At 35.5% G+C, this 57671-nt stretch carries 51 protein-coding genes and 1 pseudogene (2 of these 52 cut by a window edge); 9 read left to right on the forward strand and 43 right to left on the reverse strand.

What is annotated here, in order from left to right:
* From WAX74_RS11570 to WAX74_RS11580, 3 genes are all read right to left on the reverse strand, one after another.
* On the reverse strand, nucleotides 1-18 hold the 5' portion of the coding sequence (locus tag WAX74_RS11570) for an NUDIX hydrolase (protein WP_336497816.1). The gene continues 462 nt to the left of window position 1, outside the view; 18 of the gene's 480 nt are visible here — the first part of the coding sequence; the start codon lies at nucleotides 16-18; the stop codon falls past the left edge of the window.
* Nucleotides 19-24: 6 nt separating this feature from the next.
* Nucleotides 25-495: a YbaK/EbsC family protein gene (locus tag WAX74_RS11575; RefSeq protein WP_336497817.1), complete on the reverse strand. Its 471-nt coding sequence runs from the start codon at nucleotides 493-495 to the stop codon at nucleotides 25-27.
* Between the two features lie 168 nt (nucleotides 496-663).
* The gene (locus WAX74_RS11580; protein ID WP_336497818.1) at nucleotides 664-1560 is read right to left on the reverse strand and encodes a GNAT family N-acetyltransferase; all 897 of its coding nucleotides are present in this window, start codon (nucleotides 1558-1560) and stop codon (nucleotides 664-666) included.
* A 118-nt stretch (nucleotides 1561-1678) separates the two neighbouring features.
* Between WAX74_RS11580 and WAX74_RS11585 the strand changes: the two genes are divergently transcribed.
* The gene (locus WAX74_RS11585; protein WP_336497819.1) at nucleotides 1679-1963 is read left to right on the forward strand and encodes a phospholipase; all 285 of its coding nucleotides are present in this window, start codon (nucleotides 1679-1681) and stop codon (nucleotides 1961-1963) included.
* Nucleotides 1964-2054: 91 nt separating this feature from the next.
* Here the strand turns inward: WAX74_RS11585 and WAX74_RS11590 are convergent, their stop codons facing one another.
* From WAX74_RS11590 to WAX74_RS11600, 3 genes are all read right to left on the reverse strand, one after another.
* Nucleotides 2055-2489 carry an SRPBCC family protein gene (locus WAX74_RS11590; protein WP_336497820.1) on the reverse strand — a complete coding sequence of 145 codons (435 nt, stop codon included), beginning with the start codon at nucleotides 2487-2489 and terminating at the stop codon, nucleotides 2055-2057.
* A gap of 197 nt (nucleotides 2490-2686) precedes the next feature.
* Entirely contained in the window at nucleotides 2687-3193 is a 507-nt protein-coding gene (locus WAX74_RS11595; RefSeq protein WP_336497821.1) for a GNAT family N-acetyltransferase, read from the reverse strand.
* A 12-nt stretch (nucleotides 3194-3205) separates the two neighbouring features.
* Nucleotides 3206-4204: a glutathione S-transferase family protein gene (locus WAX74_RS11600; protein WP_336497822.1), complete on the reverse strand. Its 999-nt coding sequence runs from the start codon at nucleotides 4202-4204 to the stop codon at nucleotides 3206-3208.
* Between the two features lie 195 nt (nucleotides 4205-4399).
* Here WAX74_RS11600 and WAX74_RS11605 point away from each other — a divergent pair, with 195 nt between their 5' ends.
* Nucleotides 4400-5413 (forward strand): NAD(P)-binding protein, encoded by a 1014-nt coding sequence (locus WAX74_RS11605; RefSeq protein WP_336497823.1) that lies wholly within the window; start codon nucleotides 4400-4402, stop codon nucleotides 5411-5413.
* Nucleotides 5414-5468: 55 nt separating this feature from the next.
* Here WAX74_RS11605 and WAX74_RS11610 read toward each other — a convergent pair whose 3' ends face one another.
* Both WAX74_RS11610 and WAX74_RS11615 read right to left on the reverse strand, forming a co-directional pair.
* Nucleotides 5469-5867 carry an iron chaperone gene (locus WAX74_RS11610; RefSeq protein WP_336497891.1) on the reverse strand — a complete coding sequence of 133 codons (399 nt, stop codon included), beginning with the start codon at nucleotides 5865-5867 and terminating at the stop codon, nucleotides 5469-5471.
* 117 nt (nucleotides 5868-5984) lie between these two features.
* A complete protein-coding gene (locus tag WAX74_RS11615) occupies nucleotides 5985-7100 on the reverse strand; it encodes a M20 metallopeptidase family protein (RefSeq protein ID WP_336497824.1) in 1116 nt (371 codons plus the stop codon).
* A gap of 425 nt (nucleotides 7101-7525) precedes the next feature.
* On the opposite strand from WAX74_RS11615, the pseudogene WAX74_RS11620 reads away from it, so the two are divergent.
* Nucleotides 7526-8018, forward strand: a pseudogene (locus WAX74_RS11620) (L,D-transpeptidase family protein).
* A gap of 69 nt (nucleotides 8019-8087) precedes the next feature.
* On the opposite strand, the gene WAX74_RS11625 reads toward WAX74_RS11620, so the two are convergent.
* The 6 genes from WAX74_RS11625 to WAX74_RS11650 form a co-directional block, all read right to left on the reverse strand.
* Nucleotides 8088-9350: a glycosyltransferase family 2 protein gene (locus tag WAX74_RS11625; RefSeq protein ID WP_336497825.1), complete on the reverse strand. Its 1263-nt coding sequence runs from the start codon at nucleotides 9348-9350 to the stop codon at nucleotides 8088-8090.
* A 458-nt stretch (nucleotides 9351-9808) separates the two neighbouring features.
* Nucleotides 9809-10246, reverse strand: coding sequence for a universal stress protein (locus tag WAX74_RS11630; protein ID WP_336497826.1), 438 nt, complete (start codon nucleotides 10244-10246; stop codon nucleotides 9809-9811).
* Nucleotides 10247-10298: 52 nt separating this feature from the next.
* Nucleotides 10299-11669 carry a DHA2 family efflux MFS transporter permease subunit gene (locus tag WAX74_RS11635; protein WP_336497892.1) on the reverse strand — a complete coding sequence of 457 codons (1371 nt, stop codon included), beginning with the start codon at nucleotides 11667-11669 and terminating at the stop codon, nucleotides 10299-10301.
* A 44-nt stretch (nucleotides 11670-11713) separates the two neighbouring features.
* Entirely contained in the window at nucleotides 11714-12265 is a 552-nt protein-coding gene (locus tag WAX74_RS11640) for a TetR/AcrR family transcriptional regulator (protein WP_336497827.1), read from the reverse strand.
* A 248-nt stretch (nucleotides 12266-12513) separates the two neighbouring features.
* A complete protein-coding gene (locus tag WAX74_RS11645) occupies nucleotides 12514-13080 on the reverse strand; it encodes a GNAT family N-acetyltransferase (protein ID WP_336497893.1) in 567 nt (188 codons plus the stop codon).
* Between the two features lie 301 nt (nucleotides 13081-13381).
* Nucleotides 13382-15766: a polyprenyl synthetase family protein gene (locus WAX74_RS11650; protein WP_336497828.1), complete on the reverse strand. Its 2385-nt coding sequence runs from the start codon at nucleotides 15764-15766 to the stop codon at nucleotides 13382-13384.
* A 315-nt stretch (nucleotides 15767-16081) separates the two neighbouring features.
* Between WAX74_RS11650 and WAX74_RS11655 the strand changes: the two genes are divergently transcribed.
* Both WAX74_RS11655 and WAX74_RS11660 read left to right on the forward strand, forming a co-directional pair.
* Nucleotides 16082-16738, forward strand: a complete 657-nt coding sequence (locus WAX74_RS11655) for a hypothetical protein (RefSeq protein ID WP_336497829.1) — start codon at nucleotides 16082-16084, stop codon at nucleotides 16736-16738.
* A 56-nt stretch (nucleotides 16739-16794) separates the two neighbouring features.
* Nucleotides 16795-18318, forward strand: coding sequence for a glycine betaine uptake BCCT transporter (locus tag WAX74_RS11660; protein WP_336497830.1), 1524 nt, complete (start codon nucleotides 16795-16797; stop codon nucleotides 18316-18318).
* A 165-nt stretch (nucleotides 18319-18483) separates the two neighbouring features.
* Here the strand turns inward: WAX74_RS11660 and WAX74_RS11665 are convergent, their stop codons facing one another.
* Nucleotides 18484-19539 carry an LLM class flavin-dependent oxidoreductase gene (locus WAX74_RS11665; RefSeq protein ID WP_336497831.1) on the reverse strand — a complete coding sequence of 352 codons (1056 nt, stop codon included), beginning with the start codon at nucleotides 19537-19539 and terminating at the stop codon, nucleotides 18484-18486.
* Between the two features lie 167 nt (nucleotides 19540-19706).
* Entirely contained in the window at nucleotides 19707-20885 is a 1179-nt protein-coding gene (locus tag WAX74_RS11670) for a DHH family phosphoesterase (protein ID WP_336497832.1), read from the reverse strand.
* Nucleotides 20886-21015: 130 nt separating this feature from the next.
* Here WAX74_RS11670 and WAX74_RS11675 point away from each other — a divergent pair, with 130 nt between their 5' ends.
* Nucleotides 21016-21345 carry a DUF3889 domain-containing protein gene (locus tag WAX74_RS11675; protein ID WP_336497833.1) on the forward strand — a complete coding sequence of 110 codons (330 nt, stop codon included), beginning with the start codon at nucleotides 21016-21018 and terminating at the stop codon, nucleotides 21343-21345.
* On the opposite strand, the gene WAX74_RS11680 is transcribed toward WAX74_RS11675, so the two are convergent.
* Entirely contained in the window at nucleotides 21325-21501 is a 177-nt protein-coding gene (locus tag WAX74_RS11680; RefSeq protein WP_336497834.1) for a hypothetical protein, read from the reverse strand. The genes WAX74_RS11675 and WAX74_RS11680 overlap by 21 nt on opposite strands.
* A 301-nt stretch (nucleotides 21502-21802) precedes the next feature.
* On the opposite strand from WAX74_RS11680, the gene WAX74_RS11685 reads away from it, so the two are divergent.
* Nucleotides 21803-23263, forward strand: a complete 1461-nt coding sequence (locus WAX74_RS11685) for a PQQ-dependent sugar dehydrogenase (protein ID WP_336497835.1) — start codon at nucleotides 21803-21805, stop codon at nucleotides 23261-23263.
* 198 nt (nucleotides 23264-23461) lie between these two features.
* On the opposite strand, the gene WAX74_RS11690 is transcribed toward WAX74_RS11685, so the two are convergent.
* From WAX74_RS11690 to WAX74_RS11730, 9 genes are all read right to left on the reverse strand, one after another.
* Complete coding sequence (locus WAX74_RS11690; protein WP_336497836.1) at nucleotides 23462-24022, reverse strand: YybS family protein; 561 nt, start codon at nucleotides 24020-24022, stop codon at nucleotides 23462-23464.
* Between the two features lie 433 nt (nucleotides 24023-24455).
* Complete coding sequence (locus tag WAX74_RS11695; RefSeq protein WP_336497837.1) at nucleotides 24456-24965, reverse strand: YehS family protein; 510 nt, start codon at nucleotides 24963-24965, stop codon at nucleotides 24456-24458.
* Between the two features lie 366 nt (nucleotides 24966-25331).
* Nucleotides 25332-25727: a VOC family protein gene (locus WAX74_RS11700; RefSeq protein WP_336497838.1), complete on the reverse strand. Its 396-nt coding sequence runs from the start codon at nucleotides 25725-25727 to the stop codon at nucleotides 25332-25334.
* A 552-nt stretch (nucleotides 25728-26279) separates the two neighbouring features.
* Entirely contained in the window at nucleotides 26280-26939 is a 660-nt protein-coding gene (gene phoU, locus WAX74_RS11705; protein ID WP_336497839.1) for a phosphate signaling complex protein PhoU, read from the reverse strand.
* Nucleotides 26940-26953: 14 nt separating this feature from the next.
* Entirely contained in the window at nucleotides 26954-27724 is a 771-nt protein-coding gene (pstB, locus tag WAX74_RS11710) for a phosphate ABC transporter ATP-binding protein PstB (RefSeq protein WP_336497840.1), read from the reverse strand.
* Between the two features lie 81 nt (nucleotides 27725-27805).
* Nucleotides 27806-28633 carry a phosphate ABC transporter permease PstA gene (gene pstA, locus WAX74_RS11715; RefSeq protein ID WP_336497841.1) on the reverse strand — a complete coding sequence of 276 codons (828 nt, stop codon included), beginning with the start codon at nucleotides 28631-28633 and terminating at the stop codon, nucleotides 27806-27808.
* 1 nt (nucleotide 28634) lies between these two features.
* Complete coding sequence (gene pstC, locus WAX74_RS11720; RefSeq protein WP_336497842.1) at nucleotides 28635-29549, reverse strand: phosphate ABC transporter permease subunit PstC; 915 nt, start codon at nucleotides 29547-29549, stop codon at nucleotides 28635-28637.
* 247 nt (nucleotides 29550-29796) lie between these two features.
* Nucleotides 29797-30639: a phosphate ABC transporter substrate-binding protein gene (locus tag WAX74_RS11725; RefSeq protein WP_336497843.1), complete on the reverse strand. Its 843-nt coding sequence runs from the start codon at nucleotides 30637-30639 to the stop codon at nucleotides 29797-29799.
* A 565-nt stretch (nucleotides 30640-31204) separates the two neighbouring features.
* The gene (locus WAX74_RS11730; protein WP_336497844.1) at nucleotides 31205-32596 is read right to left on the reverse strand and encodes an MDR family MFS transporter; all 1392 of its coding nucleotides are present in this window, start codon (nucleotides 32594-32596) and stop codon (nucleotides 31205-31207) included.
* 749 nt (nucleotides 32597-33345) lie between these two features.
* On the opposite strand from WAX74_RS11730, the gene WAX74_RS11735 reads away from it, so the two are divergent.
* Both WAX74_RS11735 and WAX74_RS11740 read left to right on the forward strand, forming a co-directional pair.
* On the forward strand, nucleotides 33346-34878 hold the full coding sequence (locus tag WAX74_RS11735) for a phosphoesterase (protein WP_336497845.1): 1533 nt from the start codon (nucleotides 33346-33348) through the stop codon (nucleotides 34876-34878).
* A gap of 96 nt (nucleotides 34879-34974) precedes the next feature.
* Nucleotides 34975-36030, forward strand: a complete 1056-nt coding sequence (locus WAX74_RS11740) for a HupE/UreJ family protein (protein ID WP_336497846.1) — start codon at nucleotides 34975-34977, stop codon at nucleotides 36028-36030.
* 429 nt (nucleotides 36031-36459) lie between these two features.
* Here the strand turns inward: WAX74_RS11740 and WAX74_RS11745 are convergent, their stop codons facing one another.
* From WAX74_RS11745 to pcrB, 17 genes are all read right to left on the reverse strand, one after another.
* Complete coding sequence (locus tag WAX74_RS11745; RefSeq protein WP_336497847.1) at nucleotides 36460-38427, reverse strand: LTA synthase family protein; 1968 nt, start codon at nucleotides 38425-38427, stop codon at nucleotides 36460-36462.
* A gap of 352 nt (nucleotides 38428-38779) precedes the next feature.
* Nucleotides 38780-39631: a DegV family protein gene (locus WAX74_RS11750; protein ID WP_336497848.1), complete on the reverse strand. Its 852-nt coding sequence runs from the start codon at nucleotides 39629-39631 to the stop codon at nucleotides 38780-38782.
* A 427-nt stretch (nucleotides 39632-40058) separates the two neighbouring features.
* A complete protein-coding gene (locus WAX74_RS11755) occupies nucleotides 40059-41027 on the reverse strand; it encodes a tRNA dihydrouridine synthase (RefSeq protein ID WP_336497849.1) in 969 nt (322 codons plus the stop codon).
* Between the two features lie 93 nt (nucleotides 41028-41120).
* Nucleotides 41121-42482: a 23S rRNA (uracil(1939)-C(5))-methyltransferase RlmD gene (gene rlmD / locus WAX74_RS11760; RefSeq protein ID WP_336497850.1), complete on the reverse strand. Its 1362-nt coding sequence runs from the start codon at nucleotides 42480-42482 to the stop codon at nucleotides 41121-41123.
* A gap of 171 nt (nucleotides 42483-42653) precedes the next feature.
* Entirely contained in the window at nucleotides 42654-43358 is a 705-nt protein-coding gene (locus WAX74_RS11765; RefSeq protein ID WP_336497851.1) for a YjjG family noncanonical pyrimidine nucleotidase, read from the reverse strand.
* A 167-nt stretch (nucleotides 43359-43525) separates the two neighbouring features.
* Nucleotides 43526-43630, reverse strand: coding sequence for a cytochrome bd oxidase small subunit CydS (cydS, locus tag WAX74_RS21005; protein ID WP_413788962.1), 105 nt, complete (start codon nucleotides 43628-43630; stop codon nucleotides 43526-43528).
* Nucleotides 43631-43642: 12 nt separating this feature from the next.
* A complete protein-coding gene (locus WAX74_RS11770) occupies nucleotides 43643-44668 on the reverse strand; it encodes a cytochrome d ubiquinol oxidase subunit II (protein ID WP_336497852.1) in 1026 nt (341 codons plus the stop codon).
* Nucleotides 44665-46011 (reverse strand): cytochrome ubiquinol oxidase subunit I, encoded by a 1347-nt coding sequence (locus tag WAX74_RS11775; protein WP_336497853.1) that lies wholly within the window; start codon nucleotides 46009-46011, stop codon nucleotides 44665-44667. The genes WAX74_RS11770 and WAX74_RS11775 overlap by 4 nt, the downstream gene beginning before the upstream one ends.
* Before the next feature lie 235 nt (nucleotides 46012-46246).
* Nucleotides 46247-47158, reverse strand: coding sequence for a diacylglycerol kinase (locus tag WAX74_RS11780; RefSeq protein WP_336497854.1), 912 nt, complete (start codon nucleotides 47156-47158; stop codon nucleotides 46247-46249).
* Between the two features lie 124 nt (nucleotides 47159-47282).
* Entirely contained in the window at nucleotides 47283-47846 is a 564-nt protein-coding gene (locus WAX74_RS11785; protein ID WP_336497855.1) for a thioredoxin family protein, read from the reverse strand.
* Between the two features lie 439 nt (nucleotides 47847-48285).
* Nucleotides 48286-49713: an Asp-tRNA(Asn)/Glu-tRNA(Gln) amidotransferase subunit GatB gene (gene gatB / locus WAX74_RS11790; protein WP_336497856.1), complete on the reverse strand. Its 1428-nt coding sequence runs from the start codon at nucleotides 49711-49713 to the stop codon at nucleotides 48286-48288.
* Between the two features lies 1 nt (nucleotide 49714).
* The gene (gene gatA, locus WAX74_RS11795) at nucleotides 49715-51178 is read right to left on the reverse strand and encodes an Asp-tRNA(Asn)/Glu-tRNA(Gln) amidotransferase subunit GatA (protein ID WP_336497857.1); all 1464 of its coding nucleotides are present in this window, start codon (nucleotides 51176-51178) and stop codon (nucleotides 49715-49717) included.
* Nucleotides 51179-51199: 21 nt separating this feature from the next.
* Nucleotides 51200-51490: an Asp-tRNA(Asn)/Glu-tRNA(Gln) amidotransferase subunit GatC gene (gene gatC, locus WAX74_RS11800; RefSeq protein WP_336497858.1), complete on the reverse strand. Its 291-nt coding sequence runs from the start codon at nucleotides 51488-51490 to the stop codon at nucleotides 51200-51202.
* A gap of 76 nt (nucleotides 51491-51566) precedes the next feature.
* Nucleotides 51567-52703 (reverse strand): CamS family sex pheromone protein, encoded by a 1137-nt coding sequence (locus WAX74_RS11805; RefSeq protein ID WP_336497859.1) that lies wholly within the window; start codon nucleotides 52701-52703, stop codon nucleotides 51567-51569.
* Between the two features lie 12 nt (nucleotides 52704-52715).
* Nucleotides 52716-54719: an NAD-dependent DNA ligase LigA gene (ligA, locus tag WAX74_RS11810; RefSeq protein WP_336497860.1), complete on the reverse strand. Its 2004-nt coding sequence runs from the start codon at nucleotides 54717-54719 to the stop codon at nucleotides 52716-52718.
* A gap of 22 nt (nucleotides 54720-54741) precedes the next feature.
* Nucleotides 54742-56973 (reverse strand): DNA helicase PcrA, encoded by a 2232-nt coding sequence (pcrA, locus tag WAX74_RS11815; RefSeq protein ID WP_336497861.1) that lies wholly within the window; start codon nucleotides 56971-56973, stop codon nucleotides 54742-54744.
* 66 nt (nucleotides 56974-57039) lie between these two features.
* On the reverse strand, nucleotides 57040-57671 hold the 3' portion of the coding sequence (gene pcrB / locus WAX74_RS11820; RefSeq protein ID WP_336497862.1) for a heptaprenylglyceryl phosphate synthase. The gene runs 49 nt beyond the window's last position; 632 of the gene's 681 nt are visible here — the last part of the coding sequence; the start codon falls outside the window, past its right edge; the stop codon is at nucleotides 57040-57042.

A 57671-nucleotide genomic window follows, 5' to 3' on the forward strand; every position in this document is an offset into this window, starting at 1 on the left:
TTTAAATGAAATATCCATCCTACCTTACTCCCATCCTTTGCAAACATCTACCCATTCTTGTGCATTTGCATATGTATATAATTCATCACACGTAAGTTCTATCGCACTGTTGCTACTACCACAAGCCGGGAAAACAGTTTCGAATCGTTTCAATGATTCATCTAAGAATACAAGCACATCATCTGGTATTCCAAAAGGACAAACTCCACCAATAGCATGTCCCACTTTTTCCAATACTTCGTCTGGTGACAACATTTTAGCCTTTACACCAAATGTACTTTTAAACTTTGCATTATCGATTTTTGTATCTCCTGCTGCTACTACAAGAATACAATTATCCTCCTTTTTGAAGGAAAGTGTTTTCGCGATACGCGCAGGCTCTACATCTAGAGCTTGGGCAGCAAGTTCTACAGTTGCACTCGACGCTTCATACTCCTGTATCTTATCTGCTATACCTAGTTTAGAAAAATAATCTCTTACTAATTCAATTGCCATTACATACACCTCTAATTGATCTTTTGATTAATCATAACAGTTATACATATATATAAGCCCATGTTTTTTTTGCTGCTTGCCTAGTTAAACCCTATCCAAGATAATCTCCATTTACACGATAATAAATTACAACATCCATAGAATCAATATCTCAATGATCCATTAATTTCAATAAATGTCGTATTTATAACACGTAACTGCCTCTACCTGTTTAAACCCTTCTTGCACATATAAGGCTTTAGCATGATTATTATCTGCGTTTACACATAGGATTGTTCTTTCATAAGATTTTTCTTTAGCAAAATGCAAGGAAGCTCTAAGTAAAATTCTTCCTAAACCTTGCCCTTGATATTCAGGTATGATAGCAATTGGTCCTATATTCATAATTGGTGCATTTTCGTATTCATCATCAGTTCCTCGAATAACCCCCACAGCCTTGTCCCCATGATATAAAATCATGGAGCCGCCCTCTATGTGATCTTTATCTGTCATCATCTTGTTTACCATCTTAGGTGTGATAGGAGTTTCACTTCCTTTAAGCCTCGCAAAGCTGGGGTTTCTAACTGCACACCAAGTCTCTTCTTCCCCAGGTTGAAGCTTTCTTATTTCATATCCCTTTGGTAAATTATACTTTGGTACTTCTATATCCTCTCTCACAAGAACGAAAGTGTATCTTTCGACATTAAACTTTAATCCTTCTATAACCTCTGCTAACTTTTTATTTTCAAATGGGACAAACAAGAAAACTTTCTCTAGCTCTTTCGTATGCGTCATGATAGCTTTCATGAGAGCAGAATAAACCACGAAGCTTTCGATTTCAGTATGAAATATTCGAAAACGTGCCTTTTTTCCGTTTCTATGATATTCATCCATTATTAACGAAACAGCGCCTACAATTTCATCATTTAGTTCATTCATAACTATATAAGTTGGATTTTCTACCGTCGGCTCGAAGCTTTGCAAATCTTCGTCATATAAAAATGAATCATCCAACTCCGATCGGTGCTTCTTGCAATACTCTATAAAGTCATTAACTCGATCATTTTTTAATTCTTCAATTCTCATTAATCCCCCTCCTTTTGGTGCTAATAAATTTATAAGCTCTTAGGAAACAGTATATACAAAATTGATAACTATTGAATAGTTTATATTAACTTGAAGTTATAGAAGGGAGGGTGCTGATTTGTATCAGAGAAGAAATAGAAATCGTCGTTTTTGTTTGTTTCCAGAATACAACTGGTGTGGACCTGGTTGTAGTGGACCTGGTGCACCTATAAATGCTGTAGATGCAGCTTGTATGGCCCATGATAAATGTTATAGTAGAGGCATTAATCCTTGCGAATGTGATCATGAATTTCTCCGCAGGCTCCATCCTCTTATAAACCCCTATACAAAAGAAGGAAGACATGCTCGTATGCTCTATAATTATATGAAGCTACAAACAGGTTTCACATGTTTTAGAATTTAGAAAGACAAAAACACTAGGTTCCAGGTTCTCATTAGAAAGTATTAATAGAACCTGGAACCAAAGGTGAAATATTGATCATACAATTTTGGAATTACTTAACGATTCCTGCTCTCAAATTTGTGATACCAAATTCCAAATATCCTTTTAAACAAGTCAGCATATAAACCCAGCCTTCTTTATTATCCATCAAGATATTTATAATCTCTTTATCATTTTCATTAAACCCTTCTTCATTCACTTCTATTATTGTACTCATGCCATCTAGTTCTATCAGGGAAATCGTCACAGTATTTTCTTCTTCTGGATTACCCCACTTGAACACAATCTTCTTATTAATATCTATTTCAGTTACTTTAATATCTACTTCCGCGTTATATTCGTCGTATCTTAATGTAATCGTCTTTCCTTGCTCCCATTTTTCAGAGCTCGATGACCACCAGAAGTTTCTGATTTTTGTAGGATCCACAAAAGCTTCAAATACTTCGCTTGCAGGCTTTAATATCTTAAATTTTGTAAGTGTGTTCATGTTAAAACAGCTCCCTTTTTTTAGTTATTCTTCTCAAGTATAGACTTTATCAGATAAAAAGAACTATGATTTATTAATTTGTTCATAAAAGATTATTTAAATGTATATTTTCCTACTAATTTCACAATCATATTAACTTCTATCAACCTAAAAAGGTGCCAAGGAATTATATATTCCAAGACACCTTTATTCATTAATTAAAAAGTAATACGGAACGCTTTTACGACAATTCCATCATTAGTCGGTTCAAAATCAAATTGTGGCAAACGCTCAAACCCAAGACGATCATATAATTTTATAGCATTTTCCATAAAATCAGCTGTATGTAATCCCATAGAGGAGAACCCCTTTGTTTTAGCTCGCTGAATACATTCGTTAATTAATGCAGTTGCGACACCTTTTCCTCTTGCTTGTGGTGAGATTGCTAGCATTCTTAGTTCTGGATAATCCAGTTCCCCTTCTAGTAAACCTTCATATGCTTTTATTTCTGGAGAAAATAAAGCAACACTTCCTACTATTTCTCCATCAATCTCTGCTACCATCCGTTCAACGCCTGGCTGAAGATCCCTATCTGATAAAATAGATTGTTTTAAAACCTTCCAATGCTCATCTGGAATTTTGGGTGCATGTTCGTTATATGCTGCCAAACGTTGTTCTCGAATATTAGATAATTCATCCTCTACTGCATCGCGTATTATCACCATTTTTTCATCTCCTTATTTATAAATAAGAAATTTTTCTTCTTTTCCACTTAATGATTCTCGATTATGTGGAGAATAGAAGTTAGATACATCAGGTCCTTTAGGTAATATGTTTTGACTTTTTTGATCGTCACTAGAAATATGATTCGATAAATGGTAATGGATTTTAATTGCTTCGAAATTAGTTGTATCTCCAAAACCTGGTGTCTGGAATAAATCGCGTAAATATCCCCATAGATTTGGGAAATCCACAATTCGATTTCGATTTGCCTTAAAAGCTGAATAATAAGCGACGTCAAATCGTGCTAGTGTTGCATATAGTCGAACATCGGAATCCGTAATATAGTCTCCAAATAAAAAGCGTTGCGTAGATAAACGTTGTTCTAATTCGTCTAAACGATCAAACAAAACGTCATATGACTCTTCATAAGCCTCTTGCGAACGAGCAAATCCACATTTATACACACCATTATTCACATCGTGAAAAATGACATCATTTAATGCATCAATTTCTTCTCGTAATTGCTCTGGATATAAATCTGGAGCATTTTCTTTATGAAAAGGTCCCCAAGCCGTTTCCAAATGATTAGTTAATCTAAAATAATCGTTATTCACTACTTTTTGTTCTTTCACATCAATAATAACAGGCACTGTTGGTCTTCCAGCATATTCTGGATCTGTTTTTTTATAAATTTCACTAATATATTGAATGCCAAGAACAGGATCTATACCATTTTCATCTAATGAAAATTCCCAGTCTACTCGGTCGATATTCGGACGCATCGGACTAGCCGTCCCTAAACTAATGACATCTTCTAACCCTAATACACTACGCACGATTACAGAACGATGCGCCCATGGACAGACCGCAGCCCATAGTAGACGATAGCGTTCTGCTTCTACAGGTAGGTCACCTGGTTGATCTCCAAACGGAGTTGCAAATTGATTTTTTTGTCGAATAAATTTTCCCGTTTTATCAACCTCTACCGGTACTTCTTTCTTTGTCTTTTCCACTTTTTATCATCCTTTTTCAAGTCAAAGTTTTGTCAAATAAATAAAACATAGTTATCTACTTTGTTTAGTTAATTTTATTCATTAATTATCTCGAAGTCAAGATATGAATTTAGAAATACATTCAATCAAAAATTGTCACAACTCATTTACCTTTCTCGTCTTAAGTTATAAAACATAATAGGAGGTTATCATCATATGGCTCAACAATGGGACGTTGTAATCGTTGGTGGTGGATTGGCAGGATATGTGGCAGCCAATTATTTAGCTAAAATGGATATGTCTATTTTAATAGTTGAAAAAGGTAAAAAGGTCGGTGGAAGAGCTAGGACAGAAAAGATTAATCAACATTATTTTAATCTGGGTCCACATGCACTATATAAAAAAGGAAAAGCGGCTCCAATTCTCGAAGAATTAGGTATAAAACTGAATGGAAAATCACCTAAATTAGGAGGTATTTTAATTGAAAATGATATAGAATACACTGCTCCCTTTGATCCTTTAGGACTTTTAACGACACGATTATTGAACTGGAGAGAAAAAATGGAATGGGTAGCTATATTAAAGAATATAAATAGCTTGGATACAGAAAAGTTAGCAAAGCAAACATTTCAGCAATGGGTCATGCAAGTTACGTTATCTAAAAGAGTTCAGTCTTTATTATATACACTCGGGAGACTCACCACATATTGCCACGCCCCTGAGATGGTTAGCGCAAGGGTCATTGTATCTCATATGAAGATTGGAATGGACATGGAAATTGCCAGTATCATCGAAAAAAATGAAGAAAACTGTAGGAAAATTTATAGCAGATCTAAGCAAAAAATTGCACGTATAGAGAGCGAAAGTTTGAACTATGAAAACAATAAGTCTATTATCAATCGCTTTATACATGCTTTTGAAATGAAAAATATGAATGTCTTATTAGATTTGATATCCGAGAATGTAACACTTTACTCTGATGGTGGAGGAAAAGTTAATGCTGCTATTCGTCCAATAACATCAATATCAAACGTTTTAGCCTTATTATACGGTGTAGTGAAAAAAGCCCCAAAGGATTTTTATTTTGAGATAAGAAATGTCAACGGTCAGCCAGCATTAGTAAATTACATGAATGGCTCGCTGCAAAGTATCGTTAGTTTTTATATTAGTCATGAAAGAATAAACGAAATTTACATTATAATGAATCCGGATAAGTTACCTAAACTATAGAGAATATTTAAACCGAGACTGTACCTACAGACTACGCAAAGGGACAGTCTCTTCTTTAAAAAACATTATTTGTTTTTTTCTTCTTATCTTCAGCTTTATTTCTATTCTCAGCGACTCTAAATTTAACTATTTTGCCGATTAGTTCATATGGCAGTGGTTGTTCTAAAGGAAACTGGACGGATCCTTTTGCTCCTTTATATAGTGCAAGCTCCTCTTTAAAAGCTTCTATTCCACTTGGAGCTGGATAAAATCCTATATGGTTTTTATACGCAGCAAAGTGGACTAGGTTCCCATGGAAAGCGAAAGTAGGCATTTGATAGCTTATTTTCTCTGTTGCATCAGGAGCAGCCTCTATTATTATTTGTCTTAGTGTTTTTAGTTTTTCTTGAACATCAAGAGTAAAGGTTGAAATATATTCATCAATTGATTTAAAAGAGACTTTGTTTCCTTCCATAGTTTCTCCTTCCAAATCCATTTTTTAAAAAGTATAGCATTTTCCTCATCCTAGCTACACTATATTTAATCAAAAAAGCACCCAAACAAAAGTTTAGATGCTCAAATTAATACAGTATTACAGTTCTGCTAGTCCTTTGAAAAGCTCTACAGCCGTTTCTATGATGTCATCTCGGAAGTCATACTTAGATGTATGAATATGAGGATAATCTTCGCCGTTTCCTATGTAACATATTGCACCCTTTGTTAACTTTAAGTAATGGCCAAAGTCTTCTGATGCACGGAACGCTTTTTTCATTTCAACTAATTGTAACCCTTTATCTTCACATACTTTACGTATCTTATCAGAGCTTTCCTTGTCATTAACAGTTTCGGGGAAGGTATCATTGTAAGAGAAGCTTACCTTTATTCCAAACTCTTCTGCTTGCGCCTTAGCAAGATCCTCTAGATTTTTCTGTAGCTTTTCTAATTCCTCTTCGTATAATGCTCTAATTGTTAAAAGTAAGTCGCCTTTGCTTGCAGACATACCGAACGCTCTTTCACCGATATTTACCTGAACAACTGTGCAAAGTACAATCCCTTCATTATTCTCTGGTGAAATAAACTCGGGTATTGCATCAATAATTTTAGCAATTGCAAAAGAAGGATTTACTCCATCTTCTGGTTGACTAGCATGCGCTGGAGAACCTTCCATATGGATTGTCATTCCCTTGGAAGCGCAATGAGCCGTTCCGTCGATCACGTTTACGGAGTTGTAAGCCATGCCGCTCATATTGTGATAGGCAAAGATTTCTTCTATATTGTTCTCTTTTATAAAAGAAGCACACTGAACAGCACCATCTCCTGTTTCTTCCGCGTGTTGGAAAAGGAAAAAGACATTTTTGTCAGCTCCCTTTTGGTCGATTTCCAGAGCAAATGCAGCAAGGCTTGCTGAGTGACCATCATGTCCACATTTATGAGCAACTCCAGGGAATTGGGAGGCGTGTGGGATGTCTATTACTTCATGCATAGGCAGCGCGTCAAAGTCTGCACGGAACGCTATATTCTTTTTGTCTTCACTGGCGCGATAAATGGCATAGAACCATTGACCGTTGTCGACTATTTCAAGTTTTGTATACGTTTTTAAGAAATTCATTAAATGTTGTTTGGTCCAGACCTCGTGGTTCGAAAGTTCTGGATGTTGGTGCAACTCATGACGTAACTGAATTGCCAATTCGAGATTTTTCTTTTCCAAATTATATCTCTCCCATTCTATATCAAATTAAACAATATAATAGTTTCAATATTTTAATTATAGTCCTATCTATTGAAAAGCAATAGATTTAATAATTTTTACTAGTAAAAATTATTTTACTTTTTTGTAGCTACACTACACCTGTAGGCACCTGTTGGTTCATCTCCAGAAATTAACTTAGGTTGATTCATTAATGCACTGCAAAGACTAATTCAAACTAACTCGCCTCCTGAAACCTGGGTAATAATATATTTGCCAATTCTGTGACCCCTGTTTGCTACTGTATCAATCACATGGATGGCACTAGCTGCATACTACATATGAGCCAGTATCATTTAACAATGCCTTTAAGAAAAAAATGAAAACAACACTTTTTTCTTTCATCATATAATATATTATTACGCTAAAATATGGAGGTGTTTACACTGATTCATATAGTTAAACCAGGAGAAACACTTACTCAAATATCTAGAGACTATCGCACACCGTTATCCAATCATTAGAGCTAATCCATCAATAGATCCAAATGTACTTTCTATTGGTCAATCCATTGTTATTCCAGGTTTTCCAAACCCCAATACAATACCCTATCAAATAGAAGTTTCCATCAACAATCGTTGGTTACGTTTACTATTGAATGGCGTTTTACAGAAGCAGTATCCTATTGGGGTTGGAAGAATGTTATATGCTACACCGGTAGGGAATTATATTATTATTAATAAGGCATCTAATCCTGGGGGACCATTCGGTACCATGTGGATTAGTTTATCAAAAGAACACTATGGAATTCATGGAACAAATAATCTTAGTTCAATAGGTCATGCAGTATCACATGGTTGTATCCGCATGAACAATAAGGACGTCGAGGAATTAGCACGTATTATTCCAATTGGGACTTCTGTTTTTATACATCCATAACATCAAAAGAGACTACCGAAAAGTCATTGAAACTGACTTTTACAGGTAGTCTGTTCTTTTCTTTCGTCCTTATCGCACATCATCAAGTGATTTCACCACTGTGTGAGCAATCGGTTTCCATTCAACGTTTTTAAATAGCGCTACGACAGAAATTGGTATATATGTAAACATAAAAATTGGAAAAGTGAATGTATAAGCTATTTTTTTCCATCCTGAACAGTGAATTTTTCTCCATTCTGTTAATGTTGTCATTACGCCAAGAACAAAGAGTATTCCGTAATACCACACAAACGAGTTTAAAATTCCCATAGTGGCTCCATGCAACATCCCTTTACCTTCAAATATTCCCATAAAAATAGCTAAATAGAATAACCCATTTACTAGAATACTAATACTGGAAACGAGCATTGCTGGCATGATCATCATGGTCATGTCGAAACATGAGAAACTGTTTCGCTTCCCTTTAAAAATATTGCTAATTAGTTCCCTACCATATTTAGAAAAGACCTGATAAAACCCCTTTGCCCAACGTAATCGCTGATTCCAAGATTGTGTAAAGGTGACAGGTTGCTCGTCATAGAATACTGCGTTTCTGCAGTATCCGATCTTTTCGCCTTTAATAATCTGAGAAACCGAAAATTCGATGTCTTCTGTGAGGAGATGGTGAATCCAGCCTCCATTGTCTTTGAACACATCTGCATGTACTAAGAATCCAGTTCCTGATACCGCACAACTAGAGTTAAGGACCATTCTTGGAAGATTGAGATATTCTGCTTCATGCAAGAACCAAAGGGCATATCCTGCAGAAATCCAATTTTGGTCATAGTTCTTGGAATTTCTGTAACTGGTGATTACCCTGTATCCTTGGTTAAATGTTTTGTTCATTTCAGCTATATAATTCTCATCCAAAAGATTGTCGGCATCAAAAACAAAATATCCATCGTACTTACTAGATGAATATTCATTTTCTATGATTTTAAGCATATAATCGAGGGCATATCCCTTTCCGATTTTTATTTTATTAAAGCGTTCCCTAACAATAGCCCCAGCCTTTTCTGCAACTTGGGCAGTATTATCGGTACAGTTATCTGCTACAACGAAAATATCAATCATGTTCTCAGGATAATTCTGATTTTTTATACTTTTAATTAGTTGTTCAATAACAAGTTCTTCATTTCGAGCAGGGATAATCACTGCGAATTTATGAGGGTGAATGTTCTGCATTTCTGTATACTTATTCTGTTTTGCCTTAAATGCAACAAACATATAAAAAATCTGATATGAATACATAAAGGCAAATAATAGGAACATTAGAAAATTAAATTCATTCATAAAAGTTATTATAGTCGAGTCCAAACTGATACCCCCACGATGTTATATTATTTTCAACAAACTTCTGTTGTTTTTAACAACGACCAACGAAAAATTAAAAGCAATGTCGAATAAGTACTTTAACACTCGAATTATGTAGCTATGTCTAGCGCATTTCAAAAAATAAATCTTCGTTAAATAAATAATTCCCTCCTTAAGAGGCATAAAGGCTTCTGATAGCCCCCTAAAGATTAAGGATATAACAATTATTAGAAGCAAGGATTAAAGCAATGTAAAGTATAAGTAAAGTTTTAAACATTCAAAATATACATTCTGTAATAAATAACAGAGCAAAAATAAAAAAAAGGTCATGGATATTTGCATATCCATGACCATTTATTAAAGATTGTTTAGATTTAACATGTATATATTGTTGTCTAAAATCGTCAAATATTAGGATTTTAAATTAAGGATAATACTCACTCAGGTGTGCGTATAACTAAAACATCACATTTTGCTGAACGTACAATTGCTTCAGATACTGAACCAATTAAGTAACGTTCAACTGCATTTAGCCCTGTAGCACCACAGATGATTAAATCAGCATCTACTAAATTAGAAAGCTCCTTCGTAATGATATTTTTTGGAGAACCATATTCTATAACTACCTTTACGATTTCAACATCTTCAGCTTCAGCTTGTTCTTTGTAGCCATTTAAAAGTTCCTCAGACTGCTTTTGTACTTTATCAAAAATGGAACGTTCATATGTTTCGAATGAACGAGTATCAATTATATTTACAATGTTTAATATTGATCCTATGTTACGTTTTGCAACATCAATTGATTTGCGAAAGGCGTATTCGGCTTCTTTTGATCCGTCCACAGCCACTACAATACTTTTATAATGATTTGCCATTTTATTATCTCCTTTTAAAGTAATATAAAAATTCAGTAGTAATCATTTAAAATTATTTTAGCTTTACTTCTTTTGGCTTTTTCATGAATAAAGATAATACAACATTAATCATTGCAAATACTAATCCAACTTTAAATACAAATGATGAACCTGTTGCTGCAGCTGCAGAAATATCGTTACCAACTGTTGCTAAGTAGCTATCTTGTATAGATGCTAAAAGCGATACCATAACCGCAATACCAACAGCACCAGCGACTTGCTGGATTGTTTGAGTAATCGCGATTCCATCAGGATAGTACTCTTTTGGAAGAGAGTTTAATGTGTTAGTTTGTGTTGATGCAAGAACCGCACCGATACCTAACATCATGATGATGTGAGTTACGACAACCATCCATAAAGCAGTATCTGCACCAAATGATGCATAGATTAAATAACCAAATGCTACCAAAATAGTACCAGGAGTAATAACTGCTTTCGGACCATATTTGTCGAATAGACCACCAATAGTTGGCGCTAATACACAGTTAAGTAAACTACCTGGCAATAGGATTAGACCTGTTGTAAATGCAGCTATTAGTAAAGCTATTTGCATATACATAGGTAAAATAACAAGCATTGACAACATATTGAAGAATGTAATAAAACTCATAAAGACACCAAGAACAAAAAGTGGGTACTTAAATGCTCTTATATTCATTACAGGAATCTCCATTTTCATTTGACGAACACAGAATAAAATAATTGCTAAAACGCCAACAATAATTGATCCAAGAACCGTTGAACTAGTCCATCCAGATTCACCAGACACACTAAACCCGTATACGATACCACCGAATCCAATTGTTGAAAGAACAACTGATAATACATCAATTGAAACTTTACGTACCTCATTAACATTTGGTAAGTAACTAAGCCCGATAATTAGAGATAACAATAAGAATGGTAATTGAACCCAAAAAATCCATTCCCATGATAATGTATCTAATATAAGTCCTGCTATTGTTGGACCTAAAGCTGGACCAGCTAACATAACTAAGCCCATAATACCCATCGCTGCTCCTCTTTTATTTGGAGGGAAGATTGTAAATATAACATTTTGTGTTAAAGGTAAGTTAATAGCTAAACCTGCTGCTTGAAAAATACGTCCCGCTAATAAAAATCCAAATGACGGTGCTACTGCAGCTAATACCGTACCAATAATGGTTAATAGTATAGAGGTGATAAACATTTGACGCGTTGTAAACTTTTGCATCAAAATCCCTGTTACTGGTATTAAAATACCTAATGTTAAGAAATAACCTGTTGCTAGCCATTGAACCGTTGTAGTACTAACTTCAAATATTTGACCTAAGTCACTTAATGCAATATTTAATGCCGTTTCACTAAAAAGTCCTACAAAGCCAGCTACTAAAAGAGCCGCCATTATAGGTCCTGTCTTATATTCTTTATTCACTTAATAAAACTCCCTTAAAGCATTTTTGGTAATAATTTAGAAATACCTTTAAGTGGTTCTGCCGATTTTTGTGTTAAGCAAAGCAGCATTCCACCTTCAATAGAAGCCGTCAACATAAGCGCAATTGAAAAAGCATTGTCTTCTGAAAATCCATCTACAACTAACTTATTAAAGTAAATATCTTGGATATTGTTATACAACTGTGCACATGCATTTCTAACTGGATCGCTTAATGAAGCCATCTCACTAACAATACTGCTAAATGTGTATCCAGCAAGAGTTCCTTCTTTTTCAAAATTAACGATTAGTTTTTCAATCATTGCGTTTGTAGCTTCTTGCGTAGTCGAGTGTCTTTCAAAAATTTCCTTAATATCCGTAGTGATTGCTGCATTCAAAGACTGAAGGCAAGTGATTAATAATTCTTCTTTTCCATTTGGAAAATGATGATAAAGGGAACCTTTTGAAATATTACATGCTTTTAAAATTTCACTCAGTCCTGTACCTTTATAGCCATTTTGTTGGAAAAGCGATGTCGCGATGTCTATTATCAGCGATTTTGTATCCATTCCCGTAGCACACCTCCACCATACCAACCGGTCTGTTTTTTACTATAACAAAAAAAAATTCTATATTTCTAGTTTTATTTTAATCTTTCACCTGATTGGCGTTCACATTTTAGACATATTTATAGAATTATACTCCTCAAAATACACTTTGTCTTGGCCATCCCTTTCCCTTATGCTCCACCAAAAATTAGGATCAAAGGACCCCAAAAAAATTTCTCTGGATTCCTTTGATCTACCCTATTTATATTTTATTTATTTTTTTGCCACTCATTCTTATGAAGAATGTAATGATAATACTTTTGATTTTCAATTTCTATTTCTTCTACAAATTTAAAGCCACTTTTTTGAATAACTCTGCTCGAGCTAATATTATTCGTTAGCGCAATGGCATTTAGAAGTTCAACATTCGTTTTCTCAAACAAATAGTTACTCAATCCTTTTGCTGCTTTTGTCGTATATCCTCTATTTCTATAATTCCTTGAAATAGCGTAAGCAATCTCTCTATTTGGGGCCGATAAATTCTCTTTAATTCCAGTCATACAAAATCCAATAAACTTCCCAGTTTCCTTTAATATTATTCCTAATCTCAGATAAGTTTGCTCTTCAATATTTGGAACGGCTGCTAAAAACATTTTATTAGAAGGTATTTCATAATTTGTTACCCAATCTAAACGTTGCTCTCTTGTTGTTTTAAAATCAGGCAAGAATTCATAAACTTCAGGTTGTGAGGTAATTTCATATATAGCATCAACATCCTCTACGCTATACTCTCTTAACAATATTTCTCCGCAATCTATTGTAAATAAGTCGTTAATATTATTCAGCCTCCATTATTCCTTTTTCTCTACTTATTCTATTGTTCTATTTAAATTCCTTCTTCAACTAACCTTCCCGTTAATGTTATATTGCTACTTGCGATTATAGTCAGCATTTTATTGGATTGGAGGAGCACGAGAAAGAATTATTATAATTTTCCGTAAATGTAAAAAGCATTGCTAAAAGCAATGCTAGGTCCGTACTATGATTTTGCGTTTATTTTAACATTTACTAATTTATTTAATGTTTTGTACCAATAAAACTGATTGGCTTAAGACAAACGTAATTTGTTCTATTTTTCTAACGGTCACGGTTTATAATATAATTTAAAAAATGCTTTAAAAAAGTTATATTACGTGGCAATTCTTGTAATGCTTCCATTGCAATACAGTAATTTTCCCACATCTCTTTTTTGGCACCTTCTTGACCCAATATGGATACAAAAGTTGAACTGTTGTTTTCCGCATCCTTCCCAATAGGTTTTCCGAGTAAGGTAGAATCTCCTTCAAGATCAAGCAGGTCATCCTTAATCTGAAACGCGATACCTGCATGACGGGCAAATTTTTTCAATACTTCTATTTCTAATTCATTTGCTTGTGCTAGGATTGCAGGCATTATTATTGAAGCTTCGAATCCTATGCCAGTTTTATAAAAGCACATCATATTTAATTGATTTAATGTCAATTTTTTCCCTTTGGAATCTAAGTCCATTGCTTGCCCTCTACACATATTCGCTGTTGTTTGAGCTGAGTATTGTATAAGTTTAAGTACAGTCTTTGAATCAAACTGATCAAGAGAGGTTTGTTCCTCAATAGCCTTTTGGGTCAAAAATAAACCAGTTAACTCTGATATAGCTACGTTATATGCCTCATGGAGAGTAGGACGTCCCCTACGAGTAGATGCATTGTCCTGAGATGGCAGATCATCAAATATTAGAGATGCAGTATGCATATATTCCAATGATCTGAGAAGTGGGATAATTGCCAACTTATTTAATCCATATGCATTTATGCCCATGAACCAAGTCACTATCGGCCTCAAACGTTTTCCATCACCTTTTAAACTGTAATTTGCAGCATCTAATATTGGCTCTTTCATCAAAGACATATCCTCCATTTGAGGGATATGTAAGATATGGTTAATCTCATTACGTAAGGTTTTGCTCGTATTTATAAAATCTTCTTGCTCTCTTCGGTTATTTTTCAAGATTGTAATTATATGATCACGAAGCAATTTATCAAAGAAATCTACATCATCCGCTTTTCTAACCATCTCTTGGATAAGTCTATTAAATTTTGGATTACTGGTTGCAAATAGCTCCATAACTTCGTTGTATTTTTTAATACCCATTCGCACTTTAAATCGTTTCAGTCCGTTTATTGCTCGATCCAAAATTACTTCACATGTCTTCCTGTCTGAGTCATATACGTTATGGATCAGGTTGGAAATAACTGTCCAGTACATTTCAAATGGATTTATAAGGTCCAAGCGTTTATCGTGGTATTTCATATAATAAGTATAGGGTGTTACCGCACCATCCTTCATGTCATCAAACATATCTGCAAAATCATCAGCAAGCTGATTATAAATACCATAAAAGAATGTTCGGTCGTCCAATTTCTTATCCTCAGGAGCACCGATTACTGAACGCACAATCAATCTGGAAGAAGAAGACTTTAATATAACCGGAATATAAAGGTCCTCATTGGTGTAATTTGCATTAGATAAATCTTTTACCCGATCCACTTCCTGAGAATTAAAGAATACATAGGATTGCTCAAAAAAATTCTTTGTCGTGTCTTGTCTCTGCTTGTTCTTAATATACATAAATGCATCTCGGAGCTCCGCATGAATATATTCAATTAAGGCAACGTTATTCCCCTCCCACTCTCCCAAATCTGGCACTTCTCCAGTTATAATTGTGGTACGAATCAAATCCGAATATTGTTTTTCCTCTTCTTCAGATAATATTTTTGCATCAAGAAGATCATCAATAAATGGATAGGTTAAACCATAGGAAAAACCAAGCCTTATAGCTGAATCGAGCCTTCTACTACGTTCTTCAGGAGGTGTTTTGTCATTCATCTCTTCAACCTCTTGCATGATTACTCCGGCAATGATTTTAATTAGTTTTCGTTGAGCTTGCTCAGCATCCATCCCCTTCGGAATATTGGAAGATACTGTTTTCAGCTTATTGATAACCCATATCAGACTCGATTCCACGCCTTCTTTTTGGGCAATACGGTATAACCCTGCCATGCTAAACGTCTCGTCTTTTGCTCCTTGGTTGGTTGAGGTAGAATGTGAGAGGTGATTTTTCAAACTATCAACTACACGGTCAATCCTTCTCAATGTTTCGGGTGAGTCAAGGGACTTGCTCAGGTCCCGCATAAAAATATAGGAAATGCTTCGATTAAGATAATTATCTAGTTTGCCTGTGTATTTTAGCCATTGGATATAATGGTGATACCCATGAGAATCAGGATTTCCCTTCGTACGTGAAAAAAAGGAGAATAATGAATGATGATGAATATGATTGTGTTTCCACGAACGTATATCTTCTGTGAGGGATGGTACATAAGTCTTTTCCAATACCTGAGCATAAAGTGATTTAAAATAGTGAGCAGCCTTGTGCTCAGCATGCCTATAGCATTCATCGGCATTTATTAATAACTCCTCGTTCATTTCATAACACACCTTCACTTTATGTTCTCTTTTATCCTTCTTGAAATTCGAACTATTATTTTTCAATTATATCATCCAACTTTTTATCAAACTTGTTTCGACTTCTAGCCTCTACAAACATTTAATTATCTTATTAAATCTATTCTTCTTTTAATCCCTAAATTCCTATTATTCACCAGACTGTTATTATGCGATTGTTTATTTTTATTTGATTGGAGACATACTAAAGCGGAGAAACAGAAATTTTGTAACCTAAAGAAGGGCCTATAAAAACTAAAATGATGAATTAAGCAATTATTGGAGGGTGTTGTTTCTGTGAAACTGTTTCAGGTAAGAAAAGGGCAATTTGTATATTATAAAAATGAATTGCACAGAGTTTATTCGGTTAAACCTATGTATAAACAATCTGTTCATCTAATGAGGCTACGTGATTTAACACAGCATTTAAGTAGCGCGGCGGAAGTAGAGAAATACCAACCAAAGGAACTGGATAGCTTTATTTTCAATAAAAATGTGTATACCCTCAGCAAAGATAGAAAAGCTGAAGACGGAGATTTCATCCTAATTACAAACCCAACCCCTGATTATCTCGATCATTATTCATTAAATGAAATTGAAGTAGTGGCAACAGTTGAAAATAAAGGTGTCATCACTAATAAGACTAACGGAATTAGACATAATGAGTATTTATTGATGGTTCCAGGTCGCCATGAGCACAGTAATCCCATTGAATATCAAGATTTTCAAAACCTGGATGAAAGCAGCTTAAATGACCAATCTGATGCTATTCTTGGCATGTTACCAACAATAGGGGACGTCTATAAAATAAATGACCATGACTCTTTAATGGAAGCGATGGTTGTCGCAATAAAAGGCAATACGATATTTCTAGGTGGCGGATTAGAGTTACCTCTGGAAGAGATAATGAACACTGAAAAATGGGAATTTCTATATAACCTTCTCGACAAATAACTTTTTTACTTTCGAAGTCTTATCAATCATTAATACATATTCAGTTGGAGGCTCCCATGAATGTTAACAAGCTAAAAGAAAACAGTGTATTTATCATCTCACTTATACTTACCCTTATTTTTATTGCATGGGGGGTCTTTTTCACAGACCTTCTTACAAAAGTTACGAACGCGATTTATAACACATCTATTGATTACCTTGGATGGGTCTATATTGGCGCATCCCTTTTCTTTGTAGTATTTTCCTTTTACTTACTATTTTCTAAGTACGGTCAAATACGATTAGGTAAGACTACAGACAGACCTGATTTCAATACTGTGTCCTGGCTAGCAATGTTGTTTGGAGCAGGCATGGGAATTGGGATTGTTTATTGGGGTGTTGCTGAGCCAGTCACTCACTACACGAAACCTCCATATGGAGAAGCGTACACCACTGATGCTGCCAATGTTGCCATGCAATTTACCTTTTTTCATTGGGGTCTACATCCTTGGGCTATTTACACAGTAATCGGATTAGCACTTGCCCTCTGTCAATATAACAAAAAATTGCCTGCAGCCATAAGTTCTGTTTTCTATCCGTTGTTGAAGGATAAAATATATGGACCCATTGGTAAAACAATTGATATTCTGTCTGTATTTGCAACTGTTTTTGGAATTGCAACATCTCTAGGTCTTGGAGCATTACAAGTTACAGCAGGGATGCATTCCATTTTCGGTGTTCCTAATACGTTATTAGTTCAACTAATTGTTATTGTGGTCGCTACAGTTATTTTCCTCATTTCGATTAACACTGGCTTGGAAAAGGGAATTCAATATTTATCTAACGCTGCTATGATTATATCTTTTGCTATTTTGTTAGTGATATTAATTGTCGGACCAACTTTGACCATTATTAGAATCTTCTTCAATACGACCGGGCTCTATATCAATGATTTTATCCATATGAGTTTAAGGATGACACCATTTGGTGAAGGTGAATGGATTGCATCATGGACATTATTTTATTGGGCATGGTGGATTGCTTGGGCACCTTTTGTCGGTATGTTTATAGCAAGAATTTCGAGGGGAAGAACGGTAAAAGAATTTATTATAGGCGTGTTGATCGTTCCAACACTTGGAACATGTTTGTGGATGTCTATCTTTGGTGGATCCGCGCTTGATCTTGTGGTCAACTCAGAAAATCATGAATTGGCTAAATATATTGCAGACAATGTATCTTTGGCTATCTTTACATTCTTTGATTATCTTCCACTTAGTTCTATATTAAGTCTTATGGGATTTGCTCTAGTAGCTATTTATTACGTAACTGTTGCAGATACTTCTACTTTTGTATTAGGAATGTTGAGTGAAGGGGGAACATTAAATCCCTCTAATAAAATCAAAATGACATGGGGCATTATTCAATCTGCTGTTGCAGCAGTTTTACTTTTATCTGGTGGATTAACCGTATTGCAAACAGCATCTATTGCAGCCGCTTTTCCTTTTGCCATCATAATGATTTTCATGTGTTACTCCCTACTTAAAGGGCTAAATAGTGAATTGGAAATACAAACAAGGAAAAAGAAAGTCAAAGAATATTAAAGACTAACGGTGCCATCACACAAACGTGCCCTTGCCACACGAAGCGAAGCGAGGGCACTGAAAAACTCTTAATTAAAATAAACTTAGTAATTTCAAAAAAGGCTTGGTTCTAATTTAATAGAATCAAGCCTTTTTTAAAATTAATTTTGCATTTCAATTAATAATCTAGATTTCACCTTCTGCTTCCCATCGAGCTATTTCTGCTCGAACCAATGGTGCCACTTCTGTTCCGAGTAGTTCGATTGCTTTTAACACTTCATCATGAGGCATCGAACCTACTGGTACGTGAAGCATAAAACGAGTAATGCCCACTTTTTTACGAAGAAAAATGATTTTCTCAGCAACTGTCTTTACATCCCCTACGTATAAGGCTCCTTCAAGACTGCGTGCATGATCAAAGGTTGCACGTGTATATGGCCCCCAACCGCGCTCTTTCCCTAAAACGTTCATAGCTTGCTGGGTTGGTAGGAAAAATTTGTCCACTGCGCTTTCGGTACTTTCAGCAACAAATCCATGAGAGTGTGATGCAACCGATAACTTCGATAAGTCATGCCCAGCCTGTTTAGCTGCTTTCCAATAAAGTTGTACCAACGGTTCAAATTGAAGTGGACTACCCCCTATGATTGCTAAAACGAGTGGCAACCCAAGGAAGCCAGCACGAGCAACAGATTGTGGTGTTCCACCGCTAGCTATCCAAACTGGTAGCGGATTTTGAACAGGACGTGGATAAACACCACGATTTTGAATATCCGGTCTGTGCTTCCCACTCCAATTGACCATTTCTGATTCTCTTATTTTCAACAGTAAATCAAGCTTCTCATTGTATAATTCATCATAATCACTTAAATCATAGCCAAATAGTGGAAAAGACTCGATAAAAGAACCTCGTCCAGCCATAATCTCTGCACGCCCATTTGATATCGCATCTAGCGTTGAAAATTCTTGGAATACTCGTACAGGATCATCCGAAGATAACACGGTAACAGCACTTGTCAGTCTAATTTGTTTTGTCTGTGAAGCTGCAGCAGCCAACAATACAGCAGGTGCAGAACAAGCAAAATCTTCCCGATGATGTTCTCCTACTCCAAAGACATCTAATCCTACCTGATCTGCTAGTACAATCTCTTCTATTACCTCGCGAATACGCTCAGCATGACTAATAACCTTACCCGTTTTAACATCAGGAGTTGTTTCTACAAAAGTAGTAACACCAATTTCCATTATACTTCTCTCCCCACCGCTAGTTATATAATATACATCTTACATCAACTCACTAATATATTTATCAGATTATGCTTTCGAATAAAACAAAAAAAAGAACCATGTCTGTTTCTCACATAGTTCTATATAATAAAGAAGCTATTAGCAACAAACAGCAGTCATTTTGACTATCGTTTTTGAACCTCATTCATTAAATATTCCACAAACAAATCATCCCTTACCAACCATGCTTCATAGTTTCTTTTTAAAAATCGTTCGCATTCATCAAAATTAGTAAAGGTTTGTTCCATTCCGCTTTTATTTTTTTCAATCATCCAGTTCTTCTCATCCTTTTGATAAATAAGAAAAATATCATCATTTCTATTTTTGAATAACGAACCGAATGAAGATTGTTTCAAATTATATCGATTCCTTTTGGCATCTTCTTGTATTGGTTCCAGGTGAAATGTTTCGACCACATATTGATTGTACGCTTCCTCTGTTAAAGTACAACCAGATGCTTTCTGATGTCCACCACCACCGAAATAACCTGCAATTTCCGAAACATCAATATGATCATGAATAGTGCGCAATGAGATTCTTTTCCCTCCCATAATTATAATTGCAATATAATCTAGATGAGGATATTCTTTTCCAAGTTCGTTTCCTAGTTCTGAATGGTATGATTCTGCATAAACGATACCAGTAATATACGCCCCTACTCTTGACTGTACAATTTCTCTTTTTTTACGGCGAATATATCTTTCTATTTTATCTTCTTCCATGTTCAACAATGTCTTTTCTAATTCATCAAATACAAAATGTTCACTTGTCTGAAGTCGATCAATCATTTTTTCTTCAAAATCATCAATTGATACTAAAAAGAAGAGTGAATTTAAGGAATGAGCTTGATGATTCTCATTTTTCTCCCACTCCCATGTATCGTATTGCCTAACCAACTCTACAAATTCTGCAATTGAATCCTTCGGCTCCAACAGTCTATGTTTGACTAGATATTTATAAAACAATGAAGTAGCAGATGTTAATTTGCCTTGATTATCTTCAACTAGGACATAGCCCCACTCATAATCATTTAAATGTAAAGCCGTTTTATGATGATCAAGTAGTTGAATTTTTCCTTTTGCATGATAAAAATTATCGAGTCTTTGTTCATTTTCTTTATTCGGAGACAAATCCATTATAAATAAAAACGTATCCGAATTATCATGTTCAAGAAAAAATTCAATCTCTCTATTTAAAGATGCTACAGAATTATATCGCACCTTCACTTCTTTACCAAAAGCTAGTTTTGCTAATATCCCACATCCAACCCCATCCAAATCGTTATGAGTCAGTAATTTATACATTGCTTTCACCTCATACATAGTATGGTTATTTAAAGCTTAAATTATTAAAGAGCAATTTATGTAAATGGCTATGTGAATAACTTAAATAAACTCGGAAATAATATCAGTTAAAAAAGAGGTTTCATAAACCATGAAGACAGTTTTAGCTATTCAATTAGTTCTAAGTTTAATTTTGGGTAATTTTACGGCTTTTCATGTGAACAATGAAGAACATGAAGTTTCCCCACCCTATGCTAAATGGGGACAAATTGCTATCCAAGAGACAAAGAAGAAATATCCTGAAGCAAGTATTATTGATTATCTTCATATTGGTAAGGAAACAGGTACAGATTCCTCTACAGAAAAGTTCAAACTTTGGTTACGAGAAAATAACAAAGAATTTGGTGTATTTGTTGATATTACCTTTGATAATGAAACAGAGCAAATAATTGATATCAAGTTAACCGAGACAAGTAACTAAAGAAAATAACAAATACTCCTTCACAAAAAAAATCTCTGTTTCAGTTATCATTAATGCAATAATCTGCTTTGACATATATGAAGTGGATTCCTGAATACCGTCTTCAATCCCCCGTATAATTACCGCTGCTACTCCATGCGCACGATAGACATACAACCATTAGACTCCAATTTATTTTCATCTGTGATCAAAATAGACGAGGTTTCATCTGTTTATTGCTATTTATTTTTATAAAAAATTGATTTTTACGTAAAGCGAATCTTTAACTAACGCACTCGTAACCATTCATGTAGCACTAAAATCAGTGCTCGTCCCCAATGACCGCCTTGGATTGCTACGTCGTTGGTGCAGAAAATGGTGCAATGTATTGTCATTTTCTCGGTACTAATTTGGTACTAATAGAACAGTTCTATTCATATTCTTAAAAAGAAATCAATAAGAGGGAGTGTAAAGTTAGTTGGTAAAAGTGAAGGTTAGCTTACGGCCCATTGTAAATAAGATAAATTTACCCACTGTTTTGAAAACAACTATTCTTCCGGGTGACTCAATTGAAAGATTATTTATTGCAACCCAGATAGGAGAAATCTTTTATATAGGAAACGAGAGTTTAATAACTTTTTTAGATATTCGCCCGCGAATTATAAAACTAGGTGTTTCCGGTGGTGGATATGATGAACGCGGATTGCTAGGTCTAGCGTTTCATCCCGATTTTTATTATAACGGTCTGTTTTATCTTCATTATTCAGTAGCTGGAACACAAGGTCCAGGTGCTCTTCCTCAATTAGAAGCCGCAAAACCAGCTCAAGATGGTCTTCCTGAATTTTTTAAGCCGAACCCGTGTGATCCCAGAACCTTAAACCTAAAATGGATAAATAGAGAAACTCAATATGATCATATTGATACAGTTGAAGAATGGATTTTACAATCGAACGGTCAACCTCAAAAACGGCGGACATTACTTAATTTAAGAAGACCATTTTTTAATCATAATGGTGTCAATAGCTTAAACTTTTCACCAGAAACAGGAAAACTTGTTTTAACAACGGGAGATGGTGGATCAGGCTATGATCCTTTTAATTTAAGCCAGAATGATATGGAGATTTTAGGTAAAATTATTGAAATCGATGTTGATAAGAATACATTTATCTACAATCCACCAGTAGTAACACGTTTTAATGAACTTCCCGTGCCTATTCAGGAAACGCTTACGGTAATTGCCAAAGGCGTTCGCAATATACCAGGCATTTCATTTCAAAGATTTTATAATCAGTATATCAAATATGTGGGAAATGTCGGACAGGATTTGGTAGAGTCAATTTTTTCATTCATTCATTATAAGCCAATACCGGTTACTGAGCTTGTTCAAGCTTCTTTAATGAAATTTAAACCTAACCAAGAAGGATTTATTAACTTTGGATGGCGAGGATGGGAAGGAGCTTTTCCTACTTCGATTATAAGTGGCTGCTCTGCAAATCCGACTTTGGATGAGAAAACAATTGCTTATTACAATGAAGCAGTAAAAACTTCAGTGCGGCGCCTTCAGCCTTTAACTAGTTATTTTCATAAAGATCCCCGAACCGATAAGTTTGGAGGAACAGCACTTACAGGAGTTCAGGCATATATGGGGAATGCAATCCCCGACTTAACAGGAAGCGTTGTGTTTACCGATTTTGCCCGTGATGAAGGATCTCAACCTCCTGTTAGAGGGGCTTTAGCTTTTACCAAGGTAAGAAAAGATTGTAAACTAAATGATTTTAGTGTTATTGAAACCGATTATTATTTTGGGTCCGGGTCAGCTTATTATGTTAGTTTAGGAACGAATATGGATCAAACCAGAATATATTTAGGGGTATATGGCTCTATGAATGTGACTGATTTTAACCAAGGGTCTGTTTTTGAAATTGTTCCATCAAATTAATACCAGATAATACTCTTTCCTGGATTTAATTGAATGAATTATAAAACAAACAAGAGAGCAATCAGGCTCCCTTGTTTGTTTATTTTTCCAGGTATTGTTTCTCTTAGAATCGAACGGATATTATGTTGTTGTCCTAGTAAGATAACTCGAAGTCTTTAAAGAAGTACCGACCCAAATACTGGGATGTTTGGGGAGTAACTAAGTTATAAAGGTCTTAAATTTTTTAAAAAAGAATAAAGCCATCTCAACCCATAACCAACTATAAAGGAAAGAAAAAATAAAAATACTTCCTCCTGTAAGGACTGAAAAGGAATCAGATACGGCTGGCCCAAGTAAGGGAAAGTGGAAAATATATAATAGACTCATAATACCTATCGTTAAGAGAATGGCACCACCAAAAATAATGCTTAATCTCTTCTTGAAAAAGGAAAAAGCTGCACCTATACCAATCCCTAACAACCCTGTTGTAAAAGGAAAAATGACTAATTCACTTGGAAACAGAATGAATAGCAACAGGATGGTAAGAAAATAAGACATCACTCCCATCTGAAAAGAAAACATAGCACTAATCAAAATGGGTAAAGTTGCAAATGGGCTGATAAAATATCCGATCCCTGGTAAAAAGCCACCAGCAATCTGAAGTACAGCAGCCATACAGGCAAGAAAAGTTCCTAAAACAAGCCTCTTTGCTTTTGAATGTTTACGAAGTTCTAATTGGGCAAATCGAACATCCTCTGAAATTGATTTTACAAAATACATTGGTCCACCTCATTCAAAACCTTTTTTAGATACAATGCAACGCTACGTCCTCCAACAAACAAAAAAGTTCTTCTTTTCATCAGAACTTCTTATAAAGATTGTATTTCTACTATTAATATCTTATAACTTTTTTAAATAATATTTTTTAATACTTAACTGATACACCATTTAATTTTTTTTTTACTTAGCTTGTTGGACTAAGGGACTTCAATAACGCATATAGTTTTATAAAATTAACTGTTTAAAAGTGAGGAAATTCTTAAAGCGGTTGAAAATATTACCCAAACGGATTAGTTCATTTTTAGCAATAAGAAACATTAGTATTAATCCACTTAATTATCAGTATTCCGTTTTAATCCACGCTTAAATGAATTGAACCCCAACTATTAGACATTAACTCTAACAATTGGGGTAATTTTTTCATTTTTAATATTTAGCTTGCTCTATACCTTACTGCCAAACCTTTCAAGAATTTTCGCGCAAAATTATCGCCGCACACTTTATAATTTCGATGCCCTTCTTTTCGTAAAATAGCACCTAATTCCCCTTTTGAAACAGCAATACCACCATCATCCAATATATCTAGCATATCTTCGGTTGTTAATTGAAGTGCTACTTTCAACTTCTTAAGAAGCATATTGTTAGCACTCTTTTCAGGCGGTTCAGGGCTACTTGACTGTTCTGGTTTAGACTCTTGTTTACCTCTTTTTAAAGTAATAAAACCATTCAAAAATGACGCTAACATCTTATTATTGCATTTAATCTGATATTCAGTTTCCTCTGCTTCATCTAGATCATCGTACTCATCTTTTGACTTTGTCAGTATCTTTAGTACTTCCTCTTTTGTCACTTCCAAACCGCCAAGTTTAAAGATCTCGATCATATCTTTATTTTTTATATCTAGAGCATATCTCAGTCTAATTAATATATCGTTGTTATCCATTTATAAACCTCCTAATAATGTTACCAATGCTACCTTACCATTTACTAGCCATTAATCACAACCAACAGTAAATTTTGAGAATCCTTCAACTATTCTCGAGCGTTTTTTCTACTGTTACATTAAGGAATATAGTTCGATTCTTGTTATAAGTAAGTATTTCCTATCCCTCTTTTTCTCAAACTTAGTAGCACTTTACCATTCATAGAAATTAAATTTAAATAAAGAGTTGAATTTTATTTCAACTCAGATGAGTATTACTAAAACTGAAATAACCACCTTTGAACAGTATTCAAAAGTGGTTATTATTGAATTTATTTGTTTATTTAACTCACGCCAACTATCTTGAAACGATTGCAGTGAAAAATATTATTTTGCGTTCTTATCTGGTTGATGAATTCCAAATATATTACCTTCAGGATCATGATAGTATCCTTGCCACGCCATTCCTGGTAAGGCATATTTAGGCATTGCAACCTTACCTCCATTATTAAGAATTTTAGATTCCGTTGCTTCGTAATCCTCCACTCCCATTGTACAAGCAAACCCATTTAATGCTTGATTTGCTTCAGGGGGTGCACTTTGTCGTTGCATCAAAGCCCCATTTATACCAAGTTCATTTTCATCCCCAGTTATAGCTCCAAAATAAGGCATTCCAGCATAACTACTATAATCTTCAAATGTCCACCCAAAAACTTCTCCATAAAAATTCTTTGCGCGTTCCATGTCATCCACGTGGATTTCAAAATGTACTAATCTTCCCATGATTACCTCCAAATTTTTATTTTTAAATATTATCCTAAATACATCCTCATTTAATATTCTATAAATATTAAAAATATCCTGCTACAACAATCCAAGCTCCAATAACGATGTGCGGAGTGTATCTAGCAACACAAGGGGCTAATGGGTTTATTAATATTATATTTCATTATTTACGTCAAATAAATTTAGCTTTGTACATATGCCTTGATAGATTAGCTCATTATTTATATACTTACAATAAAACGGAGGGGCTGTCCAATAAGTCCTCCATCTGCTTTTGTATTTCAATCTAATAATGTTGATTGAGTGAAAGGCAATCTAAGTTCGCCGCGTCCTGCGGCAACGATTGCATGACCAACATCCTGTTGGCCCGAGGAGGCTCGGCGCTCGCCCGCGGAAAGCGTCCGCCTGGAACGGAAATACATCACACTTTTTAATAGAAGTTACGAAGAAAGGGGCTGCCCTTAAAAGTCATTATTTTGACTTTCAGAACAGTCCCTCTGTTTTTTATCTCGATTCCCTAATTGGAGTATTCACAAATCATTTTTACTTTTATGAATTAAAATCATACATTTGACCTTTAATCAAATATGCTGTACTTTCAGCAATATTTGTTATATGGTCTGCTGTTCTCTCTAGAAAACGATTTACAAATAATAATTGTACAACCTGATCTGTTTCTTCTGGATGTTCACTAAGATAGGTAGTAAGGTTTTTATATGTTTCACTATTATATTGATCCACTATATCATCTAAGTCGCCAACTTCTTTTGCAAGTAGGATATTTTCCTCTAAAAAAGATTGTAGTGCTTTTCGAAGCATTTCAATCGATACTTCTTTCATCTTTTCTAGATGCGTAATCTCCAGTAAAGATTTAGTATTACGGATTTTGATAGTTGCTTTTGCAATATTTACTGCAAAATCCGCGACCCGTTCAATTTCAGATGAAATTTTAAGTACACCAATAATTTCGCGCAAATCTCTTGAAACCGGTGCTTCTGATGCCATTAGCCAGATTGCAAACTGATTAATTTCCATCTCAAGGCTATCAATAGCTGTATCTCCCTCAATAACTTTTAAAGCTATCTCGACATCTTGTGTTTTCAAGGCCTTTAAAGATCTTTCAAGAGCAACAATTGATAGTTCACCCATTTCGGTGATTTTTCTTTTTAATTCCCCTAAATTGTTTTCAAAGTTCATACGAATGCCCATTTGTTATCCCCCTATTATCCAAATCGACCTGTTACATAATCTTCTGTTCTTTGATCCTGTGGTGTAGAGAAAATGCTATCTGTATCATCGTATTCGACTACTTCTCCATTTAAGAAGAATGCCGTTTTATCAGATATTCTTGCAGCTTGTTGCATGTTATGTGTAACTATGACAATTGTATAATCTTTTTTCATGTTTGTAATTAATTCTTCTATTTTTAACGTAGAAATTGGATCTAATGCTGAAGTAGGCTCGTCCATTAGAATAATATCTGGTTTCATCGCAATAGCACGAGCAATACACACGCGTTGTTGCTGACCACCTGACAAACCAAGTGCCGATGTTTTTAGACGGTCTTTTACTTCATCCCAAATCGCTGCACTGCGCAAACTTTCTTCTACAATTTTATTTAATTCTTTTTTACTTTTAATGCCTTGCATTCTTGGACCATAGGCAACATTGTCATAAATACTCATTGGAAATAGATTTGGTTTTTGAAATACCATCCCTACTTTCGTTCGTAATTTGATTACATCATTTGTTTTATAAACATTTTCATGATCAATGACAACATCTCCTGTAATTTTCACGCCATCGATTAAATCATTCATACGATTTAATGTTCGTAAAAAGGTTGATTTACCACAACCTGAAGGGCCGATTAAAGCAGTAACCTCTTTTTCATGAATAGCAAGATCGACTCCGAATAACGCTTGTTTCTCACCATAAAATAAATTTAAATCTTTTACATTAATTTTCGATGTACCCTCTTTACGTTGCTCCATTTGCGAAAATACCTTCCCTACTCGTTTTTTTGGTCGTTAGCCCACCATGTTCTACTTCTGATGACCTCATTAACTTACTTCTTATTTATTTGTTGCTTTGTTAAATTTCTTCGAAATAAATGTTGCTATAAGATTGATTGCCAAAATAATTACTATTAAAACAATACCAACTGCTGCAGCAAGTTCTATGTCTCCAGACTCTTGTGTTACTAAATAAGAATGAACAGTTAAAGTTCTAGCTGATGATAGAATGCTCTCTGGCATAGCTGCTACTGTCCCAGCAGTTAAGAATATTGCAGCTGATTCTCCAACAATTCGTCCAACTGAAAGGATTATACCAGATAAAATTCCCGGCATTGAACTTGGTAAAATCACCTTATATAATGTTTGTAATTTTGTCGTTCCAAGTGCTAATGAACCTTCACGATATGAACGCGGCACTGTTTTCAACGCTTCTTCAGTTGTTCGAATGATTACAGGTAACACTATAATCGTTAAGGTTAATGAAGCAGCTAGAATCGACATACCTAATTTTAACGTAGTTACAAAGAAAACTGCTCCAAACAAACCGTAAATAATGGAGGGAATCCCTGTTAAGCTTTCAGTTGCAAAGCGTATTAGTCTTACTAATCGCCCTTGTTTAGCATATTCTTGTAAATAAACAGCTGCTAATATTCCGATAGGTGTTGCAATGACTAACGAAATAAGAACTGTGTATATAGTTGTTACGATCATTGGCCAAATACCACCACCGCCAGTTGGAGAATAATCACCGAAGATGAAGTCAAAGCTAATCAAATTGAAACCTTTATAAAAGATAAATCCAACAATCATAACGAGGACGGCAACCGATAAGAAAGCTGATAACCATAAAAGTCCACGTAACAAGTTATCTTTCAAATATCTCATCTTAGTTACCTCCCTTCGAACTTATTTTTGCTAGTACAAAATTTAATATTAATATAAACGAGAATAAAACAATTCCGGTTGCAAATAACATTTCTTGATGTGTACCGAATGCATAACCCATTTCTAATGCAATATTTGTTGTTAGTGGACGAACACTATCTGTTAAGCTAGTTGGAACGATTAAACTATTACCAGCCACTAAGATAACTGCCATCGTTTCGCCAATCGCTCGACCTAATCCTAATACGATTGCCGTCATAATACCTGATTTAGCTGCTGGAACAATGACTTTAAAAATTGTCCCAATTTGTGATACTCCTAGGGCGTATGATCCTTCACGATATGTTTGTGGCACTGCACGAATCGCTGTCTCTGCTACAGTCACAATTGTTGGTAACATCATGATTGCTAGCACAAGGATAACAGCTAATAAGCTTTGTCCTTTTACTAAACCTAAACTGTTTTGTAAAAACGGAACAATGATTGCTAGTCCAAATACACCATATAGTACTGATGGGATACCCGCTAGCAACTGAATTGCTGGTGAAATAATTTTGGCTATCCTTTTTGAAGCAATTTCTGCTAAGAAAATAGCTGTAAATAAGCCAATAGGGACACCAATAATTAATGCTCCAATCGTTGCGAAAATAGATGCAACAATCATTGGGAATATACCAAATTTATCTTCACTCGGTACCCAATCATCACCCAAAATAAAGTCTATAAAGCTATAGCCCTCTACTACAAAGGGATGAGCTCCCTTATAAAATACAAATCCAATGATTAACAATAAAGTTATTACTGAGAGAAGGGCACAAATCAAGAAAATTCTTGAAGACACCTTCTCTAACATATACTTCCTTTTATTTGCTTTACCGATATCTACGGCTTGCTTGTTAGTTGTTGGGATAGACACTCTTTATTCCTCCAAGATTCCGTCAAAAATTATGTTGTTATCTTCCTTTTCAAATACGCCTCGGCGTATTTGCGCCTAGATTTTTATCGAGCTCGCTCAATAAATTCCTCTAAAAATCTGTGGCATCCGCCGGAGGCTTTAATTTTATTCAGCAAGGGTTTGTGGACCCCCATTGAATTGATGCTATGCATTCATTTCACCACTAATAGATGTGAGACACTTCTGCTAAATGAAGTTAAATAGTTATTTATTTTACAGGGATTGCTCCTGCTTCAGCTGCAATGAGTTGTCCATCTTCACTTAAAATAAAATCTATAAATCTTTGTCCAGCATCTGTTAATTGTCCATCTTTATATACAAACAAAAACGGTCTAGACAAACTGTATTTACCTTGTAAAACATTTTCTGCAGTTGCTTCTACGCCATTAATATCTATTGTTGAAATCGATTCATCAATATATTCAAATGAGATAAAGCCAACTGCATGTTTATTGTTTGAGACTGTTGTTTTAATATTTCCATTACCACTTGCGATAATTGAGCTTCTTACTAATTCACCAGAGCTATAGTCAACGATTTCTTGGAACGCATCACGTGAACCTGAACCATCCTCACGAGAGACAACTACGATTTCCATATCATCTCCACCCAGTTCATTCCAGTTCGTTACTTCACCAGTAAAAATCTGCTTTATTTGCTCTATCGTAAGATCTTTTACTTTGTTACTCGGATGAGTCACTACTACAATTCCATCGTAAGCAATAACTACTTCATTCAACCCATTCGCTTTTTCTTCTTCTTTTAAATCCCGCGAAGACATTCCTATTTCCGACACTCCACTAATTGCGTTAGTAATTCCCGCAGAAGAACCAATTTGATTTATCTCAATTCTCGTATCATTTGTCTCTGAATATTTCGCTGCTAATTTCTCAGCAAGCGGCCCTACAGATGTAGATCCTGAAATAGATACTGTAGCACCATTACCATCTGACGTCTGTGAATCATTATCGTTATTGCTTGTACATGCTGTTAGTACAACAAGTATTGAAAGCATGAATAATCCCATTTTTACTTTTTTAAAACTAATCATTTCTAACCTCCAAGAAATATGTTAGGAACTTTTCTTTGTCGTTTTTTGTCTATTATAGAATAAATGCATAGTGTAAATTTTTGATACGATAATTGTAAAGGTATTGTAAATTTTATTAAGAGCAAGATATTTTGTGTTAATTTTTTCTAAATATTTTGCATACGGAGTTAACTTATGATGAGTTTAATTTAAAATAATAATACTTCTTGTTTATTTTGTTTTTTAGTAATTAATAAATTCTATTTAAGCATAGAAATAATAAAAAGCTCGAAGATTCATCTTTGAACCTTCGAGCTTACTTTCGTATATTATTGTAATCTAACCATGCCACTGCTTCGACTTTTATAATTCAAATGTAGAATCTAAAGTTTTCCTTTTGTCCTTATTTTTCAATAAATCCTTCCTAACGAAAGCTACACTTACTTCGCTGGCAAATTTATCTTTACATAGCCTTTTATTAAACTAGGAAGTTTCAAATATTGTATTACCAAAATAAATCAAGCTTTCCCTCCCCATTTACTTATGCGCTTTTCATGGAGAGCTTCTCTGATTGGTAGCTTCTTGATTAGTACCCCTTTATTGTCGTTACACGCTTAAAGAAGAGCGAAAGAACAAAGGCAATAACAGATATGATTAATCCAAGTAATATTGAATTTTGTACCCCTTCAACTAAACCTGTTAATGGATTTTCATATCCTTTTGCTGTAATCGACATTACCGTTACTGCGATTGCTGTACCAATTGCACCAGATACTTGTTGTAATGCATTCATAATTGCAGTGCCATCTGTATATAATTCACGTGGCAATTGATTTAAGCCGTTTGTTTGAGCCGGCATCATTATAAAGGAAATCCCAATAAGTAATAATATATGCATTATAATGATTGTTAAATTTGACGTGTCTGTATCGATCATACGTAAGAAGAATAAACCGATTATTGTTACACCAAGTCCTAATGGTACTATCAACCTTGGACCATATTTATCGAATAGGTTCCCTGCTACAACCGACATAAAGGCATTTACTACGCCACCTGGTAACAGTAATAATCCTGCGATCATCGGCGCAAGTAATAATACATTTTGTAAGTAAATTGGTAAAAGGACCATAACCGATAACAATGTCATCATTAAAGCTAAAATAATTAACAAGCCTAGTGTATACATTGGGTACTTAAATACTTTTAAATTCAGCATAGGTGTTTCAAGCCTGAATTGTCGAATTGCAAATAATACTAAAGCAAGTAAACCAATTCCTACTGCAATATAAACTTCAGTTGTCATAAATGTACCTAATTCACCTGAAATACTGAATCCATAAACGACGCCACCAAAACCGATTGTTGAAAGAATAAATGATAATACATCTAGCTTAGTCGGCTGTACTTCACTAACATTTTCAATGAATTTTAGACCAACTAAAATTGCAATAAGTAAAAATGGTAGTGTTACACCAAAAATAAAATGCCATGAGAATTTTTCTAAAATTACCCCCGCTAGTGTCGGACCAATAGCTGGTGCAAATACAATGACAAGACCAATTTTCCCCATTGCAGCTCCACGTTTTTCAACTGGATATACCATTAAAATAACTGTCATCATTAATGGTAAAATAATCGCGGTTCCTAATGCCTGGACGATACGAGCAATTAATAGAATCGAAAAACTTGGGGCAATGGCTGCAATAAAAGTACCTAAAATCGATAAAGATAATGAAGCAGCAAATAAGTGCCTTGTTGTAAAACGCTGCATTAAAAAGGAAGATACAGGTACAAAAACACCTAATACGAGCAAGTATCCTGTTGTTAACCATTGTACCGTTGAAGTTTCAATGCCAAAACCCTTACTTATCTCAACAAACGCCATATTTAATGCCGTTTCGTTAAACAGTCCGACGAAGGCAGCGATTAGAAAAGGGATTACTATTTTGTTTCTTTTTTCGTATAAGTTACTCATAAAACCTCCTAGTACTCCTTACATATCAAAGAGAGATAAATACTTCACAAATCTCTTCATTAATCGTTTATCAGTGTACTTTTTCATAAATCTATAAATATGTAGCTCTTATTCTCTCATACATTTTACGCTTCGCTTTAAAGCGAGCACACTCTATCATAAGGTGTTAGATACACAAATTCAACCATCTTTTTCAGTTTAAATGCTGTATGATATTTCTTTTTAATAAATAATTCAACTTTTGTAGCATCTTGACCACTAAAACCTATCCTATACCAAATACAACTTTGTAATAAGCTCCATTATTACTCGGAACTGAAAGCTCGGTAAAGTGAAATATGACGAAGATATCCACTTATTACTTCTACTTTATGAACTTATAAAACAATAATAAATCACATATCTACTAGATGCTTTGTTACTTTCAAAATATACATTATTTATGTAATTTGAATGTAAATACTAGATATCCTCTCATTTATTGCAGAAAAACCATATCCTTTACTCTAATAGTTTTTATCTCCTATTGTAATTCCAATTTCAGAATTCCTTTTATAATCCTCAATACTTTATCCCTCATATACAAAATCAATATTATTCCATATGCCCTATGATCAAATGATAGAATTTTACCATTTTTCTTAAAAAACGCAACATTTACACTATATTTACGTTCCAGTAACCTCATATATATATTTACTTCCTATAATTCAAACCGTTGGACAAATAATTTTAGGAGGAACTTTCAAATGAAAAAAAGAGCAAAAAAAGCAATTCCTTTAATCGCAACAACCGTTCTTGCTGCTACAGCTTTTACTACTCAAGCTTTTACTAATAATAATAGCCAAACAGTAGCAGCAAAACAATTAACACAAGAAGAAGTAAAACAAAGTAATGCGACTTGGGTTGCAGGTGATCATCACGTCCATAGCGAATGGAGTGTTGGTTGGGATAACTCTACAAATCCTCCGACACCTATTCAAGCTGGAGATGCTATTTACCCAATTATGAAAAATGCAGAAAAAGCAACAGAATATGGACTCGAATGGGTTATGACAACGGATCATGGTGGTCCTAACCATTCAAAGGTAAATTTAGAGCAAGCTTATCCTGAACTATTAAAATCGCGTGAAGCATATCCAGAATTAATTCAATTCTATGGAATGGAGTTTGATACACCTGCTGCAGACCATAGTACATTGATGATTCCTAAAGTGGATAACGAATCACAAATTCTTTTTGATATTGAAAGTCAATTTAATAAACGCGAACCATACCCAAATGATGGTAGTAGAGATACTGAATCTACAATGATTGAAGCTTTAAACTATATGTTAACTGAGTTGGATGAGGACGAGCAGCCAATTCATATCGCCCACCATCCATCACGTTCAGCAAAAGGTGATGGCGAATGGGGGCAAGATACACCCGAGGAATTCCGTAATTGGAACGATTTAGCTCCTAATATCTCCATAGGGATGGAAGGTGCTCCTGGCCATCAAGCCGCAGCATTAACTCCAGATGGCGAACTTGATGATGGCGCTCGTGGTTCATATGGTAACTACCCAACAATGGGCGGTTATGATCAAATGGCTGCTAAAGTCGGCGGTCTATGGGATTCTATGCTTGGTGAAGGAAGACACTGGTGGATTACAGCAACTTCAGATTCACATGTTAACTGGCGTGAAGGTGGTAGTGACTTCTGGCCAGGTGAATATTCTAAAACTTATGTAAAAGCTGAGAAAGACTACGACGATATTATGGAAAGCCTTCGTGGTGGGAATGTATATGTTACAACTGGTGACCTAATTTCTGAACTTGATGTGAAAGTGCAAGCAGGTGGAAAATCTCCTATCTTTGCTCAATCTAAAGGAAATTCAGCGACTTTAGGAGAAACTCTTACAATACCAGGGAAATCTAAAGATGTAACGGTAACAATTCGCATCAAAGATCCAAATGCCGCAAATGCCAATGGAGATACACCAGAGGTAAAACGTGTTGACTTAATTATGGGTGAAGTTACTGGTAAAGTAGAAGATCGTTCAACTGCGACAAACCCAACTACCAAAGTTGCTAAACGCTTCACAGAAGAAGATTGGACAAAAAATGGAGAATACATTGAGATTTCTTATACTTTAGATAATGTTGATAAAGACAGCTATATCCGTTTACGTGGTACGAATACGGATCAATTAGAACCCGAAACAGACCCTCGCGGTGAAGATCCATGGACAGATCTTTGGTTCTACTCTAACCCAGTGTTTATCAAAACTGCTAAATAATCTATAAAACTAGTACAAGACGAGGAGACAAAGTCCTCCTTGTCTTTTCTCATTATTAAATGCTATAAAGAATCAATTGAAAATGGAGTAGATTTTATGAGAAAGCTATATTTAATTATTATATTAATTCTTTCAATTACCACTACCCTTCAATCCCCTTCTGCCTATGCTCATACCAATAATAGTGAAGGTTACTCTCTTATTGAGGTAAATGATAATCATATCAATTATGAACTGAAGGTTGACCTCACAGAACTTGGTCATGCCATAAATCTAGAAATGGGACAGCAGCAATTATTTGATACGAAAATAGTTCAGGATTATGTCAATTCTCGTATTGAACTTTATGCGGATAGTGTAAAAGTAGAAGGAACGCTTGAAGCATCTGATGTTGAAACAATTAATGACAAACAGTTTGCTGTCATGAACCTAAAATACCAATTAGAAGACAAACCTGAAAAGCTAGTCTTAGATTATAATATGTTTCTAGATGATTCAGATCCAAGTCACGCCAATTATGCAACGGTTAAATTAGATGGCGGACAACAAGAAGGAGTTCTTAGTTTCGAGTCAAGAGAGCTTGAAATCGGTGAAGTGAGTTTTGTTCAAACTGCAACACAGTTTCTTTTACTTGGCTTAGAGCATATTTTTACAGGCTACGATCATATTCTGTTTGTTATTAGCTTATTATTTGGAGCAAAGACCATCAAAAATAATTTCACTTTGGTAACTGCGTTTACTATTGCCCATAGTATAACTCTAATTCTTGCAACATTAGATATTGTGCAGTTACCAGGTAGATTGGTAGAAGCTACAATTGCGTTGAGTATTATTTACGTAGCACTTATTAATATTTTTAACCCTGACTCAAAGCAGCAGCCATGGCTTGCCTTTGCCTTTGGTCTCATCCACGGATTTGGTTTTGCAGGAATTCTTTCAGAAATGCGATTAGATGGAAGTCACCTAGCCACGTCTCTATTATCTTTCAATATCGGGATTGAAATTGGACAACTGATTATTGTAGCCATCGTATTCCCTATCCTTCTGTGGTTAAAGAAATTAACTGTTAAACCAGCTACATGGGTGATTCCGGGAGCTTCAGTGGCAATCTTAGCCTTTGGACTCGTTTGGTTTATTGAAAGAGCTTTTTAACGACATAACTATTAAGAGACTCAATTGGCCAACAAAGCCTTTATTCATTAGTTGAAAAAATTACTTGTACTCACGAAGGTAAAATCCATATACACTATACCTTGTTAATCCGTTACAAGTAGCATAAAACTCTACATAAGGACAACTAGCATATGGTTAGTTACTCTCATTTAAATTAAAATACGAGACACACTCTCCTTAACAAGCAAAAAGAACGAATTCCTCCGTCGGGAATTCGTTCTTTTTTTCATTACTATATTAACTACAACCACGCAACCACCCTACAATGTACAGTGTGTATGGAGCAACAAAAGAATGTTGGTGGGTTTCTAAAATTTATTTAGTAAGTAAAAAAAGTGAGTGAAAATCAATAAGGAGTAAGCTATCAAAAAACATTCTTTTGATAGCTTACTCCTCATCGAAATAAATCTATTTTTTTTCGTTATCAGCTTTTTCTGTTAAATCCTTATTATAATTGTACTGAGAAGGATCGACTTTAGTAAATCCTGCCAGTGAATAGAATCTCAATAAGTCACCATTCACAACTTTATCAGAAATTTGTAATTTATTATCTACTTGCATTTGGTACTTATTCGCTTTTTCTAATTGATTTGCGTCATCTACTGGTAAACCAGTTCTAGCATCATAGTATTTCCCATCAATTGAATAGATAGTAGGACTGACATAATCATCGTTTCTAAACGTTACTACTTCATTATGCTCTTTTGATAATATGTCGGTACCAAATTGAACATAATTTTGTGATTCAATTCCAAGTAAGTGCAATAAGGTTGGAAGAAGGTCTATTTGTCCTCCGTAAGTATGATTGACTTCCCCTTGCATTCCTGGAACGTGAATAATTAATGGCACACGTTGTAAATTAGCACTTTCATAAGGTGTAATTTCTTTTCCAATGATTTGTTCCATGGCTTTATTATGATTTTCGGAAATACCGTAATGGTCACCATAAAAAACAAGCATACTGTTATCATATAAGCCTGACTTTTTTAATTCATCAATGAACTGTTCAATTGCTTCATCCGCATAACGAGCAGTTTGGAAATAATCATCTACACTTGCATCACCAGTATTAGCTTTACCAATTGTTGTTAGGTCTTGATTCATTTTATATGGATAATGGTTCCCAACCGTAATAAATTTCGAATAGAAAGGTTGAGGTAAAGTTTTCATTAGATCTAATGATTGTTCAAAGAATGGCTTATCCAATAAACCATATTCAGCCATATCTTCTTCAGAACTAGTGTCATAATAATTAGCATCAAAGAAATGGTCATAGCCGAATGATTTATAAATCTCATTACGGTTCCAGAAACTTCCACTATTTCCATGAAACACAGCAGATGTATAGCCATCCTCTTTTAATATTGCAGGAGCTGCTTGATACGTATTCTGACCTTTTGTAATAAATGCAGATCCTTGCGGTAAACCAAATAAAGAGTTTTCAAGCATAAATTCAGCATCTGAAGTTTTACCTTGAGCTGTTTGATGGAAGAAGTTATCAAAGTATAGTGTATTCGGATCTTTTGTTAATGAATTTAAGAATGGTGTTACTTCTTCACCGTTTAATTTATAGTCAATCAAAAAGTTTTGGAATGACTCCAAATGGATATAGATGACATTCATTCCTTTTGCTGCGCCAAAATATTCTTGATTAGGTTCCGCATAGTTAGATTTTGTAAAGTTAATAACTTCTGTTATATCATCGCTATCAGCTAAAGCCCTTTTTGAAGACGCCTTAATAGTTTCAGTAGCGTCATATAACGTATAGTTATACATTCCTATATACTTAACAATATAGTTTCTATCAAAACCACGAGTTAATAACTGTGGACGATCAGCGTTAGCTAGTCCTAAATTTAAAGCAGATATTCCTATTGCAAAAGCAATCACTGCAATTGCTTTTTTGTATCTAATTTTACTATTATCTTTTTGTATTTTTTTAGATAACCATAGGTAAATCAACAAAAATACATCGATAAAGAACAATATATCGTAGGGTTTTAATAAAGAAATAACACTGCCGCCTAAGTCTCCAAAGTTTTGCGTTTGAGTAATCGTTGGTAATGTAATATAGTCACTAAAAAATCTATAATAAACTACATTTGCATATAAAAGAATGGACATAAGAGAGTAAATTACAACAAGTAATGCATATTTCCCCCGTCCTTTGAAAATGAATGAAATTCCAAGAAACAACATAGCTGAACCCAATGGATTTAATAGTAAAAGGAATTGTTGAAGGAATCCTTCTACCCCTAAGTTAAACTGTGTTACTTGTGTGATATATGTTTTAATCCATAGCATGAAAACGGCAAATAAATAAAAACCAAAAAACTTGTTTAAAAAGACAGCTTTTTTATTATCTAAACTTTCCATTTTTCACCTTCCTATTACTCTAAAAATTAAGTTTTACATTAATAGATTAATTTGGTAAAATATAATTTTACTATAATTTTTACAGAGATATTATATAATACATTACGTTCGGACTTCTGTCAAGTACTTTTTTCTCTTATCGTACCTTTATTTATTCTTATAGAATGGATATTTTGCTTAAAGCGTCAAAAATAACGACTCTTAAAAATCAGTAAGTATTTATTAAATTATCAAATCAAAAGCGGATTCCAATATAGGAATCCGCTTTTGATTAAAACTATACTAACTCCAACCACGCGACTGCTAATTATAAATAATTTTATATGTAAAGGATGTTTTTTCAGGACTGTTTCTAATGTTCAAGACCTGCAATGCCGAAGCCCCCAGGTCCAGAGTGAGTAGAAATCATAGCGCCTGCTTGAATCCATATTACATTTTCAAAACCTGATTGATTTGCGATTTCATTCATCCGCTGCTTGATACTTTCATTGAGTCCGATTGAGTATATAAAATAAAGTTGTTCTCTATCAATATTATATTGATTTAAATAATCTCGCATGAGTTTTTCAGCAACTCCACTAATTTCCCCACGGTATTTTCTAATTGAGACAAGATTCCCTTCTATTAATTCAATACAAGGTTTTATTTTTAACAATGCCCCGCCGAGGTAAGCAATATTACTAACGCGTCCACCAGCTCTTAAAAATTCTAAGCTGCCGGGTACGAAAGCCAATCTTGATTTAGGAACCTTTGATTTTATTTTTTCTATGAATTGCAAAGGTTCAATTGCAGGTTCTTTCTCTAGCATAGTAACAGCATCCATCACAATTGCAGTTAATCCACCCGTAACATTCAAAGCATCAATTAGGAAAAGATCTTCAAAATCTTCTGCTGCAATTAACGCATTTTGAAAGGAAGAAGATGCTTTTGATGTATAACCAATGTGAATAATGATGCTATCAGGATAATTTTTTCTAATTCTCGTAAAAAACTCATGATATTCATGAACATTAGTGGCAGTTGTAGATGGTATCTTTTTTGTGCGATTATGAAAGTCATAAATTTCTTTTACGGATAGATCACCATCTAAATAGTCATGTCCATCCATGATGACATGCATCGGTACCACCTGAACAGCATGTTTGTCAGCTAAATCTTTTGGTAAATCCGCTCCACTCTCTGTCGATAAAATAATCCTATTCAATTGTACGTCCCTCCAATTAACACACTATGATTTACTCTAACTATACACTAAAAGGGAAAATCATTCGTTAAATCTTCAGAATTTTTTAAACTTTGAAAGACTTCGATTTCATATCTGAAGAGAATACACTTCTTAGGGTACGCGTGAAATCTGGCGGGAAAATTACACACCTCGTCATAGATTCAAATCTACTCCATTCAAATAAATCCAATAAAAAAATTCTAATTTCGTAATAGTTTTTACGAAATTAGAATCTAATTAAAAAGTATATTTACTTATTCAACTCCAACCACGCGACTGCTTCACAATGTGCAGAGTGTATGTGGCAACACATGTTGTGCTGGTGGGTTCAATACCACATTCATTCCAGCCAATTCACTGCTTAATAAGCTCTCTTTTTGCGGTTACATCATTCTACCGTCCAACGTCAATCAACATTGTTTGATTCAAAGTTATTGAGCAATGCACGCACTTCATCTGTTGATTTCGTGTTCATCAATTGATTTCTTAATTCACCAGCTCCACGGAATCCTTTGACATAAATTTTGAAAAATCGATGAAGTCCTGTGATCGAACGTGGTAGTACTTCCGCATATTGATCTTGAAGATCAAGCTGCAGTCTTAAAAGATCAAGGTACTCTTTACTGCTATGCTCTTTTGGCTCTTTTTCAAAAGCAAAAGGATTTTTAAAGATACCTCGCCCGATCATAACGCCATCAATACCATATTGTTCAGCAAGCTGCATCCCAGTTTGACGGTCAGGAATGTCACCATTGATTGTTAGTAGCGTATTTGGTGCGATACGGTCACGTAATTTTTTGATTTCCGGAATTAGCTCCCAATGCGCATCAACTTGGCTCATTTCTTTTCTTGTACGTAAATGAATAGAAAGGTTCGCAATATCCTGTTTTAAAATATGCGTTAGCCACTCCTCCCACTCATTTACATCATTATATCCAAGTCGCGTTTTCACGCTGACAGGCAGTCCGCCTGCTTTTGCTGCTTGAATAAGTTCAGCTGAAACGTCTGGACGCAGAATCAGGCCACTACCTTTCCCTCTCGTGGCCACATTCGGTACTGGGCAGCCCATATTAATATCGATGCCTTTAAATCCCATCTCTGCCATGCCAATACTCATTTGACGGAAATATTCGGGGTTATCCCCCCAAATATGTGCCACCATTGGCTGTTCATCTTCTGTAAAAATCAAACGGCCACGCACACTTTTCATGCCCTCTGGATGACAATAGCTATCCGAGTTTGTAAACTCTGTGAAAAATACATCCGGTCGACCGGCTTCACTTACTACGTGACGAAAAACAACATCTGTCACATCTTCCATTGGTGCAAGTACGAAAAATGGTTTCGGTAAATCCTGCCAAAAATTTTCTTTCATTTGAATTCAAATCCTCTCGTTTAACAGCAAAAGCAGATGATTTAGAAAGTACATGTTCGTATTTCTAAATTGTCTGCTTTTATATTTATTTAATTAAACTAACTCCAACCACGCAACCGCTTCACAATGTGTCGTCTGCGGAAACATATCTACTGGTTGAATTTCTTTTGTTTTATAGCCACCATCTTCTAATATACGGAGATCACGAGCAAGCGTCGCTGGATTACAAGATACATAAACGACTCTTTTCGGGCGTTGTTCAATAATCGTGTTTAGCAGTGCTTCGTCACAGCCTTTTCTAGGTGGATCTACTACTAGTACATCTGCTTTCTTACCTTCTTTATACCATTTTGGTATGACTACTTCTGCAGGCCCAGCCTCGAAGTAAGTGTTGGTAAATCCATTTAACTCAGCATTTCTTTTCGCATCTTCAATTGCTTGTGGGACGATTTCTACACCTAGCACCTGTTTTGCTTTTTGTGCTAGGAATAAAGAAATTGTACCGATTCCGCAATAAGCATCAATTACCGTTTCATCTCCTGAAAGCTGCGCGTAATCGAGCGCTTGTTTATAAAGAACTTCTGTTTGTTCAGGATTTACCTGATAGAAGGACCTTGCAGATATTTCAAAACGTACATTACCGATTAAATCCTCGATAACTGCTTTGCCCCAAAGTACATTCGTTTCATCACCGAAAATCACATTTGTATTACGTGTGTTCACGTTTTGCACTATAGATGTGACTTTCGGTTCAACCTCACGAATCAACTCAATGATGGCATCTCTTTTTGAGAGTTTTGCATGTTTGGTAACTAAGACGACCATTACTTCTCCTGTTGCTCTACCTTTTCTAACAACAAGATGGCGTAATTGGCCTTTTTTCGATTCTTCATTATAAGGAACTAAATCTAACTCTAATGCTTTTTCTTTCACTGCACGCATCAATCTATCTGCTTCATCTGATTGAATTAAGCATGTGGAAGTATCCGCAATACGATGAGTTTTAGATTGATAAAAACCAGCTAGTACTTGTCCATCTTCCAGTGCAAACGGTATTTGGGATTTATTTCGATATTCCCAAGGTTTATCCATTCCTTTTACTGGAAGGACAGGAACATCTATTTTTCCAATACGCTTCATGACATTTCGAACCATATTTTCTTTCCATGCGAGCTGTCCTTCATATGATAAATGCTGTAATTGACAGCCTCCACATTCTCCAAAAACAGGACATGGTGCCTCTACTCTAAATGGAGACGGTTCTACAATATTAATTAATTTAGCAAATCCATAATTTTTTAATGTTTTAAGCACATGAATTTCTGCAGTCTCGTTCGGCAAGCCACCTTGGATAAATAGTGGGTATCCATCGACTTTCGCAACTCCTGCTCCGTCATGTGTTAAATCTTCTATATGAACTGTAAGGCGATCATTTTTCGTTACTGGTGTATTCACTTTATTTCTCCGTTCTAGTTTTGATTGATTTATTATACCATCCGGAACAATGCTTTTCAGTAATTAACTATTTTTCCAACTTAAGCTCCTATTTTTCCAACTAATCAACGAATTATTCCAACTAAGCCCTATCCCGCAAAAAAAGAACCTCAATATAGAGGTTCTTTTGCATTATTTCATTTCTACCACTTGCTTGTTAATGATATAAGATAGCTCTGACCATGAATTGATTTCAAAAGTCGGCTTAATGTCAGTTAGGTTCTGCTTTCTCTTTGGATTAAACCAGCAAGTATCAATACCAAAATTATTTCCACCTTGAATATCAGATGTTAGCGAATCGCCAATCATTAAAACGCTTGAAGGATCTGAAATTTGAAGTTTATCCAACGTATATTCGAAAATTTCTTTTTGAGGCTTTTGAAAACCAGTTTCTTCTGATGTTATAACAGCTTCAAATAAATCCTTTAACGACGAACCACTTACTCTAGCATGTTGTGCATCTTTAAAACCATTTGTTAATAGCGCAAATCTACAATCAGTTAGGCCCGCAAACATTTCCTCGACTCCGTCAATCATATGAACTTCTTTTCCTAAATTTTCTATATACTTCTGACCAAAATCTGCTGGATCTATATCAAGCGTATGCTCTATAAATAAACGTTTAAATCTCTCTACTTTAAGCTCTGCAAGAGTTGTGCGACCATGCTCCAAATCATCCCACAATACTTTACTAATAGCTTTGTAACTTGCAAGATAATCGTTTAGTCCATTTGGAAATCCATATTCCTCAAACAAAACTTTAAACGCATTCTGTTCGGTCATTCCAAAGTCTAATAGCGTATCATCCAAATCAAATAGTAAAACATCGTATCTCATTTTATTTCCGCCCTTCATTTTATTCCTATTCTTATTTTAACATATTGAACTTTATCCGCTTGAAATAGGACTCCTGGAATAATGTTTCATGGATTTATTCAAATAGAAAAAGACTATAGAAAAACTCAAAATTCTACGAGTTCTTCTACAGTCCCTAAGAACCTTCTTTATTTGTCAGATACTGCTCCATCCTTAGAAGCAGCCCAAAACGCCACAATTATTGATCCGATCAGTACTATAAATGGTGCATAAAATATCAGAAAGTCAGCCATGCGAACTCCTCCTTATGCGTGATTGTCTTTTTTACCTCGAATATAATCTTTATTGAACAGGAATAGACGTAATAATAAATACAGAGATGGGATTAATAGCGCAAACCCTAAAATGAATGCAATGATTAAGGAAATCGCCATCGCTTCATTTGTAAAGCTATCGTATATAGTTAGGTACGGATATAACAAATAGGGGCGATGAGCAAATCCATATGCAAAGAATGCTATTAAAAACTGGCCAACAAGTAACCAAAACGCTTTGCCGTAACTACGTTTTTTAAATAAAAGCCAAACGGTACCTATAAATAATAGAAAAGATAAACCAAACGCCCACCAAATTTCCAACAGATTAGCATAGTGCTCAGGGTTATGCGAACGTAATTCTACCATGATTCCTAGCGCAGTTATAATTGTCGGAAATGCCCAAACTAATGCATATTTTCGCATTAGTTTAGTTGCTTCTTTATCTCCTGCTTTATTGGCATACCAAGTTAAAAATACCGCTGATATATACAGAACTGCAGATAAACTAAGTACCACAATCGACCAAGTTAAAGGACTTGTAAATAAAGCATTGTAATCCAAAACTGGTGCGTCGTTTACCATAGTAATAAATCCGCCCTCAGAAATCGTCAATACAATGGACAAAGCAGCCGGTATAAATAGTCCCGCTAGTCCATACATAAATGAGTAACCTTTATGTCCTCTAGAGCCATATGTCTCAAACGCATAATACGAACCGCGGATTGCTAATAAAATGAGCGCAATACTTGCTGGTACTAGTAAGGTCGTTCCATAGTAGTATGCTGTCTTCGGGAAAAAGCCAATTATTCCTACAAAGAAGAACACGAGAAACACATTCGTTACTTCCCAAACAGGTGATAAATAACGCTGAATAATATTCGTTAAAATATGCTGCCTTCCTGTTAGTAAGCTATATGCATTAAAAAAGCCAGCGCCGAAGTCAATGGAGGCTACAATCAAATAACCAAATAAAAACGTCCATAACACGGTAATTCCGATGATCTCTAATGTCATGAAAAATCACCGCCTCTCTCAGCATGTCGATCCTCTAGCTCTTGTTCCACTGGATTTTTTCTAAACATACGTGTTAGTACTACTACACTACCAATTCCAAGAACAATGTATAATCCAGCAAACAAAACTAACATCGTATCTACATGTGCACTTGTTGTTGCAGCATCTTCAACCCGCATGAGTCCTCTTAAAATCCAAGGTTGTCTTCCTACTTCCGCTAACCACCAGCCTGCTTCTATTGCAATAATGGATGCTGGTCCACCTAAGACTATTAGCCAACGATAAAACTTTGTATCGACGAATGACCATTTTATTAGCTTCCCTAACCAGTACAAAGCTGAAAGAGCAACCATTCCCATTCCGATCGTCACCATTAAGTCAAACAAATAATGAATATATAATGGTGGTATCTCATCTTCTGGGAATTGATCCAAACCGATTACTTCAGCTGTCGGATTTCCGTGTGCAAGTATACTTAAAGCAAACGGAATCTTAATGGCGTATTTCACCTCGCCGTCATCCATAACCCCATACAATATTAACGGTGCGTTTTCTTCTGTTTCAAAATGCCATTCTGCCGCTGCTAATTTTTCAGGTTGGTATTCTGCTAAATACTTTCCTGAAAAATCACCGATGATGGCAGTAGCAATTGCAAATATAAGTCCAACTTTCATCGTTAAATACAATGCTTTTTTATGATATATATGATTTGAACCTTTTAATAAACGGAAAGCTGCTATTGCTGCTAAAACAAATGCAGCAGTCATATAAGCAGTTACGACTACGTGAGCAACTTTTGTAGGCATCGCAGGATTGAACATTGCTAATAAAGGGCTAATATTGACTAACTCTCCGTTTACTACATCGAATCCCTGTGGAGCATTCATAAATGCATTTACAATAGTAATAAATACAGCGGAAGCCGATGCCCCAATTGCTACAGGGATAAGTAATAATAAATGCTTCTTTTGATTCTCAAATCGATCCCATGTGTATAAATAAATTCCAAGGAAAATAGCTTCAAAAAAGAACGCAAATGTCTCCAGAAATAACGGAAGTGCAATAATATGACCTGCAAGTTCCATAAAGTTCGGCCATAGTAAAGAAAGCTGCATTCCTATAGCTGTTCCAGTTACTACACCAACTGCAACAGTAATGACAAATCCTCTCGCCCATCGTCTTGCTAGTAATATGTAATGTTCATCATTTTTCTTTATGCCCACCCACTGGGCAATCATAATCATTAAAGGTACGCCTACACCGATGGTTGCATAAATAATATGAAAAGATAAGGTCATTTCAGTTAATACACGACTAAAAAATACAGCTTCTTCATTTCCCATCTATTAAACCTCCTTAACTACCAAATATTCTACCCATAATGGACAGTATCATAATCCCAGCCACAATAAAAGCTAGCCACATTAAATATTTTTCTTGTTTTTTATACATACCTTCCTCCTTCAACACACAATACCATTCCCTTTCTTAGTTAATTTATAACCTAATCCCGGTAAAATATAACTAAAGTGAATAAAATAAAACCCAGCATGCTCTAAATAAGCATGCTGGGTTTATTTAAGGTCTATCTTGTTCACGTATTTCATCAATTGGTACAAAAACTTCTACATGTCTATATAAGTTTTCAAAGGTCGCTGGAATATTGCCTCCATACTCCCCATCTAAATTTAGCAGTACTTTATCCTCAGAAGTCACCGTTATATGGGTAGCTTTCTCAGAAATAACTAGTGGATCATTTAAATGCTCACCTCGGATTGCTAAGGTAGCAAGGCGAATAAATTCGGCAATATTACATTTCTTTAAAATTAACAATGTAAATTTACCGTCATTTATACTTGAATTTGGTGCGAGTTTTTCAAAGCCACCGACAGAATTGGTTAACCCAACCAAGAACATCATTGCTTCATCTTCAAAAACTTCCCCATCGTATTCAATCTTCACTTTAGTAGCATTAATCGAAGGTAACATTTCTATTCCTTTTAAATAATACGCAAGCTGGCCAAGCATCGTTTTTAACTTACTTGGAACTTCATATGTGAGCTCTGTAATTCTTCCGCCACCTGCAATATTAATAAAATAACGACCATTTACTCTACCCACATCTACTGGAATTGTGTCACCTTTAACTATAATATCTACCGCTTTATGGATATCGCGTGGAATATGTACCGCCCTCGCAAAATCGTTTGTAGTTCCCATAGGAATAAGTCCAATTTTTGGTCGATTTTCAAATTCACTTACTCCTGCCACTACTTCATTCAACGTTCCATCTCCACCGGCAGCAACAACTAAATCAAAGCCTCTTTGAACCGCTTTCTTTGCAGCTTCTATGGCATCTCCTTCACCTGTTGTAGCATGACAAGACGTTTCGTAGCCCGCTATTTCTAGAGCTTCCAGAACTTCAGGTAAGTGCTTTTTAAAAAGCTCTCGGCCAGAAGTTGGATTATATATGATTCGTGCACGTTTCATATAGATTTCCTTTCCACTTTACAATTTCTTCATGTGATATAGACAATATCTCTTAATAAAAGGTTCCATTCTATGAACATTAAAAGAGCCGACTAATGCCGACTCCAACTGCTTTTAATTGTTTTTATTTTTGTAGTGCTTGTAACCAGTTGCTACGAATATCTTCGTAAACAGCTAAATGGAAGTCTTTGTTCTCGACAAATTCTTTTGTCATTTGCTCAAAGAACGCTTTTTGAGTTTCTTCGAATGTTGGATCTTCTTTAGGTGGGAACTTTTCTCTATTTTCCATTACATATTGTTGAACTTTTTCTGCACGAGGTCCCCATTTAGAAATTACTTCTCCATCTTTATTTATTAATAAATAAACGGGAATGGAACGACCACCGTTCGTTAAATATTGATCGATCAAATCAAGGTTCTCATCGCGATAGACAGCTCGTACTTCGATATCGGCTGCTTCCGAAATTCTACGCAGAATTGCATTATTCATCATAGCATCCCCACACCAGTCTTCTGTAATTACAAGTATATGTGGATTCTTATCCTTTAATACTGTGATAAACTCATCATCAGCAGGAACCTCAAATTTTTCGTAAATACTAAATGATTCCTCTTTTTTCGTCGTCATATCATCCATGTATTGTGTAAGCGATTTAGCTTCGTCAAAATATTGTTGTTCTGTAGGCATTTGAGAAACCCCCTTTTATTTTTAAGTATACTTCGTTCAGTCGGCTAATTCAAATTAGTTGGTTTCATGTGAAAATGGGATGGTCTATTCGAATAATCGGATGGTTCCTGCTGATAATCGGGTGGTTCTCCCAGATAATCGGTTGGCTTCTCCCAATAATCGGTTGGTTCTTCTCAATAATCGGTTGGCTCCTCATATAATCGGTCGAATCCCTCTCATTATCGGTTGAATTCCTCTCATTATCGGTCGAACCCCTCTTTTAATCAGATGGTTCTCCCAGATAATCGGTTGGCTCCTCCTATAATCGGTTGGCTCCTCTGAATAATCGGATGGTTCCTCCTAATAATCGGGTGATTCCCCCTCATAATCGGATAGCTCCATAAAATATTTCACAAAAAAAACCGACTCAAAATATTCATTTCGAGTCGGTCTAGATTATTTAGCGTTTTACAATTTCTTCTTGTAAGATTTTGTTTACAAGTGGTGGGTTAGCTTGTCCTTTTGTTGCTTTCATAATTTGTCCAACAAGGAAACCGATTGCACGGTCTTTACCGTTTTTAAAGTCTTCAATAGATTGTGGGTTGGCATCCAGAGTTGTAATTACGATTTCACGAAGTGCGCCTTCGTCTGAAATTTGTACTAAGCCTTTAGCTTTTACAACTTCTTCTGCTTCTCCGCCGTTATCTGCAAGCTCTTTGAATACTTTTTTCGCAATTTTAGAAGAAATGGTACCATCTGAAATTAACTTAATCATTCCAGCTAAATTAGATGGAGTTAATTTAGTATCTTTCAATTCTTTTTGGTCTGCATTTAAGTAAGCTGAAACTTCACCCATTAACCAGTTGGAAGCCAGTTTCGAGTCAGCTCCAAGGGCAATTGTTTCTTCAAAGAAATCGGACATTTCTTTTGTTAATGTTAGAACCATTGCATCATACGCAGGCAATCCTAGTTCTTCGATATAACGTTTTTTACGAGCGTCCGGAAGTTCTGGTATTTCTGAGCGTACACGCTCTAACCAAGCATCATCAATTACAATATCCACTAAATCAGGCTCTGGGAAATAACGATAGTCATCTGTACCTTCTTTAACACGCATAAGAATCGTCTTACCTGTTTTCTCATCATAACGACGAGTTTCTTGCTCGATGATTCCACCTGAAGTTAGTACTTGTGCTTGACGTAGCTCTTCATGCTCAAGCCCTTTACGTACAAAGTTGAAAGAGTTTAAGTTTTTCAACTCTGTTTTAGTACCAAATTCCTCTTGTCCATATGGACGTATAGAAATGTTAGCGTCACAACGTAAAGACCCTTCTTCCATTTTACAATCGGATACACCTGTATATTGAATGATAGACTTTACTTTTTCCAAGTAAGCATACGCTTCTTCAGGTGTACGAATATCTGGTTCTGATACGATTTCAACAAGTGGAGTACCTTGACGATTGAAATCCACTAAAGAGTAACCATCTGCATGCGATAATTTCCCTGCATCTTCTTCCATATGAAGACGAGTAATACCAATACGCTTTGTTTCCCCATTTACTTCAATTTCAACCCATCCATTTTTACCGATTGGCTTATCAAACTGTGAAATTTGATAAGCTTTCGGATTGTCAGGATAGAAATAATTTTTACGATCCATTTTTGTATTTTGCTCGATTTCCATGTTTAATGCAAGAGCTGCACGCATAGCATAATCGACTACGTTTTTATTTAACACCGGTAGTACTCCTGGATATCCAAGGTCGACTACTGTTGTATTTGTATTTGGTTCTGCACCAAAGTGGTTAGGTGCGGATGAGAAGATTTTTGAGTTTGTTTTCAACTCTACGTGTACTTCTAATCCAATTACTGTTTCAAAGTTCATGTTATTTTCCCTCCCAAATTTGAGGAGTTTGTTTATGGAAATCAGTCGCTTGCTCGTAAGCATGAGCTACGCGATAAATTGTCGACTCATCAAAGTAGTTTCCGATAATTTGTAAACCAAGCGGTAGCCCATTTTCAAATCCACATGGAATAGAAATAGCAGGCACACCTGCAAGATTAATGGGAATAGTTAAGATATCATTTGCATACATCGTTAATGGATCTTCAACCTTCTCACCAATTTTAAATGCTGGTGTTGGGGCAGTAGGTCCGATAATAACATCATAATCTGCTAACACTTTATCGTAATCCTCTTTAATCAATGTACGAACTTGTTGCGCTTTTTTGTAATATGCATCGTAAGTCCCTGCACTTAAAGAATAAGTTCCAAGCATAATACGACGTTTAACTTCATCTCCAAATCCTTGAGCTCTAGTTTCTTTGTAAAGATCCATCAAGTTTTGTACATTCTCTGCACGGAAACCATAACGAATACCATCGAAACGAGAAAGGTTAGAGGATGCTTCAGATGAAGAAAGAATATAGTATGTTGCTAAAGCATATTTAGAATGTGGTAAGGAAACCTCTTCCCAGGTTGCTCCAAGAGATTCCAATACTTTCAACGCGTCTAAAACGGATTGACGAGCCGCTTCTCCAACGCCTTCTCCTAAATATTCTTTCGGAACAGCGATACGTAGACCTTTAATATCTCCAGTTAAAGCTGCAGCAAAATTTGGTACATCAACGTCAGCAGAAGTAGAATCGTTGGCATCAAGACCAGAAATCGCCTCTAAAAGTAGTGCGTTATCTTCTACATTACGAGTGATTGGTCCAATTTGGTCTAGAGAAGATGCAAATGCAACTAATCCAAACCGAGATACACGACCATATGTTGGTTTCATACCAACAACACCGCAATAAGCCGCTGGTTGACGAATAGAACCACCTGTATCAGAACCCAATGAGAAAGGTACTTCCCCTGCTGCTACTGCTGCTGCAGATGCACCTGAAGAACCACCAGGAACACGGTCCAATGCCCATGGATTTTTAGTTGTTTTATATGCTGAGTTTTCATTTGAAGAACCCATTGCAAATTCATCCATATTTAGCTTTCCGATTGTTACCATTCCTGCTGCACGTAGCTTTTTCACGACAGTAGCGTCATAAATTGGATTAAATCCTTGTAAAATTTTACTTGCGCAAGTTGTTTCTAAACCCTCTGTCACTATATTATCTTTTACTCCGATAGGTAAACCAAACAATGGCCCACGTTCTTCGAAAGGAATTTCGTCTAATTCTGTAGCTTTTGCTAGCGCTTTTTCTTCATCTAATGCTAGGAAAGCTTCTACACTTCCATCTAACTCTGCGACTCTTTCATACGCTTCTTTCGTTAGATCAGTAATCGTAATTTCTTTTTTATGTAATAAAGCTTGTAGTTCTTTCGATGAACGTTCAAATAACGTCATTAGTTTCCCTCCTCACACTTCTTATTCCATAATGGATGGTACTTTTACTTGACCTGCTTCTTGTTCTTTTACGTTTAACATCATTGTTTCTCGATCTAATCCTTTACTAGCTTTGTCTTCACGCATAACATTAACTAGTGGTAAAACATGAGATGTTGGTACTACATTTGTCGTATCCAACTCTTTTAATTGTTCAGCAAAATCCGTAATTGCACCTAGTTGAAGAGCAAATTTTTCTGCTTCTTCCTCCGTAATTGCAAGTCGTGCCAAATGTGCTACGTGCTTTACTTCTTCTTTTGAAATATTCGCCATTAATTACACCTCCGAATTCAATAACCATAAGCAATATCATATCATTTTTCACACTAGTTGAACAGAGTGACACTTTTTATTGTGAATATATATGCACAGTCGGGTCTTCATCGCCTGGTTTCTTAATCAATAATGCTTCCGCTCTATCCAAAGAATTTACTTGAACTTCTATATTTAACGAAGTATTAAAGTGATCTTTTAATAATCCTGCAAGATACTGTGTAAAACCTATTATTTCTGCAGTACCATAAAACTGAATTGGAATATTAATCGATAATTTCTGCAACTGATCGTCTTTAAAATATCCTGTCCCAATAATACTTGTGTAATTGGGAAAGTACATCTCCACATCTTGTTTAAAGTTTCGGAAAATCGTATCTAAATCACGATATTTTTCTTTAGATTCTCCTGAAGGGAATAATATATATTCCTCATTAATCTGCTTCCAATCAGAAACATTTTTTCCACCCGGAGCTACACTATAGGTGAAGTATGTCCCTGGAACAACTGCATTCTTACTATTTTGTTTGAATAAACCAACAACGATTGGAACATTTGCTAGAGCTTCGTCTTTACGCATACGCGAAACTACTTCTTCAGCAATTCGTTTTCCATTTTCTTCAATTTGCGCTTGTGATAAAGGCTCCTCATACCATGCTCCATATTGCTCTTTTTGATAATAGTATATAGAGTTTAAAGCAAGTCCGACTGAAACACCTGCAACTTTTACCGTATTATCTTCTTGTTTTAAATAGTTTTGTTCAACAATATGCGTAATATAAACAGGAGCTTTTTTTGCTTTTTCTTCGCCTGTCAAGCCCTCATCGCTTGGATTTAAACCACCTTCTTCTTGATTGCTTCTAGCTAACCAATCCTTCAACATGCTACCTTCTAAATATTGGCCTTCTTGAAATAAATACGTATCTGGAGAAAACTCATTTCGAGAAATTCGAAGCAATCCATTTTCTACTTCTTTCATATCGTATTTAGTCGCAAGATTGGATACGACTAGCCCTCGACTTGCACTTTCCTCATAAGGCTGTAAAGTTCGGTAGTAAGTTTCATCTAATTGTAAACTTGGAATGACTACTGTTTTTGTTGTTTCTTTCTCAGTGTCTTGAATTACTTCTGTTTCTTTATCCAACGAAGGAGTACACCCAGAAACAATAAGCAATAAAATTAGACTGGACATTCCTATTAATTTTTTTGCCATGTTCAAACTCCTTTACTTCGATAATTGGTCTAGTAGTTTTTGTTCATCCCAGACTTCAATTCCTAGGCTTGTAGCCTTTTCAAGCTTTGAACCTGCATCTTCTCCTGCAATGACTAAGTCAGTTTTTTTACTAACACTACCTGCGACATTTCCACCTAAATCCTCAATTTTTTCTTTTGCTTCTTGCCTTGTTAATTGTGTAAGCTTCCCTGTCAGAACAATAGTCTTATTTGCAAACGGGCTATTTTCTATAGTAGCAGCGTCTACAATTTTACCCGTATAGTGTAGAGTGAGCCCAGCTTCTTTTAATCTTCCGATTAACAGTCTTACTTCCTCTTGCTCAAAATAAGTCACAAGTGAATCCGCCATTTTATCGCCAATTTCAAAGATTGCTGTTAGTTCTTCTTTCGTTGCTTTCATTAATGCATCGAAGCTATGAAAAGTTTCGGATAAAATTTTCGCTGCTTTTTCACCTATATGACGAATACCAAGACCAAATAAGACTCTTTCCATCGAATTTGCTTTGGAAGCTTCAATTGCTTGCACTAAGTTAGTAGCAGATTTCAATCCCATACGCTCTAAACCAACCAAATCCTCTACAGTTAGTTTATATAAATCAGAAACGTCTACGATCAGCTGCTCTCTAAATAACTGTTCCACTACTTTTTCTCCAAGACCTTCAATATTCATCGCATTTCTAGATGCAAAATGATAGATGCCTTCTTGGATTTGAGCAGGGCATTGAGGGTTCACACAACGAAGTGCAACCTCTTCCTCGATTCTTATTAATTCACTATCACATACAGGGCAATTTTTGGGCATTTCATACGGAATTTCTGATCCGTCACGTTCCTCCATAATTACGGAAACCACTTCAGGAATAATATCTCCTGCTTTACGAATAATCACACGATCACCAATTCGTATGTCTTTTGCACGAATTAAATCTTCATTGTGTAATGTAGCCCGTTGGACAGTTGAACCTGCAACTTGTGCTGGTTCTAAAATAGCAGTTGGTGTCACAACTCCAGTGCGCCCAACCGTTAAATCGATATCTTTAATTGTCGTTACGACTTCTTCAGCCGGGAACTTAAAAGCAATAGCAAAACGAGGACTTTTCGCTGTAAACCCCAATTCCTCTTGTTGTGCATAATCATCAACTTTTACTACGATCCCATCTATCTCATATGGAATATCGTTTCTCTTAGCAGTCCACTCTTCAATGAATTGGAGTACTTCTTCAATAGAAGAGCATTTTCTTGTTTCTTTGTTTGTTGGAAGACCTTGCTCTCTCATATATTCCAACGCATTGGAATGTCGATCAATATTTTGATCTTCTCCGTCGCCACCAAGTCCATATGCGAAGAAAGAAAGTTTTCTACTCGCTGCCATTTTAGGGTCTAATTGACGAAGCGACCCGGCTGCAGCATTTCGTGGATTGGCTAATAATTCTTCTCCTTTTGCTGCTCTTTCTTCATTTAGCTTTCTAAATGAAGATTTAGGCATATACGCTTCTCCTCTTGCTTCCATCGTTACTCTGTCTTTTAAACGTAGGGGGATTGCTCGGATCGTTTTAATATTACTTGTAATGTCTTCTCCAGTCGTTCCATCTCCACGAGTTGCACCACGCGTTAGAAGACCATCTTCATATAAAAGTGATATGGCTAGACCATCAATTTTCAACTCGCAAACATACGTAGGAGTTTCTTCAATAATACTACGGATTCTGCTATCAAAATCTCGAATATCTTCCTCACTGAACGCATTGGATAAGCTAAGCATTGGATTTGCATGCGTTACCTTTTTGAACCCTTCGATTATTGTACCGCCCACACGCTGCGTTGGAGATTCCGGTAAAATCAAATCAGGGTTTTGCTCCTCTAACGCTATCAATTCATTTAAATATTGATCATAAACAGCATCTGAGACGATGGGTTCATCCAACACATAATAGGCGTAACCATAGTCATTTAAGAGCTTATGTAGCTCTTTTACACGTTCTTCTAATTTATCCACGGGCTTTCCTCCACTGAGTGAATTATCCTTTTTCTATAGGTGCAAATTTAGCTAACAATCGCTTAATACCTGTTGGGCTTGGAAAGGCAATATCAAGCTCTGTATTTTCACCTTCGCCACGAACACTAACAACCATACCTATGCCCCATTTTTTGTGCACAGCTTTATCTCCAACTTGCCAGCCCATTTTTTCTCCGCCTGTCGATTGATATGCAGGTCTTGAAACAGCTGCTCTCTGTGTTGTTGGAGATATTGCTTTAGCATCTCTATATTTATTTTTTGTTATATCTTTTGTCCAACCAACCACTTCCAAGATTTCATCGGAAATTTCTCTTATAAAACGAGAAGGGCTGTTGTAACTACCACGACCAAAAATAGTACGTGATTGAGCACAAGTAATAAATAATCTTTCCTCTGCACGAGTGATACCTACGTACGCTAAACGACGTTCCTCTTCCATTTCATCATCGTCACCAATAGAACGAGAGTGAGGGAAAATATTCTCTTCCATACCAATGATGAAAACTACAGGGAATTCGAGTCCTTTCGCAGCATGCATCGTCATTAATATTATATTTCCTTGGGAAGCATCTTCCTCTTCATCCAACTTATCAATATCTGAAATAAGCGCTAAATCAGTTAGAAAAGCAACGAGTGATTTGTCATCACTTTTTTCTTCAAAGGCTTTAGTCACCGATAGAAACTCTTCAATATTTTCTAATCGACTTTCAGCTTCAATTGTTTTTTCATTTTTTAGCATCTGACGATATCCAGTTTTCTCAAGTACCTGTTCTACAATTTCCGTTACAGATAAAAATTCCTGCATTTGAGTAAAGTTTTGAATCAGTCCGTGAAATTGAACAACAGAATTTACTGCACGAGCAGGTATCCCCATGAAGTCGACTTCATTAAGCGCATCTAGAATGGAACGATCTTGTTCTAGCGCATACATCGCAATACGTTCAAATGAAGTTGCTCCAATGTTTCGTTTTGGCTCATTAATTATTCGCGCAAGCGATAAATCATCGTCATTATTGGCAATTAAACGAAGATACGCGAGCAAGTCCTTTATTTCCTTACGATCATAGAACTTAGTTCCACCGACAATCGTATAGGCCATATTTGATTTGACGAGTACTTCCTCCATTACACGTGATTGAGCATTCGTACGATACAAAATGGCAAAATCATTTAAAGTCCGATTTTCTTGCTCCATTAATTCTTGTATCTTTTGGACAACAAACTGTGCTTCTTGCTGCTCATCATTTGCTCGAAACATTTCAATCTTTTCACCTTCTAGATTGTCTGTTCGTAACACTTTTGGGTATCTACTCGTGTTATTACCAATGACGTCATTGGCAGCTTGAAGGATTCTCCCTGTAGAACGATAATTTTGCTCAAGCATAATAACAGTTGCGTTCGGATAATCTTTTTCAAATGATAAAATATTTTGAATGTCCGCCCCGCGCCAACGATAAATGGATTGATCGGAGTCACCCACTACACAAATATTTTTAAATTTTTGCGCAAGCAATTGTACTAATTCGTATTGCGCCTTATTCGTATCCTGATACTCGTCCACATGAATATATTGAAATTTACTTTGATAAAATTCAAGTACTTCTGGAACACGTTTAAAGAGTGTTAGAGTAGTCATGATTAAATCATCAAAATCTAGGGATTGATTTTTTCTTAAACGCTTTTCATATCCCTTATACACTTCTGCAACAGTCTTTTCAAATGGATTAAATTCATTCATTTGTGCTCTATAAGTATCAGCATCAATACATATATTTTTGGCGCTACTTATCGCATTTAACATCGAACGTGGATCATACTTTTTGGAATCAATATTTTGTTCCTTCAAAATATTTTTTATAACCGTCAACTGATCGGTTGTATCCAAGATTGAAAAGCTTTTAGAAAAGCCAATTCGATCAATATCTCTTCTTAAAATACGAACACACATAGAGTGGAAAGTGGAAACCCACATACGCTCACCTGTACCAGCACCTAAAATACCATCTATTCGCTCACGCATTTCACGCGCAGCTTTATTCGTAAAAGTAATCGCAAGTATTTTCGATGGATAAACTTCTTTCTCAACGATTAAATAAGCGATACGATGTGTTAAGACTCGTGTTTTACCGGATCCTGCTCCTGCCATGATAAGGAGTGGACCTTCTGTTGTTTTAACTGCTTTTTCTTGTTCTTTATTCATACCATTCAACAAGTTTTTTGCTATAAGTTCCATAATACACTTCCTTAAAAGAACATTTGTTCTCATTATTATACTGTTGAATAAGAAATTACTCAAATATTACTTAACAGCTTTTACAGTATCCAAAGCCTCCGCTAAGTTCTCATATACATGATTTCCTACAATGATTGTATCTGCATACGCAGCCATTTCACGTGCTTGCTCCTTGTTTTGGATTCCTCCACCATAAAAAAGCTTTGTATGCACAAGTCGTGATTTAGCTTTTTTGACAACTTCCACATCCCCATACATCCCACTATATTCCATATAAAAAATAGGGAATTTAAATAGATGCTCCACCATTTGGGCGTAAGCTATAACATCGTCATCTGTTGAAGGATGCAGGGCACTCGTAAGTTTTGCAGCTTTACAATCGGGATTTAATATACAATAACCCTCGGGAATAATTTCTTCCCAGTTCATCACATCACCGAACTCTTTTGTTGCTGCATGATGTAAATCTTTCACCCATTTAGTATCCGTGCTGTTTAAAATACTTGGAATAAAATAATAATCAAAACCAGGAATAATCGACTCAATTGTTGAAACTTCTAACGCTACAGGTACAGCATAGCGTCTAATGCGCATCAATAAGTCAATAACATTATCTAATGTCACTCCATCTGAGCCACCGATTATAATCGCATCGGTTCCAGATTCGCAAATCTTTTCTAATGCATCCGCACCAATCT

This window comes from Psychrobacillus mangrovi (genome assembly GCF_037104765.1).
Taxonomy (GTDB): Bacteria; Bacillota; Bacilli; order Bacillales_A; family Planococcaceae; genus Psychrobacillus; species Psychrobacillus mangrovi.

Bases quoted from the DNA above. Each gene is read 5' to 3' on its own strand.
- WAX74_RS11575 (WP_336497817.1), bottom strand. From the start codon at position 495: ATGGCAATTGAATTAGTAAGAGATTATTTTTCTAAACTAGGTATAGCA.
- WAX74_RS11580 (WP_336497818.1), bottom strand. From the start codon at position 1,560: ATGAGAATTGAAGAATTAAAAAATGATCGAGTTAATGACTTTATAGAG.
- WAX74_RS11590 (WP_336497820.1), bottom strand. From the start codon at position 2,489: ATGAACACACTTACAAAATTTAAGATATTAAAGCCTGCAAGCGAAGTA.
- WAX74_RS11595 (WP_336497821.1), bottom strand. From the start codon at position 3,193: ATGGTGATAATACGCGATGCAGTAGAGGATGAATTATCTAATATTCGA.
- WAX74_RS11605 (WP_336497823.1), top strand. From the start codon at position 4,400: ATGGCTCAACAATGGGACGTTGTAATCGTTGGTGGTGGATTGGCAGGA.
- WAX74_RS11610 (WP_336497891.1), bottom strand. From the start codon at position 5,867: ATGGAAGGAAACAAAGTCTCTTTTAAATCAATTGATGAATATATTTCA.
- WAX74_RS11625 (WP_336497825.1), bottom strand. From the start codon at position 9,350: ATGAATGAATTTAATTTTCTAATGTTCCTATTATTTGCCTTTATGTAT.
- WAX74_RS11630 (WP_336497826.1), bottom strand. From the start codon at position 10,246: ATGGCAAATCATTATAAAAGTATTGTAGTGGCTGTGGACGGATCAAAA.
- WAX74_RS11635 (WP_336497892.1), bottom strand. From the start codon at position 11,669: ATGGCGGCTCTTTTAGTAGCTGGCTTTGTAGGACTTTTTAGTGAAACG.
- WAX74_RS11640 (WP_336497827.1), bottom strand. From the start codon at position 12,265: ATGGATACAAAATCGCTGATAATAGACATCGCGACATCGCTTTTCCAA.
- WAX74_RS11650 (WP_336497828.1), bottom strand. From the start codon at position 15,766: ATGAACGAGGAGTTATTAATAAATGCCGATGAATGCTATAGGCATGCT.
- WAX74_RS11660 (WP_336497830.1), top strand. From the start codon at position 16,795: ATGAATGTTAACAAGCTAAAAGAAAACAGTGTATTTATCATCTCACTT.
- WAX74_RS11665 (WP_336497831.1), bottom strand. From the start codon at position 19,539: ATGGAAATTGGTGTTACTACTTTTGTAGAAACAACTCCTGATGTTAAA.
- WAX74_RS11670 (WP_336497832.1), bottom strand. From the start codon at position 20,885: ATGTATAAATTACTGACTCATAACGATTTGGATGGGGTTGGATGTGGG.
- WAX74_RS11675 (WP_336497833.1), top strand. From the start codon at position 21,016: ATGAAGACAGTTTTAGCTATTCAATTAGTTCTAAGTTTAATTTTGGGT.
- WAX74_RS11690 (WP_336497836.1), bottom strand. From the start codon at position 24,022: ATGTATTTTGTAAAATCAATTTCAGAGGATGTTCGATTTGCCCAATTA.
- WAX74_RS11695 (WP_336497837.1), bottom strand. From the start codon at position 24,965: ATGGATAACAACGATATATTAATTAGACTGAGATATGCTCTAGATATA.
- WAX74_RS11700 (WP_336497838.1), bottom strand. From the start codon at position 25,727: ATGGGAAGATTAGTACATTTTGAAATCCACGTGGATGACATGGAACGC.
- phoU (WP_336497839.1), bottom strand. From the start codon at position 26,939: ATGGGCATTCGTATGAACTTTGAAAACAATTTAGGGGAATTAAAAAGA.
- pstB (WP_336497840.1), bottom strand. From the start codon at position 27,724: ATGGAGCAACGTAAAGAGGGTACATCGAAAATTAATGTAAAAGATTTA.
- pstA (WP_336497841.1), bottom strand. From the start codon at position 28,633: ATGAGATATTTGAAAGATAACTTGTTACGTGGACTTTTATGGTTATCA.
- WAX74_RS11725 (WP_336497843.1), bottom strand. From the start codon at position 30,639: ATGATTAGTTTTAAAAAAGTAAAAATGGGATTATTCATGCTTTCAATA.
- WAX74_RS11730 (WP_336497844.1), bottom strand. From the start codon at position 32,596: ATGAGTAACTTATACGAAAAAAGAAACAAAATAGTAATCCCTTTTCTA.
- WAX74_RS11735 (WP_336497845.1), top strand. From the start codon at position 33,346: ATGAAAAAAAGAGCAAAAAAAGCAATTCCTTTAATCGCAACAACCGTT.
- WAX74_RS11740 (WP_336497846.1), top strand. From the start codon at position 34,975: ATGAGAAAGCTATATTTAATTATTATATTAATTCTTTCAATTACCACT.
- WAX74_RS11745 (WP_336497847.1), bottom strand. From the start codon at position 38,427: ATGGAAAGTTTAGATAATAAAAAAGCTGTCTTTTTAAACAAGTTTTTT.
- WAX74_RS11755 (WP_336497849.1), bottom strand. From the start codon at position 41,027: ATGAAAGAAAATTTTTGGCAGGATTTACCGAAACCATTTTTCGTACTT.
- WAX74_RS11765 (WP_336497851.1), bottom strand. From the start codon at position 43,358: ATGAGATACGATGTTTTACTATTTGATTTGGATGATACGCTATTAGAC.
- cydS (WP_413788962.1), bottom strand. From the start codon at position 43,630: ATGGCTGACTTTCTGATATTTTATGCACCATTTATAGTACTGATCGGA.
- WAX74_RS11770 (WP_336497852.1), bottom strand. From the start codon at position 44,668: ATGACATTAGAGATCATCGGAATTACCGTGTTATGGACGTTTTTATTT.
- WAX74_RS11775 (WP_336497853.1), bottom strand. From the start codon at position 46,011: ATGGGAAATGAAGAAGCTGTATTTTTTAGTCGTGTATTAACTGAAATG.
- WAX74_RS11780 (WP_336497854.1), bottom strand. From the start codon at position 47,158: ATGAAACGTGCACGAATCATATATAATCCAACTTCTGGCCGAGAGCTT.
- WAX74_RS11785 (WP_336497855.1), bottom strand. From the start codon at position 47,846: ATGCCTACAGAACAACAATATTTTGACGAAGCTAAATCGCTTACACAA.
- gatB (WP_336497856.1), bottom strand. From the start codon at position 49,713: ATGAACTTTGAAACAGTAATTGGATTAGAAGTACACGTAGAGTTGAAA.
- gatA (WP_336497857.1), bottom strand. From the start codon at position 51,178: ATGACGTTATTTGAACGTTCATCGAAAGAACTACAAGCTTTATTACAT.
- gatC (WP_336497858.1), bottom strand. From the start codon at position 51,490: ATGGCGAATATTTCAAAAGAAGAAGTAAAGCACGTAGCACATTTGGCA.
- WAX74_RS11805 (WP_336497859.1), bottom strand. From the start codon at position 52,703: ATGGCAAAAAAATTAATAGGAATGTCCAGTCTAATTTTATTGCTTATT.
- pcrA (WP_336497861.1), bottom strand. From the start codon at position 56,973: ATGGAACTTATAGCAAAAAACTTGTTGAATGGTATGAATAAAGAACAA.